Origin of the sequence: Bradyrhizobium sp. SEMIA (genome assembly GCF_014844175.1) — a bacterium.
In the GTDB taxonomy this organism is placed as follows: Bacteria; Pseudomonadota; Alphaproteobacteria; order Rhizobiales; family Xanthobacteraceae; genus Bradyrhizobium; species Bradyrhizobium arachidis.
This window is the reverse complement of the sequence record NZ_CP046601.1, coordinates 567,231-624,901: the sequence shown is the minus strand read 5'-3', so window position 1 is coordinate 624,901 and position 57,671 is coordinate 567,231. Positions and strand designations below refer to the sequence as shown.

The following is a 57,671-nucleotide window of genomic DNA, read 5'->3' as shown; positions in this document are numbered from 1 at the left end:
TTTCCTCTCCTACGTCGCCAACGGCCTGCCGATTTCAGGCCCAGGGCACGACCATGAGCGCGGCCATGAAGCTGTCACTTGCCTTGGCCATGCTACTCGCCGTGAGCCTCGCGCCATCCGCGCGCGCGGCCAATGAGGTGGACTACAAGGCGGCCTATGCTGCCGCCGAGGCCGCCTCCAAGGAGGCAGCCGGCATGCGCAACCAGTGGACCGTGACCGTATCGGCGCTCGCCGCCGCCAAGAAGGCGGCCGATGGCGGCGATTTCGACCGCGCGGTTGCCGCCTCGAAGGAAGCCGAGGCGCTGGCGAAGGCGTCGATTGTCCAGGCGACGTCCGAAAAAGAAGCCTGGAAGGCCATGGAAATCCGCTAGAGCGCGATGCGATTAGGATCGCCATGGCGCTTGAGCTGTTTGTTTGAGCATGATCTTTTCGGAAAACCGCTGCGCGCTTTTCCGGATCATGCTTTAGACTTGAGCACGTTGAACTGTCGTAGCCGAGCATAGGCGCGGAGAATCTGGGATGGCCATCCGCCGCCGCGATTTCCTGAAGAGTACAGCCGCTGTCGCCACCTCGCTCAGCCTGCCCCGGCTTGCGCGCGGCGCCGAGACCGCGAGCATTTACGACCTCGAACGGTTCGGCAATGCGCGGATCCTGCACACCACCGACACGCATGCGCAGCTCAACCCGGTCTATTTCCGCGAGCCCAGCGTCAATATCGGCATCGGCGAGATGGCGGGGCGACCACCGCATCTGGTCGGCCGCGCTTTCCTGGAGCGGTTCGGCATCCGGTCCGACAGCGCCGATGCCTACGCCTTCACCTGCTTCGAGTTCGAGAAGTCCGCGGGCCGCTTCGGCAAGCTCGGCGGCTTTGCCCATCTGAAGACGCTGATCGACCGTTTGCGCGGCGATGCCGGCGAGAAGCGCTCGGTGCTCGTCGACGGTGGCGATCTCTGGCAGGGCACCGGGCTTGCCAACACCATGCAGGGCCGCGACATGGTCGAGGTCGCCAACCTGCTCGGCATCGAGGCGATGACCGGCCATTGGGAATTCACCTATGGCGAGCAGGCGCTGCGCGACAATCTCGAGCGCTTCAAGGGCGAGTTTCTGGCGCAGAACGTTTTCCTCACCGAGGAAGCCGCGTTCAACGATGCGCTCGCCTTCGACAAGGCCAGCGGGCGCGTGTTCAAGCCCTCGGTAATCAAGGAGCTCGGCAGCCATCGCGTCGCGATCATCGGCCAGGCGTTTCCCTATGTGCCGATCGCGCATCCCAAGCGCTTCACGCCCGACTGGACCTTCGGCATCCGCGAGGAAGAGCTGCAGAAACACGTCGACGGCCTGCGCAGCACCGACAAGGTCGATGCGGTCATCCTGCTCTCGCACAACGGCATGGATGTCGATCTCAAGCTCGCAAGCCGCGTCACCGGCATCGACGTCATCCTCGGCGGCCATACCCATGACGCCGTGCCGCAGCCGATTGCCGTGACGAATGCCGGCGGCACCACGCTCGTCACCAATGCCGGCTCCAACGGGAAGTTCCTGGGCGTGCTCGATCTCGCGCTCGAGAAGGGCAAGGTCGGCGACGTCAGATATCATCTGCTGCCTGTTTATTCCGAGCTGCTCAAGCCCGATCCGGCCATGGCCGAATTGATCGGCCGGCTGCGCGCGCCGCATGTGACCGACTGGGCGGAGAAGATCGCCACCCCGGATCGCCTGCTCTATCGCCGCGACAATTTCGCCGGGCCCATGGACGAGCTGATCTGCACTGCGCTGCGCACCGAGCTCGACGCCGAGATCGCGTTGTCGCCGGGTTTCCGCTGGGGCGTCACCGCGCTGTCGGGCCAGGCGCTGACCATGGAGGACGTGCTCGCGGAGACCGCGATCAGCTATCCCGAGACCTATGTGCAGGAGATGACCGGCGCAGAGATCAAGAACGTGCTGGAAGACATCTGCGACAATCTCTTCAACGCCGATCCCTATTACCAGCAGGGCGGCGACATGGTGCGCGCCGGCGGGCTCAGCTACACCTGCAGCCCGACGAACGCGATCGGCAGCCGCATCTCCGAGCTGAAGCTCAGTGGCGGCAAGGCGATCAATGCGAGCCACCGCTACAAGGTCGCGGGCTGGGCCTCGGTCAACGGCCAGCAGGGCGCACCGGTGTGGGATGTCGTCGCCAAATATCTGCGCTCGGGCCGGATGCTTCAGGAACGGCTCGGCAGCGGCGTCACGCTGAAGGGCGTCGAGGGCAATCCGGGCATTGCGGGATAGGGATGATGCGGTCGCAAATTCTTCGCGTGCTGATGCTGCTCGCCTGGATGACGATGCCGCAGGCTTTTGCCCAGCAGGTGCCGCTCCAGGACAAGCCGTTCGCCGAGCACAAGATCGTGCTCCAGCTCTCCGACGGCGATGCGAAGAAGCAGGCGCTGGTGCTCAGCGTAGCCAACAATCTCCTGAAAGCCTACGATCCCGACAAGGTTGCGATCGAGGTCGTCGCATTCGGTCCCGGCATCGATCTGTTGCTGTCAGGCAGCGAGCGCCGCAAGCAGGTCGAGAGCCTGATCGCGCAGGGCGTGCGCTTCGACATCTGCCTCAACACGGTCGACACGATCGAGCGGGAGACCGGGAAGCGGCCGGAGTTCATTCCGGCGGCGACACCGGTGCAGGTCGGGGTCGGGCAGATCCTGTTCCTGGCGGAGAACGGGTACACGGTGGTGAGGCCGTAGGGGCCGCTGTCCCGCCGAACACTCCCCTGTCGTCCCTGTCTAGGGCGTGTACCCATAAATCCGCCCGCCGGACGACGTCCGCATTACCACCGGAAACGCACAAAAGAGGCGCGCCTGGTCATGTCGGCCAAGGGCCCAACTGCGGACGAATTATTGAGCACCAGCGCGGAGACGGGTTGGCCAGCCGACACGGACCAACGTTTCATCTGGATCAGACACGGCAAATTCGTACATCCCCCACGGCTTGTCTTCGGGTGATTGCTGAAATTCGCGCGCCGCAGCGTCAACATCCTCAAGGTAAAGATAAAGCCCAAAAGGGTTTCTGCCCGGTGTCAACCATCCCTCGACCGCGTCCGTCAGATGTAGATATCCGCCTTTCGAGTTCGACAGCATGCGATAGGTGTCGCGTTCTCCTGGAGCAGGCCTTTCGCTGTCCGGGCGCGCAAAGCCCAATCGATTATAGAACCGCTCCGACGCATCAAGGTCATTACACGGCAGGATCGCGATCAAAGATCCGGAAGGGCTCATTCGTGCACTCTGACTTCATGCAGTAATTCTCGACCGCTCTTCTCAAGAGTCCGAAATTTGTCACCTTTAAGGTGGGAGTTCTAATTGGGACAGCCGGATCACCGTTCCGGATCGCAAGGCGAAATCCTTGAGGCCGGATGCATGTCCGCTTCGCTCCAAACTCCTTCTGGGATCCCTGCGCCCCGTGTGCGCAATTGCGCACTAGGCAGGGACGACACTGAATTTGTGGGCAGGCGGTTGCCCCAAACTGCCTCGCCGCCCCATCTCGAGGAATAAAAATCTTCCAAATTTTACCGTCTACACAGTGAATTGCTTCTCTTTCTGCCCCGCCCCGTAGTAGAATCCTCGAAATCAGTTCCACACCGGGGCCTGCCCATGATCTTCCGCCAGCTCTTCGACAGCGTTTCGGGCACTTACAGCTATCTGCTCGCGAGCCGCCCCGGTGGCGAGGCGTTGATCCTCGATCCCGTGCTGGAGAAGGTCGATCGCTATTGCCAGCTGCTGCGCGAGCTCGACCTCAAGCTGGTCAAGGCGGTCGACACTCATCTGCATGCCGACCACGTCACCGGGCTCGGCGAGCTGCGCGACCGCACCCATTGCATGACCGTGATGGGCGACCAGACCAAGGCCGACGTGGTGGCGATGCGGGTTGCCGATGGCGACAAGGTGACGATCGAGGGCCTGTCGCTCGACGTGATGTACACGCCCGGCCACACCGACGACTCCTATTCCTATCTGATGGGCGACCGCGTCTTCACCGGCGATACGCTGTTGATCCGCGGCACCGGCCGCACCGATTTCCAGAACGGCTCGTCGCGCGCACAATACGAGTCGATCTTCAATCGCCTCTTGAAGCTGCCGGACGAGACCATGGTGTTTCCGGCGCACGACTACAAGGGCGACACCGTCTCCACCATCGGCGAGGAGAAGCGCTACAATCCGCGGCTCCAGGTGCGCTCGGTCGACGAATATATCGAGCTGATGGCGAACCTGAAGCTGCCCAATCCGAAGATGATGGACGTCGCGGTGCCCGCCAACATGCGCGTCGGCCTGCATCAGGAGGAACTGGAGAAGGAAGGCCGCGCGCTCAGCGCCGCGGAGGCGATCCGTTCGCTCCACCGGCCCGACATCCTGCTTGTCGATCTCCGCGAGACCAATGAGCGCATGAAGCACGGCATGCTCGAAGGCGCGCTGCACACGCCCTATCCGTCGGTCGAGGAGAGCCTGAAGCCCGGCGGCATGCTGCGCGAGGTCGCCGCCGCCACGGGCCGCCGAGTCGTGTTCTTCTGCGCCTTCGGCGAGCGCTCGGCGATGGCGGTGGCCGCCGCGAAGGATGCGGGATTATCGAACACCGCGCACATTGCCGGCGGCATCGATGCCTGGAAGAAGGCGGGCGGGCCGGTGGTGCGTTGACACCCCGTCTTGCGGCAGATCAGGAAGCCCACATATTTTCCGGATAGAATCGGGTGCAGCATCACCATCCGGGACCAGCCATGGCCAAAACCGCCAAGCCAAGCGAGCCGCCGAAGACGAAGACGGCTGACGACAAGGCAAAGACACCCCCGCCTCCGCGCGATTTCGACGACGACTACGAGGACGGCGACATCGCCACGCCGAAGCGGGATCGCTACGGCAATGACGACGAGCCGTTGTGAGGGGGTAGCCCCAAACACCGCTGTCGTCCCCATGAACGCAGGGACGACAGCGGGGATGCAGCCCCCACCCGCACTACCTGCCATGCGCCTGCGTTCATGGACAAATAACCGCTCTCCCCGATAGTTTGCCCATCCCCTCCAGGATGTGAAAACGGAACTGCAATGGCCGATGTTCTCGCCGCACCGCAACAAGGCAAGGCGGACAGCGCGCTGCGTACCCTGACGGGAATCTCGATCGCGCATTGGGTCAGCCATTTCCATCTGCTGGTCCTGCCGATGCTGTTTCCGTTCCTGAAGGAGAAGCTCGGCGTCGGCTATGTCGAACTCGGCTTTGCGCTGACCGTGTCCGCGGTGGTGTCGGGGCTGACGCAGGCGCCGACCGGCTATCTCGTCGACCATTTTGGCGCGCGGAAGCTTCTGCTGTGCGGCCTCACGCTCGGCGGCCTCGCGCTGATCCTGCTCGGCCTGCATCTCAGCTACCCCGCGCTGATCGCCTGCGCGGTGCTGCTCGGACTCGCCAACAGCGTCTATCACCCCGCCGACTACGCCATCCTCGCCGAGCACATGGACGAGGCACGGATGGGCCGTGCCTTCTCGGTCCACACCTTTGCCGGCTATCTCGGCGGCGCGGTGACGCCGGCGATCGTGGCTGCGCTGGTCACGGTGTCGGGCGGTGTCGGCGCGCTGATCGCCTCGGGCGCGATCGCCATCCTGGTGGCGCTGCTGCTGGTGGCCATGGGCATCCCCGAAGCCGGCGCGCACAAGAAGAAGCCGGGCCACGCAGCCGCGCCGAAGCAGGCCGTGATCACGCCGGCGCTGATCATGCTCACTGTGCTGTTCACGCTGCTCAGCCTGTCGGTCGCCGGCATCAACAATTTCGGCGTGGTGGCGCTGATGAGCGGCTATGGGGCGTCCTATTCGATCGCCAATGTCGCGCTGACGGCGTTCCTTGGCTGCAGCGCCGTGGGTGTGCTCGCGGGCGGCTTCCTCGCCGATTACACCGAACATCACGGCTATGTCGCCGCCGCCTGCTTTGCCGCCAACGCAGCGATCGTGCTGCTGATCGCGCTGGTCACGCTGCCTGGCTGGGTCTTGACCGCGACGATGGCGACCGCGGGCTTCCTCTCCGGCGTGATCGCCCCGTCGCGGGACATGCTGGTGCGCAACGCCGCGCCTCCCGGCGCCGCCGGGCGCGCCTTCGGCATCGTCTCCACCGGCTTCAATCTCGGCGGCATCGTCTCTCCGCTGCTGTTCGGCTGGATCATGGACCAGAGCGCCCCGCACTGGGTGTTCGGGGCCTCCGTGATCTTCATGCTGGCGACGGTGGTGCTGTCGCCGTTCACCGAGCGGCGGGCGCAAGGTAAGGCGAATTGAGCGGTCAATATCGCTACAAATTCAACTGTCGTCCCCGCGAACGCGGGGACCCATAACCACAGGGAGGAGTCGTAGTGCAAGACCGGTAACTCCGAGTCTTCGCCAAACACCTCCCTGTGGCTATGGGTCCCGGATCTGCGCTTCGCTTGTCCGGGACGACGGCTGAGAGAGACGAGAAAAACACAACACAACAAGACAAAACGGGAAGAAACACCATGAGCACCCCTGATCTCGTGATCCGCGGCGGCACTGTTGCGGATGGAAGCGGCGGCGAGCTGTTCGAGGCTGACGTCGCGATCTCCCGCGGCAGGATCAGTGAGGTCGGGAAAGTTTCGGCGAAGGGACAAGAAGAGATCGACGCGCGCGGAAAACTGGTGACGCCGGGCTTCGTTGACGTGCACACCCATTACGACGGCCAGGTCACCTGGAGCCAGGACATCACGCCGTCCTCGCAGAACGGCGTCACCACGGCGATCATGGGCAATTGCGGCGTCGGCTTCGCGCCGTGCAAGCCCGCCGATCACACCCGTCTAATCCAGCTGATGGAAGGCGTCGAGGACATTCCGGAACCAGTGCTGAGTGCCGGCATTCCCTGGGCCTGGGAGAGCTTTCCGGATTACATGAACTGGCTGTCCAAGCGCGATTTCGACATCGATGTCGGCGCGCAGCTGCCGCATGCCGCGCTGCGCGTCTATGTCATGGGCGAGCGCGGCGCGCGCCGCGATCCCTCGACCGCCGAGGACAACGCTGCGATGGCGAAGCTCGCGGGCGAGGCGGTGCGCTCCGGCGCGCTCGGCTTCTCGACCTCCCGCACGCTCAACCACCGCACCTCGACCGGCGATTTCACCCCGACGCTGAAAGCCGGCGAGGACGAGCTGACCGCGATCGCCGGCGCGATGCATCGCGAGGGCCGCAGCGTGCTGCAATTCGTGCTTGATCTCTCGACCATCCACGAAGATCTGCCGATGATGCTGCGGGTCGCGGACGCCACGAAGTGCCCGATCTCGTTCTCGATCACGCAGAACGACAAGGCGCCCGACCGCTGGCGCCAGACGCTGGACGAGATCAATGCGGCCGCCAAGCGCGGCCTCTCCATCACCGCGCAGATCGCGGCACGTCCGGTCGGCCTCCTGCTCGGGCTCGAGCTGTCGCGAAACCCGTTCCAGACCCATCCAAGCTACAAGGCGATCGCGCATCTGCCGCTGCAGGAGCGGCTGGCGCGGTTGCACCAGAGCGAGGTGCGCAAGGCGATCCTCAGCGAGACGGCGACGTCGACCGACGATCCGCTGTTCTTCCGTCCGAACTACGACAAGATGTTCCTGCTCGGCGATCCCCCCGATTACGAGCAGCCGCCGGAGAACGCGCTGGGCCCGCAGGCGCGCAGGCAGGGCCGCCAGCCGGAGGAGCTCGCCTATGATGCGATGCTGTCGGACGAGGGTCGCGGCATGCTCTACGTGCCGTTCCTCAACTATGCCGACGGCAATCTCGATGCGACACGCGAGATGCTGATCGATCCGCAATCGGTGCCGGGCCTGTCCGACGGCGGCGCGCATTGCGGCATCATCTGCGATGCCAGCTTCCCGACCTATCTGCTGACGCACTGGACGCGCGACCGCAAGCGCGGCGAGAAGCTGACGATCCCGTTCGTGGTCGCCGCGCAGTCGCGCAAGACCGCGCTCTCGGTCGGCCTCACCGACCGCGGGCTGATCGCCCCCGGCTACAAGGCCGACGTCAACGTGATCGACTACGACCGCCTGCACCTGCATCCACCGAAGGTGCATTACGATCTGCCGGTCGGCGGTCGCAGGCTGTTGCAGGATGTCGACGGCTATGAGGCGACGATCGTGTCGGGCGTGCTGACGCGGCGGCACGGCGAGGCCACGGGGCAGCGGCCGGGCAAGCTGATTCGTGGCGCGCAGGGGATGAATTAGGCGAGGGCTGTCGCTGAGGCGCACAAGCCGCGCCTCACTCCCCGCTGTCGTCCCCGCGAACGCGGGGACCCATAACCACAGGGAGAAATTTGGCGAAGACTCGGAGTTACGAGCTTCCGCCAAACTTCTCCCTGTGGTTATGGATCCCGGATCGGCGCTCCGCTTCGCTGCGCTTGTCCGGGACGACAGTTGTGGTTGGGGCGAACAGCTTGCCTTGCAGCCCGCTTACGTCGGCGAGACCGCGCCTTTCAGCGGGGCGGGCTGCGCCGCCGCACCACGCGTTAGCCGCGCCTTTTCCGTGTTCGGCCAGAGCAGCAGCAGGCCGAGCAGGCCAGAGCCGACCATGACGGCGGCGTTGATGCTGAAGCCGGTCATGTAGCCATCGAGCATGCTGCCGGCGTGCTGGATCACGGTGCCCATCACGTTCGGCGCGATGATGCCCGAGAGCGTGTAGAGCGCTCCGTAGATCGCGAGGATGGCGCCGCGCTGCGATACCGGCGTGAACTCGCCGAGCATGGGCGGGCAGACGACGTAGATCGCGCCGCACAGGCCGGTGCCGACCACGAGCAGGACGATCTGGAAGCTCGCGCCCTGGACATGCGGCATCATCGCCAGGATCAGCCCGCCGATCACCAGCGGCACCGCGCCGAGCACGCCGCGGGCGATGCGGGTGTTGTAGCCGCGGGCCATCATCACCTGCGAGATCCACCCCGTGAGAATCACGATGGTGGCACCGAACACCCAGGGCAGGATCGAGATGAAGCCAGCCTGGCTCTGCGAGAAGCCGAGACCCTTGACGATGAAAGGCGTGAACCAGGTGAGGCCGAGCGACAGCGCCCAGTAAGCGCCGAAGGTCGCCGCGACGCAGCCGATGAAGGTGCGCGAGGTGAGAAGCTGCAGGTAGGGAATCGCCGGCTCGGTCGCGGCCGAGACCTGCGTGCTCTCGAGCGGCCCTTCCTTGCCGAGCGCGAGCCAGGCCGCAACCCAGATCAGGCCTACGACGCCAAGGGCACCGAAGGCATAGTGCCAGGAGTGATTGACGATGACCCAGTTCAGCGCCGGCACCGCGAGGATGACGCCGAAGGCCGAGCCTTGCGACAGGATCGCGGTCGGCAGCGTGCGCTTCTCGTCGGGGAACCATTTGTAGATCGCGTGCGCGGCGACCGAGAAGGCCGGACCCTCGCCCGCGCCGAGCACGATGCGGCAGATCAGGAGCGTGGTGAAGGAGACGGTGCCGACCATCGGAAACTGTGCCAGCGCCCAGATCACGGCCAGCGTGAGCAGCACCCAGCGCGTCGGCACCTTGTTGACGATGAAGCCGACGACGATGGCCGAGATCGAGAACAGGAAGAAGAACGAGGAGCCGAGCAGGCCGAATTGCTCGGCGCTGAGCTTCATGTCGGTCATGATCGGCACGCCGGCGAGGCCGACGACGATCTTGTCGGCGAAGTTTACCAGCATGAAGAGAAAGAGCAGAAACGTGACGGTCCAGGCGCCCTTCGGCGTTTCTTTGGACGTCCCTGCCGTCGTACCCGCCGCGGACGGCATTCCCTGAGCGCTCATGATTCTCCCCGTCTGTGTTTTTTGGCACTTTTTTGATTTGGCCTTCGTGAAGCTAACAACGGCTGCGACAGCAACGCAACCCCGGCATTTCCCCACCAAGTGTGCTACGCAACATTTCCGTTAATTCCGCCCGGCGCCATTCATCGTGCTGACTATCCGAAATCTCTCCAAGACCTTCGCCTCGGCCGGTGAGCCGGTTCACGTGCTGCGCGGCGTCGATCTCGACCTTAGGGCAGGCGAGCGCGTGGCGCTGACCGGCGAGTCCGGCAGCGGCAAGAGCACGCTGCTGCACCTGATCGCCGGCCTCGATGCCGCCGACGGCGGCTCGATCCGGCTGGAGGATATCGAGGTCACCAAGCTCTCCGACGCCGGGCGCGCAGAGCTGCGGCGCGACCGCATCGGCCTCGTGTTCCAGCAGTTCAACCTGATCCCGTCTCTCTCGGTCGCCGACAATCTCGCCTTCCAGGCGCGGATCGCCGGCCGGCATGATGCGGCCTGGACCAAGGAGCTGGTCGAGCGGCTCGGGCTCGGCCAGCTGCTCAGGCGTTATCCGGAGCAATTATCGGGCGGCCAGCAGCAGCGCGTCGCGATCGGCCGCGCGCTCGCGACAAAGCCCTCGCTGCTGCTCGCGGACGAGCCGACCGGCAATCTGGACGAAGACACCGCCGACGACGTGCTGGCGCTGACGCGCGACCTCGTCGCGCGCACCGGCTGCGGCTTCCTGATGGTGACGCACAGCCTGCATCTGGCCGGCACGCTCGATCGCCACGTCACCCTGCATGCGGGGCGGATCGCATGAGGCGCGCGCTGTGGGTCCTCGCCGTGCTGCTCAGCCATTGGCGGCGTCACAAGATGCAGTTCGCAACCCTCCTGATCGGCCTGATCGCGGCGACCGCCTTGTGGAGCGGCGTGCAGGCGATCAACCAGCAGGCCCGCAACGCCTATGACCGCGCCGCGGCGACCTTCGGCGGCGTGCGCACGGCCATGTTGGTGGCGCCCAATGCGGCGACGTTCTCCCAAGACTTGTTCGTCAAGCTCCGCCGCGCCGGCTGGCCGGTCTCGCCGGTGCTGGAAGGACGCGTGCAGGTCAACGGACGCTCGGTGCGGCTGCTCGGCATCGAACCGGTGACGATGCCGGCCGACGTCGGCAACGCGCCGCGCCTCGGCGCCTCTGATTTGAGCGGCTTCGTTGCCCCGCCCGGCCAGACATTGGTGGCGCGGGAGACGCTGAGCGATCTACAGGAGCAGGAGGGCGCGGCGCCGCCGATCAGCAGCGGCGCAAAGCTGCCGCCGCTGCGCGTGCTCCCGCAGCTCGTACCCGATGTGCTAGTGGTCGATATCGGCGTGGCGCAGCGGCTGCTCAACAAGCCGGATCAGGTGTCTCGGTTGCTGATCGGCAAGCCGAAGGGCAAGCCGGCGCCGCTGCAAGACGTCGTCGGCGATCAGTTGCAACGGATCGAGCCGAATGCGGAGACGGAGCTCGAGCGCCTCACCGACAGTTTTCATCTCAACCTCACGGCCTTCGGCCTGCTGTCGTTCTTCGTCGGCCTCTTCATCGTCAATTCGGCCGTGGGCCTCGCCTTCGAGCAGCGCCTGCCGATGCTGCGCACCTTGCGGGCCTGCGGTGCCTCGGCGCGGCTGGTCAACACGGTGCTGGTGATCGAGCTGGTGGCGCTGGCGCTGGTCGCAGGATTGATCGGGCTCGTCTGTGGCTATTTCATCGCGGCGGCGCTTCTCCCCGATGTCGCGGCCTCGCTGCGCGGGCTCTACGGCGCGCAGATCCCGGGGCAACTCACATTGCGGCCTGAATGGTGGCTCGCCGGGATCGGCATCAGCATTGCGGGCGCGCTTGTTGCGGCGGCGACCAGCCTGATCAAGGCGATCAGGATGCCGGTGCTGGCGACGGCGCAGCCGCGCGCCTGGCAGCAGCGGCAGCGGCGCTGGCTGATTCTGCAGAGCCTTGCCGCCGGCGCCGTGTTCGCGGTTGCGCTGCTGCTGCTTCATTACGGCGTGTCGCTGATCGCAGGATTCGGCGTGCTGGCGGCGCTGATGTTAGGTGCGGCGCTGATCCTGCCGGCCTTCCTCGAAATCATCCTGCTCGCCGGCCAGCGCACGGCGCAAGGTCCGCTATCGCTGTGGTTCTGGGCGGATAGCCGGCAACAACTGTCGGGACTGTCGCTGGCGCTGATGGCGTTGCTGCTCGCGCTCGCCGTCAATGTCGGCGTGTCCACCATGGTGGAAACCTTCAGCCGCACCTTCATCGGCTGGCTCAACGGGCGGCTCGCCGCCGACGTCTACATCAGCGCGGCCGACAATTCGCAGGGCGTTGCGATCCGCAACTGGCTGAAGGAGCGCAGCGACGTGCAGGCGATCCTGTCGGGCGGACGCGCCGAGACGCAGGTTCAGGGCCAGCCGGTGGAATTGTTCGGCCTGCCCGACCACCCGCTCTATCGCGAGCGCTGGCCGCTGCTGGAGACCGCGCCGCGCGCCTGGACTCAGCTCGTGCCGGGCAATGCCGCCTTCATCAGCGAGCAGCTCAGCCGCCGCCTCAACGTCCGTGTCGGCGATGTGATCGAGGTGCCGGCGCCGGGCGGGACCTGGGAGCTCGACATCGTCGGCATCTATGCCGATTACGGCAACCCCAAGGGCCAGCTCGCGGTGAATGTCGCGGCGCTGATCCGGCATTTTCCGCAGACGCCGCAGACCCGGATTGGCCTGACCGTCGCGAAGGACAATATCGCCGGGCTGATCGCGGCCTTGCAGAAGCAGTTCGCGCTCGATGATCGCAGCGTCGCCGACCAGGCGACGGTGAAGGCGGAATCGATCCGCATCTTCAATCGCACCTTTGCGGTGACGTCGGCGCTGAACGCCTTCACGCTCGGCGTCGCCGGCATTGCGCTCCTGACCAGCCTGCTGACGCTGGCGAACTCGCGCCTGCCGCAGCTCGCGCCGCTGTGGGCGGTCGGCATCACGCGGCCGCGCCTTGCCGCGATCGAGTTGACCAAGACGCTGTCGGTCGCGCTGTTCACCTCGCTCCTGGCCGTGCCGCTCGGGCTCCTGGTGGCGTGGTGCCTGATCGCGATCGTGAACGTGAAGGCGTTCGGCTGGCGGCTGCCGTTCCACGTCTTTCCGCTGCAACTGGTCGAGCTGGTTGCGGTGGCGCTGCTCGCTTCGCTGCTTGCAGCGCTGCTGCCGATGGTGCGGCTGGCGCGGATGCAGCCGGCGAGCCTCGTCAAGGTGTTTGCCAATGAGCGCTGATCGGATCTCCCGGCGCGCCTTTGCCGGCGGCCTCGCCGCGCTCGCTCTCGCACGCCGCGCCAGCGCGCAAGGTTATGCCGGGCTCGGCGAGACCGCCGACGGTTTTGCCAAGGTGACGCCGGGAAAGGCCTTTGCTTTCCCAGCCGATCACGGGCCGCATCCGGAGTTTCGCATCGAATGGTGGTATCTCACGGCGAATCTCATCGACAGCAGCGGCGCGGCGTGCGGCCTGCAATGGACGCTGTTTCGGCAGGCGGCGCGGCCGGGGCCGCAAGGCGAAGGCTGGGCCAATCAGCAGATCTGGATGGCGCATGCCGCAGTGACGCGCGCAGGCACGCACCGCTTCAGCGAGGTGTTTTCGCGCGGGGGTGTGGGGCAGGCCGGCGTCACGGACAAGCCGTTCGCGGCCTGGATCGATGATTGGGAGATGAAAGGTTTTGAAAAGACCGGCGACCACACCCTGGCGCCGTTGACGCTGAAGGCCTCGGGCACCGACTTCAGCTACGCGTTGACGCTGGAGGCCGATCGTCCGGTGGTGCTGCAGGGCGACCACGGCTACAGCCGCAAATCGGAGCGCGGACAGGCGTCGTATTATTACAGCCAGCCGTTCTATCGTGCGCGCGGCACGCTCACCATCGACGACAAGCCTGTCGATGTTTCCGGGCAAGCCTGGATGGACCGCGAATGGAGCAGCCAGCCGCTCGATGCCGACCAGACCGGCTGGGACTGGCTGTCGCTGCATCTCGCATCCGGCGACAAGCTGATGCTGTACCGGCTGCGCCAGAAGGACGGCAAGGATTATCCGTTCGGCAACTGGATCAGCGCCGCCGGCGACACACAGATGATTGCGGGCAATGATATCCAGATGAGTCCGAAAGCAACGGCCGAGGTCGCGGGCCGCAAGCTGCCGGTGGAATGGCAGATCGCGATTCCCTCGCGCTCGTTCTCGATTCTTTGCAAGCCGCTCAATCCGAAGGCATGGATGGGGACGGGCTTCTCCTATTGGGAGGGACCGATCAGCTTTGCCGGCACGCATGACGGCGTTGGCTATCTCGAGCTGACCGGGTATTGAAGCGCGGTCTCTAAGGGGATTCGCGATGTACCATCTCACCGCTCTCGTCACGCTGCTGGCGATCGCATTTTATTTCTTCACCTGCATCAACGTCTCGCGCTCGCGCACCCAAACCGGCGTCAAGGTGCCGGCGATGTCGGGCCATCCGGATTTCGAGCGCGCGTTCCGCATCCAGATGAACACGCTGGAATGGATGCCGATCTTCCTGCCGGCGCTCTGGTTGTTCGCGATCTATATCGGCGATGCCGTTGCGGCCGGGATCGGCGCCGTGTGGATCATCGGCCGCATCGTCTATTTCATGGGCTATTCGCAGGCCGCCGCAAAACGCGGCCCGGGTTTCGCGATCCAGGCGCTGGCCGCAATCGCGTTGTGGGCGGGGGCGCTAGGCGCGGTGGTGTTGCGGATGGTGTGAGGGAAGGTCGCGCCTCAATCTCAGTCGTCGTCCCGGACAAGCGCAGCGAAGCGAAGCGCCGATCCGGGACCATATCCACAGGGAGTAGTTTGGCGCGAGCAGGTAACTCCGAGTCTCCGTAACCACACCGGCCTGTGGTTATGGGTCCCGGATCGGCGCGCGCTTGAGGCGCGCTTGTCCGGGACGACAGCGGAATGTGTGGCGCTGGCGCCGGACTCGGAGCTTCGAGATTCCGGGTTCGATGCTTCGCATCGCCCCGGAATGACGCTACGCGTCACTTCGTCAGCGGGCAGCCGCTGTCCTTGGCGGAGAAGAACGCCTTGTCGCCGGGAACGGTGGCGAGCAGCTTGTAATAGTCCCAGGGCTTCTTCGACTCCGAGGGCTTCTTGACCTCGAACAGATACATGTCGTGGACCATGCGGCCGTTCTCGAGCACCTTGCCGCCTTGCGCGAAGTCGTCGTTGACCGGCAGCTCCTTCAGCTTCTTGGAAACGGCCTCCGGGTCCTTGGTGCCGGCGGCCTTGACCGCCTTCAGGTAGCTCAGCGTCGCCGAATAGGTGCCGGCATGGATCATGCTCGGCATCCGGCCGGTGCGCTTGAGGAAGCGTTCGCCGAGATTGCGGGTCTTGTCGTTGAGATCCCAGTAATAGCCCTCGGTCAGCACCAGACCTTGCGCGGCCTGAAGACCGAGGCCGTTCACCTCGGCAAGCGTCATCAGGAGGCCCGCGAGCTTCTGGCCGCCGGAGACAATGCCGAACTCGGCCGCCTGCTTGATCGAGTTGGTGGTGTCGAGGCCGGCATTGGCGAGACCGACGATCTTCGCCTTCGAACTCTGCGCCTGCAGCAGGAAGGAGGAGAAGTCGGAGGAGTTGAGCGGCACGCGCACCGAGCCGACCACCTTGCCGCCATTGGCGGTGACGATCTCGCTGGTGTCCTTCTCCAGCGCATAGCCGAAGGCGTAGTCCGCGGTGAGGAAGAACCAGGTGTCGCCGCCGGCCTTGGTCAGCGCACCGCCGGTGCCGACGCCGAGCGCGCGGGTGTCATAGGCCCAGTGGAAGCCGTAGGGCTGGCAGGCATCGCCGGTGAGCCGCGAGGTCGCGGCGCCGACGACGATGTCGACCTTCTTCTTCTCCTTGGAAAGCTCGTGGACCGCGAGCGCGACCGAGGAGGTCGTCAGCTCCGTGATCATGTCGACGTTCTCGACGTCATACCAGCGCCGGGCGATCGAGGTCGCAAGGTCAGGCTTGTTCTGGTGGTCGGCGGTGACGAGCTCGATCTTCTGGCCCAAAACCTCGCCGCCAAAATCCTCGATCGCCATCTTGGCGGCCTCGACCGACCATTTGCCACCATAGTCGGCATAGACGCCGGACTGATCGTTGAGGATGCCGATCTTGACGCCTTGCGCGGAGGCCGGTGCCGCCAGCAGCAGGGCCGACATTGCGACGGCGGCCAAAAGGGATGATTTCATGAGTTAGCTCCCAGCAGTGTTCTGTTTTGAAATCGCGCGGATAGTAGTGAAGAACCCCGGCCCTGCCCATCCATTTCATGTTGGTCGTTAGTATGGAGGGAGCGCGCCAAACAACAGCTGTCGTCCCGGACGAGCGAAGCGAAGATCCGGGACCCATAACCACAGGGAGTGGTTTGACGAAGACTCGTGGTTACCCCCTTCGCGCCACCACTTCTCCCTGGGGTTATCGGTCCCCGCCTTCGCGGGGACGACAGCGGTGGGTGTGGAGGTTCCGATGGCAACCTGACCATCGTCAGGCCGCCACCTCCGGCTTCTTGTCGCGCCGCCCTTCGGCGAGGTTCCGCACCACGACGTAAAAGATCGGGGTGAACAGCAGCCCGAAGAGCGTCACGCCGATCATGCCGAAGAACACGGCAACGCCGACCGCCTGCCGCATCTCCGAGCCGGAGCCACTCGAGATCACCAGCGGCAAGACGCCGAGGATGAAGGCGAAGGACGTCATCAGGATCGGCCGCAAACGCAGGCGGCAGGCCTCGATCACGGCCTCCAGCCGCGGCTTGCCTTCGTTCTCGATGTCGCGCGCGAACTCGACGATCAGGATCGCGTTCTTTGCAGCTAGCCCCACCAGCACCACGAAGCCGATCTGGGTCAGGACGTTGACGTCCTGCCCCATGATTCGCACGCCGATGGTGGCGGCGAGCAGGCACATCGGCACGATCAGGATCACCGCGAAGGGCAGCGTCCAGCTGCCATATTGCGCGGCGAGCACGAGATAGACGAACAGCACGCAGATCGGGAACACGTAGAGGCCCGCATTGCCGCCGGTGATCTGCTGATAGGACAGGTCGGTCCATTCGAAGGTAAAGCCGCTCGGCAAGATGTCGTCGGCGAGCTTCTTGATGGTGTTGAGCGCGGTGGTCGAGCTGACGCCCGGCGCCGGCTCGCCCTGCAGTTCGGAGGCCGCATAGAGATTGTAGCGCGCGACGCGGTCGGGGCCCGAGACGTCCTTGAACTCGACCACGCTGCCCAGCATCACCATGTCGCCGGAGGCGTTGCGCGTGCGCAGCCGCGCGAGGTCGCTTGGCTCTTTCCGGAACGGGAAGTCTGCCTGCGCCGTGACGTGATAGGTGCGGCCGAACAGGTTGAAGTCGTTGACATAGGTCGATCCGAAATAGGTCTGGATCGTGTCGTTGACGTTGGCGATGGGAACGCCGAGCTTCTGCGCCTTGGTGCGGTCGATGTCGACGAAGAGCTGCGGCGTATTCGCCGTGAACGGCGAGAACACCGTGGGGCCGAGCAGCAACGGCGATTTGCGCGCAGCGGCGACAAGCTCGTCGGTGGCTGCGGCGAGCAGCTCCGGCCCGCGGCCCTGGCGGTCCTGGATGCGGATGGTGAAGCCGCCGCCGGTGCCGATGCCGGGGACGGCCGGCGGCGGAATGACGATGATGAACGCGCCCTGGAGCGCGGCGAGCCGCTTGCGCAGCTCGGCCGTGATGGCGTTCGCCGTCAGCCCCTTCTTCAGGCGCACCTCGGGTTCATCGAACACCGGAAACAGCGCCGCTGCGTTGCCCTGCTGCGTGCGCGTCGCACCCGAGAAGCCGGCGAAGACGGCAACTCGGATGATGCCCGGGGTATCCAGCGCGATCCGCTCGATCTCGCGCACGATCTCGGTGGTGCGCGCCAGCGACGCCGCGCCGGGCAATTGCACGGAGACGATGACGTAGCCGCGATCCTGCGCGGGGATGAAGCCCTGCGGCGTGGTCCCGATCAGCCAGCCGGCGCTGCCGATCAGCACGACGTAGATCAGCAACATCACCACCGAGTGCCGGATCACGAAATTCGCAAGACCCGCATAGCCATGCGACAGCCGGTCGAACACGCGGTTGAAGACGCCGGTGAAGGCATTCCATCCGCGCGCGATGACGTTCCAGGCCGCCGGCGGCCGCTTCTCCTCGTGCGGCGTGAGGATCAGCGAGGCCAGCGCCGGCGACAGCGTCAGCGAGCAGAAGCAGGAGATCGCGGTCGCAACCGCGATGGTGATGGCGAATTGCTGGAAGAATTGCCCGGAAATGCCGCCAAGGAACGCCGTCGGCACGAACACGGCACATAGCACCAGCGCGATCGAGACCAGCGCGCCGCCGACCTCCTCCATGGTTTTCAGCGCGGCATCGCGCCGACTGAGGCCATGCTCGAGATGCCGCTCGACATTCTCGACCACCACAATGGCGTCGTCGACGACGATACCGACGGCGAGCACGAGGCCGAAAAGCGTGAGATTGTTGATGGAGAAGCCGAGCGCCGCCATCACCGCAAAGGTGCCGACCAGCGAGACCGGAATCGCGATGATCGGGATGATCGCCGGGCGCCAGCCCTGCAGGAACACGAGCACCACGACGACCACAAGCAGCATGGCCTCGTAGATGGTCTTGATCAGCTCGTGGACGGATTGCGCGATGAACTCGGTCGGATTGTAGCCGATATTGTAGTCGAGGCCTTTCGGAAAACTCTCCTTCAGCTTGACCATGGTGTCGGAGATGCTTTTCGCGGTCGCCAGCGCGTTCGACCCGGGCCGCTGCGTCACCAGCATGCCGACGGCCGATTTGCGCAACAGGAAGCTGTTGGTGGAGTAGGAGAGCGCACCGAGCTCGATGCGGGCGACATCGCGCAGGCGCACGGTTCGGCCGTCCGAGCCGGCCTTGATCAGGATATCCTCGAACTGTCTCTGATCCTTCAGGCGTCCGGTGAACACGAGATTCGGCTGGAACGCGCGGTCGGTGATCGGCGGCTCGGCAACCTGGCCGCCTGCGATCTGGATGTTCTGCGCGCGGATCGCCGCGATCACCTCGGTCGAGGTCAGGCCGAGATTGGCGATGCGGTCGGGGTCAAGCCACAACCTCATGGAGTAGTCGCGCGCGCCGAAGATCTGGATGTCGCCGACGCCGTCGAGGCGCAGCAGCTGGTCGCGGACCTGGAGCAGCGCGTAGTTGGAGATGTAGAGCTGGTCGAACGTGTCGTCGGGCGACAACATGAACACGACCATCAGGATGTCGGGCGAGTTCTTGCGCGTGGTGACGCCGTTGCGCTGGACCTCTTCAGGAAGCCGCGGCTGCGCGATCGCGACGCGGTTCTGCACCAGCACCTGGGCCTTGTCGAGGTCGGTGCCGAGCTTGAAGGTGACGGTGATGGTGAGCTGGCCGTTCGAGGTCGCCTGGCTGTAGAGATACAGCATGTCCTCGACGCCGTTGATCTCCTGCTCGATGGGCGCTGCGACCGTGTCGGACACGGTCTGCGCGGAGGCGCCGGGATATTGCGTGGTGACGACGACGGTGGGCGGCACCACTTGCGGATATTCGGAGACCGGCAGCGTGGTGTAGGCGATCGCGCCGACGATCAGCAGCACGATCGACAGCACCATCGCGAGGATGGGCTGGTTGATGGAGAGACGGCCAAGATTCATGACTTGCCACCGGCCGGGGCTTGAGCAGTCTGCGGGGCGACCTTGGCGCCGACGCGGGCGCGCTGGATGCCGTTGACGATGACGCGATCGTCGGGCTTGAGCCCGTCGCGGATCACACGCAGGCCTTCGTCTAGCGGACCGAGCACCACGGCGCGCACCTCGACGGTGTCGTCAGGCTTGACTACGAACACGATCTTGCGGGACTGGTCGGTCGCGACCGCGGCGTCCGGAATCAGCAGCGCCTCATAGGGCGCGCTGCCGATCAGGCGGACTCGGCCGAACTGGCCGGGCAGGATCGACAGATCGGTGTTCTTGACCACGGCGCGGCTGCGCAGCGTGCCGGTGGAGACATCGAGGCGGTTGTCGAGGAAGTTGATCGAGCCGTCATGCGACGGCTTGGTCTCGCCGGCGAGCGTCACCTGCACCGGGTTTGCGGTATCGCGCGAGCTCGGGCGCTTACCCTCGAACCACAACTTGCTGTATTTGATGAAGGTCGCTTCGTCCATGTCGAAATAGACGTAGATCGGGTCGAGCGCGACGATCGAGGTGAGCAGTGTCGAAGTGCCGGTATCGCTGCCCTGCACGAGATTGCCGGGGCTGACGAGGTGGCGGCTGACGCGCCCGGTGAGCGGCGCGGTGACATGGGTGAACTCGATGTTGAGGCGAGCGGCCTTCAGCGCGCCCGCGGCCTGCGTCTCCGCAGCGTGCGCGGCCTGCAAGGCCTGGCGGCGCTGGTCGACGACCTGCTCGGAGACCGCGCTGGTCTGGACCAGGTTCAGGCCGCGGTCGAGCTCGCGCTTGGCCAGCTCCACCTTGGCGCGCGCGTCGGACAGCTGGCCGTCGGCCTGCTCGGCCACAGCCTCGAACGGACGCGGGTCGATCACGTAGAGCAGATCGCCCTGACGCACGATGGCGCCGTCCTGGAATTCGACCGAGTTGACGAAGCCGCCGACGCGCGGGCGCACCTGCACCTCCTCGATCGCCTCGAAGCGGCCGGTGAACTCGTCCCAATCAGTGACGGTGCGCTTGACCGGCTGGGCGACCGTCACCGGCGCGGGCGGCGGCGCAGACGCTTGCGAGGCCGGCTGTCCGCAGCCAGCGAGCGCGAAGGAAGCGGCGAGGAGACCCGCGATCGCGTAATGCCGCATCTGAACGAAATCGTGCTTTTTGACAAATGGCTCGCTTCCGTCCGGTCCAGTCATCCCAGGTCCTCGCATCAAAAGCCGCGGAAAAAGCAGGGTACGCGCCTGCTCGCGGGCGACACAAGATGGGCGGCAATGATGAACTCTTCAAGACCAATGCGCGTGCAATAGTACAACGCATGGCCTGACCGGATGGCGGGTTGACAGTGGGTGAGGTGGGCGCACACGCGGCGGTTGGTGCCAATGAGTTGGCGATGAAGGCGCGGCGTTCTCCACCCTCCCCCGGGAGGGGGAGGGTAAGCGGCCAGCGTCTTCGCACATGACGGGCGGCGGGCGCTCGGCTAGACTTGCCTTCCAAAAACAAGACGAATTGTCCGGGGAGGACCGGCGTGCACCAGGGACGTGTCGTCTACGGCGCGATCGAGGAGGTCGTGTTCGGCCATCCGGCGGCGGATGCCATCGTCGCGCAGATGGACCGGCTGGGAACACGCCGCGCCTTCCTGATGGTCTCAGGCACGCTGAACCGGCAGACCGACGAAATCACGAAAATCAAGGACGCGCTCGGCGAACGCTGTGCCGGCCTGTTCGACGCCATGCCGGCACACACGCCGCGCGAGGCCGTCATTGCCGCCACCAACGCAGCGCGCGAGGTGGGCGCCGATCTGATCGTCACCGTGGGCGGCGGCTCGATCACCGACGGCGCCAAGGCGGTGCAGCTCTGTCTTGCGAATGGCATCGACACGATCGACGGCATCGACCGCATCCGCGTGCACAAGGGCGTTGCGCCGGAGATGACGGCGCCAAGCGTGCGCCAGGTCAGCGTGCCGACCACCATCGCCGGCGGCGAATTCAGCTCCATCGCAGGCGTGACCGACCGCGCTACGCATGTGAAGCAGATGCTGCGGCATCCGCTCACCGTGCCGCGCGCGACCATTCTCGACCCAGGCATCACCGTGCACACGCCGGAATGGCTGTTCCTCTCGACCGGCATTCGCGCCCTCGATCACTGCGTCGAGGCGATCTGCTCGCGCGAGACGCATCCCTATGCCGATGCGCAATCGGTCAAGGGCCTTGCCATGCTTGCCGACGCGCTGCCGCGGGTGAAGGCCGACCCTGCCGATCTCGACGCGCGGATGGATGCGCAGATCGGCACCTGGCTGTCGATGGGCGCGCTCGCGGCCGGGGTGCCGATGGGGGCGAGCCACGGCATCGGCTATGTGCTGGGCGCGGCGTTCGACGTGCCGCACGGCTACACCTCCTGCATCATGCTGCCGGCGGTGATGCGCTGGAACGCACGCGACAATGCCGAGCGCCAGATGATCGTCGCCGCCGCGATGGGCTTTCCCGGCCACAACGCCGCCGACGTGTTGGATGCCTTCATCCGCTCGCTCGGCATGCCACGCAGCCTTGCCGAGATGCGGGTCACGCCGGAGCATTTCGACGCCATCGCCGAACAGGCGATGCGCACCAACTGGATCCCGCGCAACCCGCGCAGGATCGACGGCCCCGCCGATATCCGCGAAATCCTGCTTCTCGCCGCATGATCCAAGCCGGAGGATAGATGTACACAGGTCACCACGCCCGCCTGCGCCCGCTGCAGCCCGCCTTCATCATGGCCGCGACAGGCGAGGCCGTCACCTATCGCGAGCTGGAGGCGCGCAGCAATCGCCTGGCGCATCTGTTCCGCAGGCACGGCTTGAAGCGGCTCGACCACTACTCGATCTTCATGGAGAACAATGCGCGCTATCTGGAAGCCTGCGGCGCGGGCGAGCGCTCGGGGCTCTACTACACCTGCATCAACTCCTTCCTGACGCCCGGCGAGCTCGCCTATCTCCTCGTCAACAGCCAGTCGAAAATCCTGATCACGTCGCGGGCGAAGCTGGACATCGCACGCGAGGCCATCAACGCCTGCCCCGACGTCAAGCTCTGCATCGTCGCCGACGGTCCCGGCGAGAGCGAGCGCATCGTCGGGCTGGCGGATGTGACCGCCGATCTGCCGGCGACGCCGATCGCGGACGAATGGCTTGGCACTGCGATGCTGTATTCATCGGGCACGACGGGACGGCCGAAGGGCATTTTGCGGCCGCTGCCGGAGGAGCCGCCAAAACAGAATCTGCCGCTGTTCGATTTCCTGACGAAACTCTGGCACTACCGCGAGGGCATGGTCTACCTGTCGCCGGCCCCGCTCTATCACTCGGCGCCGCAGGCCGCGGTAAATCTCACGATCCGCATGGGCGGCACCGTGATCATCATGGAGACGTTCGATCCCGAGCGCTATCTCCAGCTGGTGCAACAATGGGGCATCACCCACACCCAGCTGGTGCCGACGATGTTCTCGCGGATGCTGAAGCTGCCGGAGGAGGTGCGCAAGCGTTACGACCTCTCCTCGCTGGAGATCGCGATCCATGCCGCCGCGCCCTGCCCGGCCCTCGTCAAGGACGACATCATCAAATGGTGGGGTCCGATCATCCACGAATATTACGGCGCCACCGAAGGCCTCGGCTTCACCGCCTGCAACAGCGCGGAATGGCTGGCGCATCGCGGCACCGTCGGCAAGGTGCTGCTCGGCGACCTCCATATTCTCGACGAGAACATGCAGCCACGCCCGACCGGAACGCCGGGGCAAGTCTGGTTCAAGACGGGATCGCCGTTCGAATATTTCAATGATCCGGAGAAGACGAAGGAAGCGCGCTCGGCCGACGGCAACATGAGCACGGTCGGCGACGTCGGCTATGTCGACGAGGACCGCTTCCTGTATCTGACCGACCGCGCGACCTTCATGATCATCTCGGGCGGGGTGAACATCTATCCGCAGGAATGCGAGAATCTCTTGATCACCCACCCGAAGGTCGCCGATGCCGCCGTGTTCGGCGTGCCCAATCCCGATCTCGGCGAAGAGGTGAAGGCGGTGGTGCAGCCGATGCCGGGCGTGGTGCCGGGCCCGGCGCTTGCCGAAGAGCTGATCGCCTTCTGCGGGGCGTCGCTGTCGCGGCAGAAGGTGCCGCGCTCGGTGGACTTCGAGAAGGAGTTGCCGCGGCTCCCGACCGGCAAGCTGTACAAGCGGCTGCTAAGGGATCGGTATTGGGGCAACAAGACGTCGCGGATCGTGTGAGCCCCGCTGTCGTCCCGGGGCGCGACGAAGTCGCGAACCCGGGACGACGGCGGAGGTTGGCGATGCAACTGCGCACAAAAATCCACACAGGAACCAGCTCTTCGCACCTGCACTCTCACATGATGAAAGTGTGAACCCCTGCGGCCTTCCGTCATCCGAATTGTCGAGGCGGCTTGCGGCGTTACGGGTTGCCTCCCTCTATTCGCGTCGCTATCGTCCTGACAAACAGGCCACAAAAGGCCCAAAAGAACTAATGTCCAGGGAGGACGAGGATGCGGAGCGTGCGGGCGCTCGCCGCGACGGCGGCGCTATCTTTGCTGGCGTTTTCGACCATTGCGGTCGCCGGCGAGCCCAAACAGGGCGGAATCCTGCGGATGTATCACCGCGACAGCCCTGGCAACGCCTCGATCCATGAAGGCGCGACCTATTCGCTCAATGTTCCCTTCATGCCCGTCTTCAACAACCTCGTTATCTACAAGCAGGACGAAGCCCAGAACAGGATGGACAACATCGTCCCGGAGCTCGCCGAGAGCTGGGCCTGGGTGAACGACAACAAGACGCTGACCTTCAAGCTCCGCCAGGGCGTGAAATGGCACGACGGCAAGCCGTTCACCTCGGCCGACGTCAAATGCACCTTCGACATGCTGATGGGCAAGGCGCAGCAGAAGTTCCGGCAGAATCCGCGCAAGACCTGGTACGAGCAAGTCAATGACGTCTCGACCAACGGCGATTTCGAGGTCTCCTTCAACCTGAAGCGGCCGCAGCCGTCGCTGCTGGCGCTGCTCGCCTCGGGCTACACGCCGGTCTATCCCTGCCACGTCTCGCCCGGCGACATGCGCACGCATCCGATCGGCACCGGCCCGTTCAAGTTCGTCGAGTTCAAGGCCAACGAATCGATCAAGCTGACCCGCAACACCGACTATTGGCGCAAGGGCCGGCCTTATCTCGACGGCATCGAGTTCACCATCATCCCGAACCGCTCGACCGCGATCCTCGCCTTCGTCGCCGGCAAGTTCGACATGACCTTCCCGACCGAGGTAAGCATTCCGCTGCTCAAGGACGTCAAATCGCAGGATCCGAGCGCGGTCTGCGTCGTCGAGCCCAACAACGTCGCCACCAACATCATCGTCAATTCGACCGCTGCGCCGTTCGACAATGCCGACATCCGCAAGGCCATGGCGCTGGCGCTCGACCGCAAGGCCTTCATCAACATCATGTTCGAGGGTCAGGGCGACATCGGCGGCACCATGGAACCTGCGCCGGCCGGGCTGTGGGCGATGCCGAAGGAGATGCTGGAGAGCATTCCGGGCTATGGACCCGACGTGAACGCCAACCGCGAGCAGGCCAAGAAGCTGATGCAGAAGGCCGGTTACGGGCCGGACAAGCATCTCGCGGTGAAGATCTCGACCCGCAACATCCCGGTTTACCGCGATCCCGCGGTGATCCTGATCGACCAGCTCAAGAGCATCTATATCGACGGCGAGCTCGACGTGGTGGAGACCGCAAACTGGTTCCCGAAGGTCGCGCGCAAGGACTACATGCTCGGCCTGAACCTCACCGGCAACGCGGTCGACGATCCCGACCAGTCCTTCTACGAGAACTATTCCTGCGGCTCGGAGCGCAACTACACCAACTATTGCAACAAGGAGATCGAGAAGCTGTTCGACGTGCAGTCGCAGGAGACCGACATCGCCAAACGCAAGAAGCTGGTGTGGGAGATCGACAAGAAGTTGCAGGAGGACGTCGCCCGCCCGATCATCCTCCATGCGCGCACCGGCACCTGCTGGAAGCCCTATGTCAAGGGCGTGACGGTGATGTCGAACAGCTCCTATAATGGGTACCGCTACGAGGACGTGTGGATGGACAAGTAGCGGCGGGCGGCTGACGGGTTCGACAGGAGGCGATGCATGTTTGCCTATCTGGTGCGGCGCCTGTTCCTGATGCTCGTGACCCTGTTCGGGATCTCGGTCGTCATCTTCTTCCTGCTGCGCATCGTGCCCGGCAACATCGTCGACATCCTGTTCGCCGCCGCCGGCTATGTCGATCCCGCCGACAAGGCCAATCTGGAAAAGGAGCTCGGCATCGACCAGCCGCTGATCGTGCAGTATTGGCACTGGATCAGCGGTTTCCTGCGCGGCGATTTTGGCTATTCCTACGTCTCCGAGAAGCCGGCGTTGCAGGAGATATTGCCGCGGATTCCGATCACCGCGCGGCTCGCCGGCCTTGCGCTGTTGTTCTCGGCATCGATCGGCATCCCGCTCGGCGTCATCAGCGCGGTGAAACAGGGAACGCGGCTCGACTACGCGCTGCGCGTCGTCAGCCTCAGCGGCCTGTCGCTGCCCTCGTTCTGGCTTGGCCTCCTCATCCTCACGGCGTCGGTGGCGATGTTCGGCCAGATGCCGATCTTCAATCCCAATCCGCAGACCTGGCTCGAGGCATTCGCGACCTACGCCGTGCCGGCCGCCGCCGTCGGTTTCCGCAGCGCGGCGCTGACTATGCGCATCACGCGGTCCTCGATGCTGGAGGTGCTGCGGCAGGACTATATCCGCACCGCGCGCGCCAAGGGTGCCTCCGATGCCGCCGTGAACTATCACCACGCGCTGAAGAATGCGATCCTGCCCGTCATCACCGTGATCGGCATCGAGGCGGCATTCCTGATCGGCGGCCTGATCGTCACCGAGACCGTGTTCAACATCCCCGGCGTCGCGCGCTTCCTGGTCGAGGCGATCCGCTGGCGCGATTATCCGATCGTGCAGAACCTCGTGATGTTCATCGCGGTCGTCGTGGTGTTCGCGAATTTCACCGTCGACATGCTCTACGCGGTGTTCGACCCGCGGATCAGGTACACGGATTAGGAGAGCTGTTTGGCCGCGATCGACTTTGACGTTGAGCTGAGACGCGCCGGGGCGAACGCGACCGGAGGCTGGCGGCGCGTGCTGTTCATGGCGCAGCGGCATGTGCTGGGCGCGGCCGGGCTCGTCATCATGACGGTGTTCGTGCTAACAGCCGTCTTTGCCGACTTCATCGCGCGCTATGATCCGCTGACGGTCGATGCCGCACGTGCGCTGGCGCGCCCGAGCTGGGCGCACTGGATGGGCACGGATTCGTTCGGCCGCGACGTGTTCAGCCGCATCATCCACGGCGCGCGGATCTCGCTCGCGGTCGGCATCGGCTCGACCGCGCTCGGCGGCACGATCGGCGTCATCGTCGGCCTCACCTCCGGCTATCTCTCCGGCTGGGTCGACCTTGTGTTCCAGCGCGTCTCCGACATCCTCCAGGCGCTGCCCCTGCTGGTCCTCGCGCTGATCATGACGGCGGCGCTCGGCCCGTCACTGCCGAACGTCATCATCGCCATTGCCATTCCGCTGATCCCGACCGTGTCGCGCGTCATCCGCGCCAACACGCTGGCGCTGCGCGAGCAGCCCTTCGTCGAGGCCGCCAAGTCGATCGGCATGAGCGAGGTACGGATTGCGCTCCGCCATGTGCTGCCCAACACGCTGGCGCCGCTGATCGTGCTCGCCACCGCCCAGCTCGGCTCGACCATCCTCACCGAAGCCTCGCTCTCCTTCCTCGGTCTCGGCATTCCCGAGCCTTATCCGTCCTGGGGCCGCATGCTCTCCGAGTCCGCCGCCGAATATGTCCGCACCGCGCCGTGGCTAGTGATCTTCCCGGGCATCGCGATCAGCCTCGCCGTGTTCGGCGCCAATTTGTTCGGCGACGCCCTGCGCGACATCCTCGATCCCCGGCAGCGCGGCTGATGGCGAAAGAATCCGACCTCGTGCTCGATGTGAAGAACCTGAAGACGGTGTTCTTCACCAATTCGGGGCTCTTCAAGGCGGTCGACGACGTCTCCTTCACGGTGAAGCGCGGCGAGACGTTGGCGATCGTCGGCGAATCCGGCTGCGGCAAGAGCGTCACCGCGCTGTCCCTGATGCGGCTGGTGCCCGATCCGCCCGGACGCATCGTCGGCGGATCTGTTACGCTCGAAGGCACCGATCTGCTGGCGTTGGACGAAGCCCAGATGCGCAAGATCCGGGGCAATCGCATCTCCATGATCTTCCAGGAGCCGATGACCTCGCTCAATCCCGTGATGCGGATCGGCGACCAGATCGTCGAGGCCGTGCGGCTGCACCGGAACATCTCGTCGAAGGAGGCACAAGGAATCGCCGTCGAGATGCTGCGGCTGGTGCGCATCCCCGAACCGGCGCGGCGGGCGAAGGAGTATCCGCACCAGCTTTCCGGCGGTATGCGCCAGCGCGCGATGATCGCGATGGCGCTGGCCTGCCGGCCGGCGCTGCTGATCGCGGACGAGCCGACCACCGCGCTCGACGTCACCATCCAGGCGCAGATCCTGGCCCTGATCCTCGATCTCCAGAAGGAGCTCGGCACGGGTCTGGTGCTGATCACGCACGACCTCGGCGTCGTCGCCCAGACCGCGCAGCGCGTGATCGTGATGTATGCGGGGCGGAAGGTCGAGGAAGCCAGCGTCGAGGCGCTGTTCGCGGCGCCGAAGCATCCCTATACGCGCGGGCTGATGGCCTCGATCCCGGCCGTGCCAGCGTCCGGCGTCGCGGCGCAGGAGCGGCTCAACGAGATTCCCGGCACCGTGCCGTCGCTGGTGCGGCTGCCGAAGGGCTGCGCTTTCGCGCCGCGCTGCAAGCTCGCGATCAAGCGCTGCGAGGCAGAATACCCCCCGCTAGCGGATTGGGGCGGCGGCCATCTCGCGGCGTGCTGGCGTGCGGCTGAAGTTGCGGAGGTGGCATGACCCAGGCTCTGCTCGAAGTCACCGACCTCAAGAAATATTATCCGGTGCGCGCCGGCGTGCTGCGGCGGCAGGTGGGCACCGTGCACTCGGTCGACGGCGTCTCGTTCTCGCTTGGCGCCGGCGAGACGCTCGGGCTCGTCGGCGAATCCGGCTGCGGCAAGTCGACGGTGGCGCGCAGCGTGCTGCGGCTGGTCGAGCCGACCTCGGGCCAGATCCGCCTCGACGGCGAGGACATCACGCATCTGTCCAAGACGGCGCTGCGCCCGCATCGCCGTTCGATGCAGATCGTGTTCCAGGACCCGTTCGCCTCGCTCAATCCGCGCATGACCGCAGGCGATATCGTCGGCGAGCCGCTCGCCGTGCACGGCCTCGCCACCGGCAAGGCCCTGGAGGCGCGCGTTGCAAAACTGTTTGAGCAGGTAGGCCTGCGGCCCGACCAGATGCGCAACTTCCCGCATCAATTCTCCGGCGGCCAGCGCCAGCGCATCTGCATCGCGCGGGCACTCGCGCTGGAACCGCGTCTGATCGTCTGCGACGAGCCGGTGTCCGCGCTCGACGTCTCGATCCAGGCGCAGGTAATCAACCTCCTGATCGACCTACAGCGCCAGCACGGCTTCTCCTATCTCTTCATCGCGCACGACCTCGCCGTGGTCGCCCATATCAGCCATCGTGTCGCCGTGATGTATCTCGGCCGCATCGTCGAGATCGCCGACAAGGACGAGCTGTTCAGGAATCCGCGCCATCCCTACACGCAGGCCCTGCTCGCCTCCGTGCCGATCGCCAACCCGCTCGCGAAGAAGCTGGCGCCGCTGGTCGATGGCGACGTGCCGAGCCCGGTCAATCCACCCTCCGGCTGCGCATTTCACACGCGCTGCCGGTTTGCGATGGAGCGATGCAAGACGGAACGGCCGGCGCTGGTGAATGCGGGCGACGGGCACCAGGTGGCGTGCTTGCTCAATGACGGGACGGGGCGGAGCCAGTAGGCCGTAGCGCGCTGATCACCGGCCAGGCTGCCAGCGCTGCGGAGAGATGCTTGAGCGTGTGGCCCGAGACGATGTGTCCTGTGGCTTCGAAAATGGTCGCATCGCCGAGCTCGAAAAGCTTCGCCAGCACATAAAAGACAATCACGCCGCCGAGCGGCACGCCGAACGCACCGGGCCGGGGCCGCGTCAGCGCCAGTCCCACGGCGAGCGCCATGCCGCCGAACTGCACGACCGCCCATGGCGTGAGATTCTCGCGCGCCACCCAGGCCGCGAGCGGGCCCGCAACCGTCATCAGCATCACCATCGCCAAGCCCGCGCGCTTGCTGACGCGCTCGCTGGCCGCGATGCCGAGAAAGCCCGCGAACGCCACCGCCATGCCGAGACGATCAGCCACGAGCCGCTGCGGCGCGTCAGGATCCAGATGATAGATGCTCGACCCGATACAGGTGAGGATCAGGCCCACGAAGAAGCAGCCTGCGCCCACGGGCGCATCATTGTGGCCACGCAGCTGCATCAGACCCCAGACGCCCATTGCCACGAAGGCGAGATTGCTCAGCACGTCGCCGGCGTTGGGCACGCCCAGCCAGAAGCGGGTGTCGACGTAATGCGGGATGGGCCAGGCGGAGGCGTGCAGCGTCGGCGCGAAGACCGCCGCCAGGGTCAGGACGAAGAGCGCGGCGATCAGGCATTTCTCGCGGAAGTGCGGGGCGCCGACTGCGAAACGGCGGCGCACTGATGGGAATATCGTGTCGATCGCTTGGCCGGGGTCATTGGCGCGCAACATGCGTGGCTCCAGACGAATTGAACGAAGTTCATTATTGATAGACCAGAATTGAACAATGTTCAATGAGGATTGTGCGCTAAGTCTCGCGAGCTCGAATGTCATTGAAATTATTCATATTTTTGGAGTTTACGACCGAGGAGGTGCCGTTGGTGCCGTAGGGTGGGCAAAGCGAAGCGTGCCCACCACCTGTATGCCAATCGAAACGAATGGTGGGCACGGCGCTATGCGCCTTTGCCTACCCTACGATTGCGGAGTTCGCGGCGCCGACTACGCCCCGATCTCCACAACGATCCTGCCCGTCGTCACCTGCTCGCCCTCGGTGACGTCGATTGCCGAAACCACGCCATCGATGCCGGCCTTGTGGACGTGCTCCATCTTCATCGCTTCCAGCGTCATCACCGGTTGGCCGGCGGTGACGCGGTCGCCCGGCTTGACCAGCACAGCGACGACGCGGCCGTTCATGGCGGCGCGGACCTTGCCGTCGCCGCCGTTGCTTGCGGCGGCCTTCGGCGCAGCGAGGGTGAGATCATTCACCGCGAGCGGGATGCCGCGATGCTGGAGATACAGCCGATCGCCGTCCCGCAGGAATTTTGCGCTGTCCATCACGCCATCGTGGCGGAAGCGAATGGCATCGGCATCGAGCTGGTCGATCTCGAACGTTTCCTTCCGGCTGTCGGTGGCGACAATGTAGCTGCCATCGCGCTCGCGGGTGACTTCGAGCTCGTACGCCTGGCCGGCGATCTCGATCTTTGCCGGCAGCGGGAATGTTGCCGCGAGACTCCGGGCCCCCTGCCATGACGGCGAGCGCGGATTGGTGATGTAGAGCAGCAGGCATGCCAGTGCCGTATCGAATGCGGCGTTTGCGCGCGGCACCAGCAGCTCGTCGCGATGCGCGCCGATGAAGGTCGTCGTTGCTTCGCCCCTGGCAAAGCCGGGATGGCGCAGGCACGACATCAGGAACGCCTGGTTGGTGGTTACGCCGAACGCGGTGAGTTGCTCGAGGCCAACGATCAGCCGCCCCCTCGCCTCCTCGCGCGTCGTGCCGTGGCCGATCACCTTGGCGATCATGGAATCGTAGAACGGCGGGATCTCAGAGCCCGATTGCAGCGCATGCTCGACGCGGATGCCGTCAGGCACCTGCCAGCGCGCCATGCGTCCGGACTGCGGCATGAAGTCGTGCGCGGCATCTTCCGAGCACAGCCGCACCTCGATGGCATGGCCTGTGAAGCGGATGTCCTGCTGCTTCACCGGCAGCGCCTCGCCGCGCGCGACGCGCAGCTGCAGCTCGACGAGGTCGAGCCCGGTGATCGCCTCGGTTACGGGATGCTCGACCTGGAGACGCGTGTTCATCTCCATGAAGTAGAACTCCCCGCTTTGATCGAGCAGGAATTCCAGCGTGCCGGCGCCCTCGTAACGCAGCGCCTTCACCGCCGCGACCGCGACCTCGCCCATTTTCGCGCGCAGCTCCGAAGTGACGGCCGGCGACGGCGCCTCCTCGATCAGCTTCTGGTGCCGCCGCTGCACCGAGCAGTCGCGCTCGCCGAGATGGATGGCGTTGCCGTGGCTGTCGCCGAACACCTGGATCTCGATGTGGCGTGGATTTTCGATGGCGCGCTCGAGGATCACGGTGGGATCGCCGAACGCCGCCTTCGCTTCCGACCGCGCGCTGCGCAGCGCATCCGGAAACGATGCAGCATCGGTCACAAGCCGCATGCCGCGGCCACCGCCGCCGGCAACCGCCTTGATCATCACGGGGAAGCCGATCTTTTTGGCCTCGGCGAGCATGATCTCGTCGCTTTGGTCGGCGCCCTGATAGCCGGGCACGATGGGCACGCCGGCCTTCTTCATGATCTCCTTGGCGCCGGCCTTGTTGCCCATCGCCTCGATCGCCTGCGGCGACGGGCCGATGAAGACCAACCCGGCATCCTTGCAGGCTTGCGCGAAATCTTCATTCTCGGCGAGGAAACCATAGCCGGGATGCACTGCGTCCGCACCGCTCGCCTTCGCGGCTGCGATGATCGCGGGGATGTTGAGATAGGACTGCGCCGGCAAGGCTTCACCAATGCACACGGCCTGGTCGGCCTGCTTGACGTGGAGCGCGCCGCGATCGGCGTCCGAATAAACCGCGACGACGCCGAGGCCGAGCCGCCGCGCGCTGCGCATCACACGCAACGCGATCTCGCCGCGATTGGCGACCAGAACCCTATAGAACGGCCGGTGCTGCACTGATCCGTTCCTCATGGGCGGGCCACCGAGAATTGCATGCGCTGGGGCGCGCGCGAATCGCCCTCGCGGCAGATCGCGAGCACCTCCGACAGCACCGCGCGCGTGTCGCGGGGGTCGATCACGCCGTCGTCGAGCACGCGTGCGCTGGTGGAGAACACGTCCATCTGGCCGTCGAACACACCGACGATCTGCGCCTTCATGGCCTCCAACTTGTCCTTCTCGATCGGCTTGCCGCGGCGCGCGGCGGCGGCCTCGGTCACGATCGCCATAGTCTCGGCGGCCTGCTCGCCGCCCATCACCGCGGTCTTGGCGTTCGGCCAGGAGAAGCAGAAGCGCGGATGGAAGCCGCGCCCGCACATGCCGTAATTGCCGGCACCGAACGAGGCACCGCAATAGATCGTGATCTGCGGCACCGTCGCCGAGGTCACCGCCTGGATCATCTTGGAGCCGTGCTTGATCATGCCGGCTTCCTCATAGGCCTTGCCGACCATGTAGCCGGTGGTGTTGTTGAGATAGAGGATCGGCGTGCGGGTCTGGCAGCAGGCCTGGATGAAATGCGTCGCCTTGTTGGCGCCAGCGGGATCGAGCGGGCCATTGTTGGTGATGATGCCGATGGCCTGGCCCTCGATGCGGGCATGGCCGCAGACGGTGGCGGGGCCATAGTTCGGCGCCATCTCGGTGAAGTCGGAATCGTCGATGATCCGCGCGATCACCTGCTTCATGTCGACGGGGCGCTTGTGGTCCATCGGCATGATACCGAGCAACTCATCCTGGTCGTAGCGCGGCGGCTTGAACTCCGACGCCGCTCGGCCCGGCCGCTCCCATTCCAGCGCCGCCATGATCTCGCGCGCGATGCGCAATGCATCGCGGTCGTCCTCGGCGAGATAGTCACCGAGGCCGGAGACCTGCGTGTGCATCTCGGCGCCCCCGAGCTCTTCTTCCGTAGCGATCTCGCCGGTCGCGGCCTTTAGCAGCGGTGGCCCCGCGAGGAAGGCGCGGGTGCGGCCGCGAACCATGACGATGTAGTCCGAAAGGCCGGTCTGGTAGGCGCCGCCGGCGGTCGAGGAGCCGTGCGTGACGGTGACAACCGGCAAGCCTGCCGCCGAAAGCCGCGCCAGATTGCGAAAGATATTGCCGCCGCGGACAAAATCCTCGACGCGGTAGCGCAACAGATTGGCGCCGGCGCTCTCGACGAGCTGCACGTAAGGCAGCTTGTTCTCCAGAGCGAGCTCCTGCACCCGCAGCGTCTTGTCGAGGCCGTAGGGCTGCAGCGCGCCGGCATCGATGCCGGAATCACTGGCGCTGACCATGCAGCGGATGCCGGAGACGAAGCCGATGCCGGCGATCACGCCGCCGCCGGGCACACTCTTGCTCGCATCCGGCACGTCGAACATGTAGCCGGCGAGCGTCGACAGCTCGATGAAGGGCGCGCCGGGATCGAGCACCAGCGCGACGCGTTCGCGCGGCAGCAGCTGACCGCGCTTGTGGAAGCGATCCTTTGCGGCGGCGGATGCGGCCCGCGTGCGCTCTTCCAGCGCGCGCATGCGGTCGATCAGTGCGAGCATGCCGTCGCGATTGGCGTGGTAGGCGGCGCTGCCGGGGGAAATGGTGTTTTCGAGAATGGACATAACTCTTTCCCAGTCGTCATTCCGGGGCGCGCGTAGCGCGAGCCCGGAATCCATACTCCCCGATCGTGGTTATGGATTCCGGGCCTGGCCCTTCGGGCCATCCCGGAATGACGGAGTGTGTGGCTACCTGTTCGTCCCAAAGATCTTCCGCGCCTCGGCGGGGCTCGCGATCTCGCGGCCGGCGCGGCGGGCGCAGGCGGCGATGGCCTCGATCAGCTGGCCGTTCGAGGTCACCTTCTTGCCGTCGGCGAGATAGAACGCGTCCTCGAGACCGGTACGCAAGTGACCGCCGAGCTCGGCGCAGCGCTGGTGCAGCGGCCAGATCTCCTCGCGGCCGATCGCGGTGACCTGGAACTGCGCTTCGGGGCGCTTCAGCTTGATCAGGATCGGCAGCAGCTCCGGGTCCGACGGCATGCCGGAGGCAACGCCCATGACGAAATTATACTCGAGCGGGCCCTTGTACATGCCGACCTGGTGATACATGCCGACGCAGCGGACGATGCCGACGTCGAAGCATTCGAACTCGGGGATAGTGCCGACCTCATTCATGACGTCGAGATAGTCCTTCACCTTCTCGACCGCGTTGTCGAACATCATCGGCGGCCAGGCCCAGGTGTTGTCTGCCTTGACCTTCAAATAATTCAGCGAGCCAGCGTTGCAGGCAGCGATCTCGGGCTTGGTCTCGCGGATGCAGTCGAGCGCGCCGGAGTAGTTCGGGCCTGAGACACCCGAGGTGTGGTTGATGATGACCCCGGGACAGGCTTCGCGGATCGCCTGCTGGATCTCCTTGCTGACGCTGACCTCCCAGGACGGCAGATGGCCCTTGCCCGGCGCCTGCTGGCGCAGATGGATGTGCATGATGGAGGCGCCGGCATCGAACGCAGCCTTGGCCTCGCGCGCCATCTGCTCGGGCGTCACGGGCACGTTGTGCTGCTTCGGGTCGGTGAGCACGCCGTTCAGCGCGCAGGTGATGACGGCCTTGTCGCTCATGCCAAAAATATCTCGCACGTTGAGAATTCAACGCTTGCGATCATGTGATGCGGGGCATGCGGCTTCTTGCGCGGAGAAGCTAGCTAAAGACGAGCTATCGTAGGGTGGGTAAAGCGTAGCGTGCCCACCAACTTTGCCAGTTGCCGACAGGTGGTGGGCACGGCGCAAGAGCGCCTTTGCCCACCCTACGAAGCGACGAGAGCGAGCCTAGCCCGCCTCCGCGAGCACCCGCACCGTCTCGGTGCTGCGATAGATCGCAAGATCGCGCGAGCCGACGAAGATCGCGCGCGGCTTCAATCCATAGAAGCGGCGGATCGAATGGCTGAAATGGGTGCTGTCGGGATAACCGATGTCCTGCGCGAGATGGGCGAGGTTGAGGTCCTGGTTGGCGAAGTGCAGCAGATGCCGCGCGCGCTTCCAGGCGCGGAAGGAGCGGAACGAGATGCCGGTCTCTTCCTTGAACAGATGCAGGAAGCGCGAGGCCGAGAGGCCCGCTTCGGCCGCACATGTATCCGCCGTGACCGGCTCGCCGGAGAAACGCTCGATGCGGGCGACTGCGCGCATCACGCGCGGGTCGAGCACGCGGCGCGGCAGCGCCTCGCCAAAACACATCTCGTCGAATTCGGCGGTGGTGATGTCGCCGTAGCGGCGTTGGCGCAGCAGCGCGTAGGCAGCCAGGATCTTTCGGGCATAGACCGCGCGGTCCGGCCCCGTCAGCCGCTGGGCCAGGGCTTCGATCACGCCATCCGGCATGCTCTCGGGCTCAAGCGTCACGCTGATTGCGGTGCGGTAGTCGCTGGCAATGGAATGGCGCTGGTTCGGCAGCGTGACGAACAGCTCGCCGGTGGCGAGAACGTCGTCGATGGTCAGGTGGAGATTGCCCTTCACGGCCACATAGACATGGCAGCAACCCGGAGTCCGCTTGCGGGGCCGTCCGAGCAGGCCGGCATAGAACACCCGCTCCGGCGTGATCAGCATCAGATGGTCGGATTCGCGACCGTTATAATCCATTGGGCATCCTCCTCGCGCGGCTCTTTGGCCGCTGCGGACGGAGGTCACCTTAGCGGAAATTTGGGCGCTGTCACGACGGGATAGCGCTGTCATGAAAACATGCGTCGTCGTTCCGGGGCGGTCCAAAGGGCCGAATCCGGAACCTCAAGATTCCGGGTTCGCGCTATTGCGCGGCCCGGAATGACAGCTTCCCTTACGCCCTCACGCGCGGCGCAACATTCTGCTCAAGGCCGGCCTTCTGCTCCGCAGCAACCGCGCGCCTGAAACCATCGCGCTGCTGCAGGCGCGACCAATAAGCTGCGACATTTGGCCCAAAGTCCTTGGCGAGCCCGATATTGTCGGCGAGGCGCAGCGCATAACCGATGACAATGTCAGCGGCGGTGAAGCGACCGGCGCACAAGGTTTCGGCATTGGCCGTCGCTGCCTCGACGGCGCGCAGCCTGCCCAGAAACCATTTTGCGTAATCGGTGGCGACCTGCGGAACGCGGCGCTCTTCCGGCTCGAGCTGGGTGTATCGGAGCACCAGCGTCTGCGGGAAGGTTAAGGTGGCGTCGGAAAAATACATCCAGTTCAGGAACGCGCCATAGGCGGGATCCTCGGAGCCGACCATCAGCGGCGTCGGCCCGTATTTGATGCCGAGATAATGGCAGATGCCCGAGGACTCGGTCATCCGCGTCTCGCCGTCGATCAGGAAGGGGATAGTGCCGAGCGGATTGATGCCAAGATAATCCTTGGCAAACACTCGCGGCGGGAACGGCAGCATCTTCAATTCATACGGCAGCCCCATCTCCTCCAGCATCCAGAGCGGGCGGAACGAGCGCGCAGCGTCGCAGTGATAGAGCGTGATCATCAGGCGTTTTCCTTACTTCCCGGCAGCGTGCCCATCATCTTGCACAGGACCATCAGCATGACCTCGTCGGCGCCGCCGCCGATCGAGGTCAGGCGGCTGTCGCGATAGGCGCGGCTGACCGGCGTCTCGTTGGTAAAGCCCATTCCGCCCCAATATTGCAAGCAGGCGTCGGTGAGCTCGCGCCCGAGCCGGCCGGCTTTCAGCTTGGCCATGGTCGCAAGCCGCGTCACGTCCTCGCCCGCGACCAGCTGCTCGGCAGCGCGATAGATCAGCGCGCGCAACAGCTCGACCTCGGTCTGCATCTCCGCAAGCTTGAAGTGCACGACCTGGTTGTCGAGGATTGACTTCCCGAAAGCCTTGCGGTTGCGGGTGTACTCGATGGTCTGGTCGATGATGTATCCGTGTGCCTTCAGACAGGCGGCCGCGCCCCAGAGCCGCTCCTCCTGGAACTGGATCATCTGGTAGGTAAAGCCCTTGCCCTCCTCCCCGATCCGGTTGCGCTTGGGCACGCGGACATTGTCGAAGAATATCTGCGCGGTGTCCGACGAGCGCATGCCCATCTTGTCGAGCTTGCGCGCGACCGTGACGCCCTTGCTCTTCATGGGCACGCAGATCAGCGACTTGTTGCGGTGAACGGGCCCATCGCCGGTGTTGGCGAGCAGGCAGATCCAGTCGGCCTGGGTGCCGTTGGTGATCCACATCTTGCCGCCATTGATGACGTAGTCGTCGCCGTCGGATTTCGCGCTGGTCTTGATCGAGGCGACGTCGGAGCCCGCGCCGGGCTCGGAGACGCCGATGCAGGCGACGTAATCGCCTGATATCGAGGGGCTGAGGAATTCGCGCCGCACCTCGTCCGAGCCGAACCGCGCCAGCGCCGGCGTCGCCATGTCGGTCTGCACGCCGATCGCCATCGGCACGCCGCCGCAGGTGATGGCCCCTAACTCTTCCGCCATCATCAGCGCATAGGAATAGTCGAGGCCCGAGCCGCCGAACTCGACCGGCTTGTTCAGCCCGAGGAAGCCGAGGCTGCCCATCTTCTTGAACAGCTCATGCGCCGGGAAGATGTCGGCCTTCTCCCATTCATCGACGTGAGGATTGATCTCATTGGCGATGAATTTCTGCAAGCTACGGCGGATGTCGTCGTGATCGGCGGTGAATAGCATTCTTTCCCCTTTGTCATTCCGGGGCGCGCGAAGCGCGAACCCGGAATCCAGAGATTAGGTCCTACAATATCGAGATTCCGGGTTCGACGCTTCGCGTCGCCCCGGAATGACGGTGAGGGTCACAACCCCATCTGCCGGCTTGCCAGATCCTTCATGATCTCCTCGGTGCCGCCGCCGATGGCGTTGACCTTGACCTCGCGGTAGATGCGCTCGGCCTTGATGCCGCGCATGAAGCCGGCGCCGCCAAAGATCTGCACGGCTTCCGAGGCGCAGAACGCCATGGTCTGCGTCGCCTGGTTCTTCATCATGCAGATCTCGGCGACCGGGCTCTCGCCCTGCTCCAGCCGCCACGCCAGCATTTCCAGCATTGCCTGACTTGCGGCGACCTTCTGTGCCATGTCGACGATCTTGTGCCTGATGACCTGGTGCTGGGCGAGCGGCTTGCCGAATGTCTTGCGCTCCTTAGCGTAGGCAATCGCCTCGTCGAGACAGACGCGGGCGAAGGCGGTGCAGCTCGCCGCCATGCCCATGCGCTCGCTGTTGAAGTTCTGCATGATGATCTTAAAACCCTGGCCCTGTTCGCCGATCAGGTTCTCGGCCGGTACGCGGCATTCGTCGAAATGCAGCGTTGCGGTGTCCGAGGCCCACCAGCCCATCTTCTTCAGCTTGGTGCGCGACAGGCCGGGCGTGTCGCCCTCGATCAGGAGCAGGCTGACGCCGCCGGCGCCCTCGCCGCCGGTGCGCACCGCCACGGTCAGGTAGTCGGCGCGCACGCCTGAGGTGATGAAGGTCTTTTCGCCGCTCACGACGTAGTGATCCCCGTCGCGCCGCGCCCTGGTGCGGAGGTTTGCGACATCGGAGCCGCCGCCCGGCTCGGTGATGGCGAGCGCAGAAATCTTCTCGCCGGCTAGCACCTGCGGCAGCAGGCGCGCCTTCACTTCCGGCCGCGCCGCCCGCGCGATCGGCGGCGAGCCGATGGTGTGGCTCATCAGGCTGGCGCTGACGCCGCCGGCCCCGGCGCGCGCCAGCTCCTGGCTGGCCACGATCTTCATGAACTGGTCGGCGGCGATCCCGCCATATTCCTCGGGGAATCCAAGCCCAAGGAGACCTATCTCCGCCGCCTTGCGATAGAGCGCACGCGGGAATTCGCCGGCCTCGTCCCATTCATGGGCGAAGGGCGTGATCTCCTTGTCGACGAAGCGGCGCATGACCTCGCGGAAGGCGTCGTGCTCAGCGGTATAGAACGGGCTCGTCATCGCAACTTTCGCCCTGTTGGCGGATTCGGCTCATTCACCATGGCCGGAACATTTGCCGTTCACTTGCGCAGAGTGGCTGACCGGAGGAACCGCTCTACCGCAGCCTATCGCCTAGCAACTCAACGCAAGACGATTTTCACCCCTCGCAGGCCAACTCCGGATCAAAAAAGACTGCTGCACAGACTCCGGCTGGCCCCAGGGCCATGCCGGGCATGGTGCACGGCAACAGGGACGCGAGGCGGCACAAGACCGCCGAGGGAGGGATTTTTGGCCGTTCGTTACTACGACTGGATCGCCCACCATGGCCGCCGCACACCTGACAAGGTTGCGGTGATCGATCTCGCCAGCGAGCGCCGCTTCACCTATGCGCAGCTCGACGCTCGCGTCTCGCGCCTCGCTTCGTTCCTGCGCCATACGCTCAACGTCTCGCGCGGCGACCGCGTCGCGGTGCTGGCGCTGAACACGACCGATACGCTGGAAGCGCAGTTCGCCTGCGGACGGCTTGGCGCCATCTTCGTGCCGCTGAACACCCGCCTCACCGTTCCCGAGCTTCAGTTCATCACCAGCGATTGCGCGCCGAAGGTGATGATCCACGACACTGACCTGGCCGAGACCGCGCTCGCGGTCGCAAAGCTCTGCAATGTCGCGACCAGCCTGCTGCTCGGCACCGGCGGCGCCTATGAAGCCGGCATTGCCGCCGCAAAGCCGCTCGACCGCGCCGAGGAGGTCACGCTCGATGACGTCTCGACCATCATGTACACGTCGGGCACCACGGGTCATCCCAAGGGCGCGACGATCACCCATGGCATGACCTTCTGGAATTGCGTCAATCTCGGCGGCCCCGCCTACATCGGGCCGGCCTCGGTGCTGCTCACCGTGCTGCCGCTGTTCCACACCGGCGGACTGAATTGCTACACCAATCCCGTCCTGCATGCCGGCGGCACCGTGATGATCATGCGCGCCTTCGATCCCGGCACGGCGCTCGGCCTGATTAACGATCCCGCGCAGGGCATCAACGTGTTCTTCGGCGTGCCCGCGATCTACCAGTTCATGGCGCAGCATCCGGCTTTCGCGACGAGCGATCTGACCCGGCTGATCGTCTGCGGTGTCGGCGGCGCGCCGATGCCGGTGCCGCTCTTGAAAGTCTGGGAAGCCCGCGGCGTCGCGCTCCAGCAGGGCTACGGCATGACCGAGACCTCGCCAGCCGTGCTGGTGCTCGACCGCGAGGACGCGGCGCGCAAGGCGGGCTCGGCCGGCAAACCGGTGCTGCACACCGAGGTGCGAATCGTGCGCCCCGACGGCAGCGATGCCGATACCGGCGAGCTCGGTGAGCTCTGGGTCAAGGGACCCAACATCACGCCCGGCTACTGGAACAGGCCGGAGGCGAACAAGACGTCCTTCACCGACGGCTGGCTGCACACCGGCGATGCTACGCGCGTGGATGAAGAAGGCTTCTACTACATCGTCGACCGCTGGAAGGACATGTACATTTCCGGCGGCGAGAACGTCTATCCCGCCGAGGTCGAGAACGTCCTGCACCAGCTCACCGCGATCGCGGAAGCCGCGGTGATCGGCATTCCCGATGCGCAATGGGGCGAAGTGGGCCTTGCCATCGTCGCGGTCAAACAGGGCCAGCGGCTGAGCGAAGCCGAGGTCTTGGCGCATTGCGCGGCGAATCTCGCGCGCTTCAAATGCCCGCGCCAGGTCCGCTTCGTCGATGCGCTGCCACGCAACGCCACCGGCAAGATCCACAAGCCGACCTTGCGCAAGGAATTCTCGGTGGCTTCCGAAGTCGACAAGAAAGCCGCCAACGCCTGATCGAAGCGCCCCTCGCGGGCGCTTTTTGTTTTGAAAGTGCCTGCTCCACCCCAAAAGAAGTCAAAGGAATTTCCATGAAGAACAAGAAACTCGCCCTGCTTGCCGCGGCAACGGCCCTGACATTGCTCTCGGTTCAAGGCGCATATGCGCAGAAGAAATACGACACCGGCGTCACCGACACCGAGATCAAGATTGGCAACGTCGAGGCCTATTCCGGTCCCGCCTCCGCCTACGGCATCATCGGCAAGACCGAGGAAGCCTATTTCAAGATGATCAACGACCAGGGCGGCATCAACGGCCGCAAGATCAACTGGATCTCCTATGACGACGGCTACTCGCCGCCGAAGACGGTGGAGCAGATCCGCAAGCTGATCGAGAGCGACGAGGTGTTCCTCGTCTTCAACGCGTTGGGCACGCCGACCCAGACCGCCGTGCAGAAATATCACAACGCCAAGAAGGTGCCGCAGCTGTTCCTCGCCACCGGCGCCAGCAAGTGGAACGACCCGAAGAACTTTCCCTGGACCATGGGCTTCCAGCCCAGCTACCGGGTCGAGGCCCAGATTTTCGCAAAATACATCCTGAAGGAGAAGCCGGACGCGAAGGTCGCGATCTTCTATGCCAATGACGATTTCGGCAAAGACTACCTCGCCGGCATCAAGGACATTTTCGGCGACAAGGCCTCGAAGCTGATCGTGGCCGAGGAGAGCTACGAGACGTCGGAGCCGTCGATCGATGCCCACATCGTTAAGCTCAAGGGCACCGGCGCCGATGTCTTCGTCAACATCGCGACGCCGAAGTTCGCAGCGCAAGCGATTAAGAAGATCGCGGAGCTGGAGTGGAAGCCGATGCACCTGATGACCGACGTCTCGGTGTCAATCGGCGCGGTGATGAAGCCGGCCGGCCTTGAGGCATCCGAAGGCGTGCTGTCGGCCGGCTACTTGAAAGATGCGTCGGACCCGCAATGGAAGGACGACGAGGGCATGAAGAGGTTCATGACCTTCATCGACAAGTACATGCCTGGCGCGAACATCTCGGACGCCAATCTGGTTTACGCCTATGCGGCGGCCCAGACCATGGTGCAGGTGCTGAAACAGTCGGGCGACAACCTGACCCGCGAGAACGTGATGAAGCAGGCCGCCAGCCTGAAGGACTTCGTCCCCGACACGCTGATCCCCGGCATCAAGATCAACACTTCCTCCACCGACTTCGCGCCGATCGAGCAGCTCAAGATGTGGCGGTTCAAGAAGGGCCAGTGGGAGCTGTTCGGCGACATCATCAGCGCCGAAACCGGCGGCTAACCTCGCATCATGGCGGCGGGTGATGGTGCCTCGTTCGCGCCCTCGCCCGCCCCGATGCTGATCCCTGCCACCGGCAGACCAAGCCGGCGTTCGTCGCCTTTCGCCGCAAAGCGTGGGCATGTCCATGCCAGTATCGCCATGCCCGATGACGGCCGATTGAGCTGGAGGACGAAGGCGCCGGCAGAGATCGCCACATCGGCGACGCGCACGCCGTCGAGATAGAAGCGCACTCCGATTCGATCGAGAGGCTCGCGAATCTCCGGCGATGCAATGCGGATGGTGTTGCGCCCCTGCGGCAGTTCGATCCGCAATGCGGCTTCCGGCTCGCTCCAGCGAAAGCTGCGCTGCCGCCAGACCTCCGGTGCGTGGAAGCCGGCCTGCGCCACCACCTGATCTCCGAGGCGCGGCAATTTCGCACCGGGCGTCTCGCTGCTGCCGTGAATGCAATCGAGGCGCTGAAAATGGATCAGGGAGGCGATATAGCGCTTCAGCCAGCGCACAATGCTGTCGTCAGATCCGATCATCGTGAGCATGGTCAGCACGCACCGCGCATAGGCCGCGGAGGCGCGCGCCGAGCCGCGCGCGAAGCCGCCGCCCGCGAGCGCGATAAGGCCCCAGCGCCAGAGGCCCTCCAGGCTCTCGCCATTCAGGTGAGAAGATCGCATCCGCGCGGCCAGGGTGCTGCGCGCGAGCGCGACATCGAAATTGTCGCGCCTGCTCCATTCGATGGGAATGTCGAGCAGCTCGCTGCCGGCATCGCTGCGCGCCTCGCCGAGATAGCGGATCTCGCCTCGCACGAAGTCGAGCGTGAACGTCTTCAGCTCGCCGAGCTCGCCGATATAGTAGTGGTGGAAGCGCGCCTCTTCGAGATAGCCAATCGCATGGCCTCGCGCATGATAGGCGGCGGCGAGCACCCATTCGGCGAAGTGGCCGAACTCCTCGCGCAGGCCCCCGCATTCCCAGTAGATGTCGCGTCGCGTGACGAAGCACTGGTCCAGCACCTTACGCCAAGGATGCTGCTTCATGCCGAACTCGATGTCGGCCTGATACATGGCAGCTTCCGCCACGGACAGCCGGTTATGGCAGATCGGCACCGAACGGCAGGAAAAGCCGGCCCAGTCGGGATGAGCATCGATGGCGCGGAGGCACAGCTCGATCACATCGGGTTCGGGCCGGCAGTGCGATTCCGTGAAGAACAAATATCTGCCGCGCGCCTTCTCCGCGCCGAATGCGCAGAGCCCGATATCGTGCGCGACGCCGGCCTGCTCGATCCGGGCCGCGTCACCGGCAAGCGCTACCAGCTCCTCGCGCGCGGTGAAATCCGGCGGCATCACCAGGATGATCTCGTAGAGGGATTTGTCGGCGGTCTGCGAGGTCCAGCCGAGCCAGGATTGCTCCCACTGCCCGCGATGGAATTCGAGCGGAATAATGATGGAGAACAGCGGAGATCCGCCGCCGTGAGGTTGGAGCACGTCCTGCATGCTCCCTTATAGACGCAGGCCCAGCCGACGCCGGACTCTTTCTTGCGGATTATACCGACAGAAACACTGCAAACGGTTCTTCCACCGTGCGCCGCAGATGTTTCCGGTACAATGCATGGTTGCTGTCGTCAGGTCCGACCCGTCCCAGAGACGGGTTCGGGACGTTCCGGAGCGGCACGTAAGCGACCGGCGCCGCGATCGGCGTCAGCTGCGAGCCGGGGCCCGCGCGGAGCGTCGAGATGATGCCGTACATCTCGCCGCTCACCGTCGGCCGCGACACCGTGATCACCCGATGCTGGCCGTGCTTGATGATGACGAGATAGATGAAGCCGGACTGATGCGGCACCGCGACCTCCCCGGTGTGCTCGTAGGCGGCATCGGTCCGCTCGCCCTCGCGGAAGACCAGCGACGAGATCTTCGGCTCCCAGACGATCTCGGTGCGATAGGCGAAGATCGCGTCCTTGGCGCCGAACGAGGGCCGCAGCGTGATGTAGACATCCTCGAGCCAGGTCACGGCGCGATGCGCATAGGAGCCGAGGCTGTCGGGTGCGACATCGCTTGCGGCCGGGGGCGTCACCACGACGGCGTTTTTTCGCAAGGAGACACCCAGCGCTTGCTCCAGCCGCACCGTCGTCGCCAGCGTGAACGGCCGGCGCCCGCCGAGCGCCTTTTCCAGGGTCGAGAGGCTGAGCTTGGCCTGCTCGGCCAGCGCCTGCCGGGAGATCCGGCGCCTCGCCAGCTCCTCGCGAATGGTCTCTGCGATCTCCCGGCTCTGCTCGTCCGAAAGCTGCCCGTCGTTGAGTTTGTCCTGCGTCTGCATCGTGGCCCTGCTCCAGGACAGCCATTCTAGCAGGGCGGACAAACCAGCACAAAACCGCACATGGCCGCCCCGGCGGCGGCGTGCCGGGCCGGCCGCGGCGGAACATTGCCGATCATTCTGCTCGCGACATCAGGCCCTCCCGGCAGATGCTTTGGGCCAGCGAACATGCTTCGGGGCAGGCCAAATGGACACCTACGACACAGCCGACAGCGACGAGCACCCCATGCTGGGCCGGCTGATCAAGCTCGGATTGTTTCTCCTCGTGCAGGGCATCGCGGTGATGCTGGTCGCCTTCGTGGCTCTGCTGGTGAGCTTTGAGCCCGGATGGTCGGCGACGACGGAGCAGGCCAGCCTGCTCCAGCCTGGCGACGCCAAATCCGGAACGCTCCTGCTGAAGGAGGATGGCGCCACTACCGAAGCGATCCGCCTCGGCACCGATGTCGACATCACGGTGTCAGGTCCAACGCTGCGCGCCCGCATCACCCAAATCTTCCGCAATCCGACCAAGGACTGGGTCGAGGCGACCTATGTTTATCCGCTCGCAACCGGCGGCGCCGTCGACACGCTGAAGATGGTGGTCGGCGACCGCGTCATCGTCGGCGACATCAAGGAACGGCAGCAGGCGCGCGTGATCTACGAGCAGGCGCGCCGCGCCGGCCAGAAGGCCGCGCTCACCGAGCAGGAACGGCCGAACATCTTCACCAACTCGGTCGCCAATATCGGTCCCGGCGAAACCGTGCTGGTGCAGATCGAATATCAGGAGCCGGTGCACCAGTCCGGCAACGAATATTCGCTGCGCCTGCCGCTGGTGGTCGCGCCGCGCTACAATCCGGCGCCGATCGTGCAGAGCGTCGACTTTCGCAAGGACGGCTCGGGCTGGGGCGCGACCAGTTCGGACCCGGTGCCGGACCGCGAGCGGATTACGCCGCCGGTGCTGAATCCTGCGACCAATGCGCCGGTCAACCCGACCAGCATCACGGTGCGCCTCAAGGCCGGCTTTGCGCTCGGCGAAGTCAAAAGCCACCACCACAACGTCAAGGTCGACAGCCCCGACAACACGACGCGTGTCGTCACGCTCGCTGATGGCGCTGTGCCCGCCGACCGCGATTTCGAACTGAGCTGGACGCCCGCCGCGGAGAAGGCGCCGTCGGTCGGCCTGTTCCGCGAGCATGTTGGCGATGCCGATTATCTGCTCGCCTTCGTCACCCCGCCCGGCGCCGAGCAGGCAACGCAGAAACCGTGGCCGCGCGAAGTGGTGTTCGTGATCGACAATTCCGGTTCGATGGGCGGCACCTCGATCGTCCAGGCCAAGGCGAGCCTGCTTTATGCGCTCGGCCGCCTCCAGCCCAATGACCGCTTCAACGTGATCCGCTTCGACGACACCATGGACGTGCTGTTCTCAACCTCCGTGCCGGCCGACCCCGCGCATCTCGGCGAAGCACTCGCTTTCGTGAATGGATTGCAGGCGCGCGGCGGCACCGAGATGGTGTCGGCGATGCGCGCCGCGCTGACCGACAAGCTCAGTGACACCAACATGGTTCGCCAGGTCGTCTTCCTGACTGACGGTGCGATCGGCAACGAGCAGCAATTGTTCGAGACCATCACGGCGATGCGCGGCCGCTCGCGCGTGTTCATGGTCGGCATCGGGTCCGCGCCCAACACCTATCTGATGACGCGCGCCGCCGAGCTCGGCCGCGGCGCCTTCACCCATATCGGCTCGGTGGAGCAGGTTGAGGAGCGCATGCGCGGCCTGTTCGCCAAGCTGGAGAATCCGGCCGTGACCGGCCTCAGCGCAAAGTTCTCCGAAGCCAAGGCCGACGTCACGCCGGCGATCATTCCCGATGTCTATCGCGACGAGCCGCTGGTGCTGGCGGCAAGGCTCGACAAGCTCGCGGGCTCGCTCGAGATCAAGGGGCGTGTCGGCGACCGTCCGTGGTCGGTGACGCTGCCGCTGCAAAATGCCGCCGAAGGCAAGGGCCTGTCGAAACTCTGGGCGAAGCGCAAGATCGACGATGCCGAAGTCGCGCGCACCCTGCGCGAGATGACGCCCGAAGATTCCGACAAGGCGATCCTGGCGCTGGCGCTGGACCACCAGATCGTCACGCGCCTGACCAGCCTCGTCGCCGTCGACAAGACGCCGAGCCGTCCCGAGGGCGAACCGCTCAAGCTCAGCGAGCTGCCGATCAACCTGCCTGCCGGCTGGGATTTCGAGAAGGTCTTTGGCGAGCGGCCGAATCTGACGCCGACGCAACTGCGCGAGCGCCATGCCGATGCGCGCAACCAGCCTTCGGCAAGGCGGCCGACCCCCGCCGCGCCCGATGCGATCCGCCTGCCCAAGACTGCAACTTCGGCCGAGCTGAAGATGATCGCAGGCTTCATCCTGATCATGCTCGCCCTGATCCTATTCGTGTTCAACCGGCGTCGGCCCTTGCTCACCGACGCTGCTTGAGAGAGGAGCCCCCCGAACTCCTCTGTTAGCGCGCGCGGTCGCCCGTCCCGTAACCAACGGCCGCGCGCGCCTTTTTTTTGGGAATGTCATTCCGGGGCGGCGCAGAGCCGAACCCGGAATCTCGAGATTCTCAGGTGCGCAATTGCGCACCATAGTTCGACGCTTCGCATCGCCCCGGAATGACGAACAAGAGATTCGAATGCCCCGCCTCATCTCTCCCCTGGCCCTCGCCATCATCGGCGCCATCCTATGCGGCGACGGCGCCTACATCCATGCCAAAGCCTGGCTCGCGCAGGTGCTGCTGGAGCGCGCGTTCGACAGGAGCGTTGCGACCGGCGAGGTGGTCAAGCCATGGTCATGGGCCGACACCTGGCCGGTCGCGCGGATCGAGGTGAAGCGGCTCGGCGCCAGCGCGATCGTGCTGGACGGTGTGAGCGGCCAGGCGCTCGCGTTCGGACCCGGTCATGTCCGCCAAACGGCTGATGCGGGCGAACGCGGTATTGCCGTATATGCCGCCCATCGCGACACACATTTCCGCTTCTTGCGGAATGTTACCATCGGAGACGTCATCGATGTCACGCGCAGGGACGGCAAGCATTTTCGCTATCGCGCGGATTCCTCCGCCGTGGTTCGCTTCGATGAGTCTGGCATCGATCCCGCGGCGCAGGATTTCGAGCTGGTGCTCGCGACCTGCTGGCCGTTCGACGCCGTCACCTCCGGTCCCGAGCGCTACGTGTTGCACGCCACCTTGATCGGACCTGATGAATAGCGGTTCGCAGTCGGGGCCTCTCGCAGTGATTCATCGCACCTGTTGGAGCCGCTGAACTGGCGTCATCGCCGGGAGACCTATAAGAATGGCCGATTGATCTTTTGACGCTGCAATTTCAGGACAAGCGGTAATGGACGACCACCTCAGGCAGCGTTTCGAACAGCGATTCGAGCAACTCGAAAACCGCGTCGCGCTGCTGGAGAGGAACCAAGATCTCATCGCCGCCGGCCAAAGACGATCCTCGCTGCGGAGCGTGTGGCGGCGTCCGCCGATGTGGACCTTCGAGCAATATCCGCCGCGCCTGCTCAACCTCAAGGCTTTCCCGCCGGCGCCCGCAATCCGCGGCAATGCACCCCGGATCGCAATGGTCACGCCGAGCTACAACCATGCGCAGTATCTCGGTGCCACGATCGACAGCATCGTGAGCCAGAACTATCCAAACCTGTATTATCACGTGCAGGACGGTGCTTCGATCGACGGCACGCTCGATCTCCTGAAAAGCCGCGGCGCGAGCATCAGCTGGAAGAGCGAGCCGGACGAGGGACAATCGAACGCCATCAATCTCGGCTTCGCCGGCGTTGACAGCGAGATCATGGCTTACCTGAACAGCGACGACATGCTGCTGCCGGGGACGCTTGCCTATGTCGCCAACTACTTCATGTCGCATCCGCATGTCGATATCGTCTACGGCCATCGCGTCTTCGTCGATCGCGAGGGGCTCGAGGTCGGACGTGCCGTACTGCCGCCGCATGACGGCAGGGCGCTGCGATATGCCGACTACATTCCGCAGGAGACAATGTTCTGGCGCAGGCGCGTGTGGGACAGGATCGGGCCGATCGACGAGAGTTTCCACTACGCGATGGACTGGGACTTCATCCTGAGGGCGCAGGCCGCGGGATTCAAGTTCGTGCGCCTGCCGCGATTCATCGCCTGCTTCCGGATCCACGACGCACAGAAGACGGCGTCGACCTACGCGGTCGGCGTCAGGGAGATGGGCATCTTGCGGCGCCGGGTGCTCGGCTTCGATCCGACGCAGATGCAGATCCGGCGCGCCATCGCTCCCTATCTCGCCAAGCAACTCGCCTGTCACTACGCCTACAAGCTGAACCTGCTGCGCTACTGAGCAGGCGAAGATCAGCGACGGCCCTTCGCACTTTCGCCAAAACTCTGGTGATGCTAGCCTCGATGTGACGTCTCACCATTCCGCCACGCGGGATGAAGATGTCACGATCAGTCCCGCCAGACCTCGGCGCCCGAGCGCGCGCTGCAACAAGAACAAGAGGTGAGCGCATGGAAGCCCAGGTGCCTGCTGCGTCGACGTCTCCCCGCCCATGGTCTCCGCCACCCGATGCAAGCGATGTCGCCAAAGGCATCCACGCCATGCTGCACCCGCACAACATCGTGCTGGTGGGCGCCACCGACAAGCCCGGCAACTATGCCGAGCGCATTTGGAACAATCTGGTCAAGTACGGCTACGAGGGCGGGCTCTATCCGGTCAACGCCAAGCGCGAGACCATTTGGGGCGTCCCCTGCTACAAGGACTTTGCGAGCCTCCCGGAAAAGCCCGATCACGTGCTGGTGCTGGTGCCGGCGCGCTTTGCCGTGCAGGTGATCCGCGATGCGGCTGCGGCCGGCGCGCGCTCGGCCACCATCGTCACCTCGGGCTTCAGTGAGTTGCAGGATGCGGAGAGCCAAAAGCTCGCCGCCGAATTGCAGGCGGCGGTGCGCGAGACCGGCCTTGCCGTCACCGGCCCGAACTGCCTCGGCAACTTAAGCGCCGGCGAAAAGCTGTTCACCAATATCGACGACCGCATTGTCACCATGGAGCAGGGCGCGGTGGCGATCGCCGGGCAATCCGGCGCCATCGTCATGGCGATCCGGCAGGCGCTGGAAGATCGCGGCGTCGGTGTCGGCTACATGGTGACGACAGGCAACGAGGCCGGGCTCGAGACGCCCGATCTGATGCGCTATTTCGCCGAGGATCCCAGCATCAGGGTGATCGTCGTCTACCTCGAAGGCGTGCGCAACACCAAGGCGTTCCGCGATGCCTGCAAGGCGGCGCGCGCCGCGAGCAAGCCGGTGATTGCGCTCAAGCTCGGCGCATCCGAGGGCGGCCGCGCGGCGGCAATGGCCCATACCGGCGCGCTCGCCGGCTCGATCGAGACCTTCGACGCCATTGCGACGCGCGAGGGCGTGATCCGGGTCGGCGGGCTCGACGAGCTGATCGAGACCACCGAATGCTTCGTCCACTCGGCCGTGCCCAAGGGCGATCGGCTCGCCGCAGTCACGCTGTCGGGCGGCAAGCGCGGCATGCTGCTTGATGCCTTCTATGCCGAGGGCCTGAACTTTGCGCCGCTGAGCCCGCACGTCGGTTCCGAACTGGCAAAGATGCTCGGGCCGGGCTCGATCGTCGGTAATCCGCTCGACGCCGGCTTTGCTGCGGTGGTCGATCCCTCCGTCTACATGAAGTCGATCAAGCTGATGATCGACGATCCCGACATCGACATCGTCATCATCGATGCCGAGCTGCCGAAGGCGCCGCACGAATTGCGCGAGCGCAATTTGCGTATCGTCAACGAGATGGCGAGCCGGGCTTCAAAGCCCGTGATCTATATCAGCGCGATGTCGATCGGCTTCACCGAGTTCACCAAAAGCTTGCGCAAATCGCTGCCGCATCTCGCGGTGATGCAGGGCATGGACCGCGCGGTGACCGCGATCAAGTCGCTGCTCGCCTATGCCAGCTTACGGAAAGAAGTGCCCGACATCGTCTCGAGCTCCAAGCCTGCCGCACGCGCGATGCTGGAGAAGGCATTGAAAGCGGCGAACGGCGCCGCGCTCGACGAGGTCGCCTCGAAGAAGCTGCTGAAGGCCTACGGCATCCCGATCTCCAAGGAAGCCATCGCGCAGACCGCGGCGGAGGCTGCGAAGATCGCCAAGCAAATCGGTTTCCCGGTCGTCGCAAAGGTCGTCAGCGCCGAGATCCTGCACAAATCCGACATTGGCGGCGTGGTGCTGAACCTCAACAGCGCGGCCGAGGTGAAGAAGGCCTTTGCCGACATCACCGCGCGGGTGGCGAAGCTGAAGGGCAAGCCGAAGCTCGATGGCATTTTGATCGCGCAGCAGGTCAAGGCTGACCTGGAGCTCGTCGTCGGCGCCTCGCTCGATGCCGAGATGGGACCTGTGGTGCTGTTCGGCACCGGCGGCATCGATATCGAGCTGATGAAGGATGTCGCGCTTGCCGGCGCACCGCTGGACGAGGCCGAGGCGCGGCTCCTGATCGGCCGCACCAAGGCCGGCATCAAGATGCGCGGCTATCGCGGCAAGCCGGCCCTGCACGAGACCTCCGCGGTGAAGGCGCTGGTCGGCCTGTCCAATTTGATCGCGGATGCCGGCGACCGGATCGCCTCGATCGACATCAACCCGTTCCTGATCAATGCGAAGACGGGTGTGGCCGTCGATGCCCTGATCGTGCTGAACAATGCCGCGGCAAAACGAGCGGCCGGGCATTGAGGTCTCGACGACGGGTTACGCTTGCGCCTTCGCTCTGCGAGCTTCGGCGGGCGTTAACCCGTCCTGCGTATCATTGCGGGCGCCTTCCAACTTCCCCGCTTTGGCCGTAAAATCTCCCGCATGGCACGCGCGAGCAATCTCGTCATCGGAACCGCGACGCTGGCGGTGATCGCCGTGGCGTTCGGCGGCCTGCTCGGCGTGCAAAAGTGGCGCACGATCCAGAGCCGGAGCCAATTGCGCGTCGTGTTCGAGGGCGGCTCCGCCAGCGGGCTGCGCCGCGGCGGGCCGGTGAATTTCGACGGCGTGCCTGCGGGCCAGATCCTGTCGATCAAGCTGGACAGTCCGCGCCGGATCGTGGCGCTGGTGATGCTCGACAACGCCGCGCCGATCCGCAAGGACACCGTCGCCGGCATCGAGTTCCAGGGCCTCACCGGCGTTGCCGCGATCTCGCTGGTCGGAGGCGCGCCCTCGGCCCCACCCGTGCCGCTGGACTCGGACGGCATCCCCGTGCTGACCGCCGATCTCAGCGATGCCGAATCCATCGTTGAGACCCTGCACAGTGTCGACCGCACCATGTGAGCAACGCCCCCGCGATCAAGGAGGGCCTGCGCACGTTCGAGACCAATACCGCCGATCTCCGCAGCAAGGGTGGTGAGATCGATTCCGTGATGGCCAAGGTCGACAGCGCCTTTGCGGGCTTCGACAAGGCCGTCACCAAGATCGAGGGCGTCGTGCCCGGCTTCGTCGACGGCAAGGCCGACGAGCTGTTCGAGAAGGTGCAGGGGCTGCGTGAGCTCGCCGACACCATGCGGAAGAAGTCGGCGAGCTACATCGAGGACATCCGCCGCTCGCTGCTCGACGTCAGCGAAACCGCCAACAAGATGGCCGGCACCCCCGTCGCACCGCGGCCGCCGCGCCGGCCCGAGCAGCAGAAGCGGTGATTCCTCTTATCCTCCCCTGGAGGGGCAGGGCAATCGCATATGGCTTGCACGATGCGGCGGCATCGGCACTGGGCTCCCTCTCCCGCTTGCGGGAGAGGGTTGGGGAGAGGGTGTCTCCTCAACGGGATAATCCCCAAGAGGAAAGAGCCCTCACCCGCCGCGCTCTGCGAGCGCGTCGGCCTCTCCCGCAAGCGGGAGAGGCGGAGCAAGCCCGCAGACAATTCTCGTGGAATTCACATGCGATTGCCCTACCCCTCCAGGGGAGGATGGCAATCCCGCCGTGGCCTATCGACCTCGCCTACCACGCGTACCGCACGAGGCCCTTGCCGGCATAGGAGCGGGTGACGTTGGAGAACTCGCCCTCGAAGGTCGCCGACGCGGACCAGCCGTTCATCCAGTTCATCTGCACTGCCGCCGTCGTCAGCGCGGAATCGCGCGCCTGCGCGGCGCCGTTCACGACGAAGGCGGAGCCCGGCAGCGTCTGGAACACCGCGCCGACGGTGCGATCCGGATTGTAGTCATGCGCCCAGGCGAGCCGGCCACGCAAGGTCATCAGCCCGCCGGCCGCGGCGAACGACTGGTCGGCGCGCAGGCCGAGCTCGGTGCGGGTGCTGGTCACATCCTTGGCGCCATAATTGAGCGCGAAGGTGTTGTTGCCGACCACGGCGAATTCCGAATAGTTCGGAAGGCTGAACATGGTGGCCTGCAGCGCCGCGTAGGGCGTGAGGCCGACCCACTGCATGGCGTAGCGATAGCCGCCCTCGATGCGGCCCGAGAGGGCGTTGGCATTGAACTGCGCGCGCAGCTGATCGACGCCGGCAATTGTGACGATGCGGTTGGTGGTGACGTCCTGCCAGCCATAGGCCAGCGCGGCCGTGATATAGGCCGGTCCCGCCGTGTGACGCACGAAGGCGCCAGCCTGGAACAGGTCGGAGCGGCCCCAGCCGAGCCCGTTGACGCCAAAGCCCGTGCCGCCGCCAGCAAGCGCAAAGCCGGCGATGGTCGAGGGCGAGAAGCGATAATCAAGACCGACCGCGGTGCCATAGATGCTGCTGGTGGTGTTGTTCGAGCCGAGCGCGGTATGGCCGTCGGTCGTCTGCGAGCCGCCGAAGCCGGCCGCCCAGACGTCCCAGCGCTGCGCGAAGGTCGCAGCCGGCGCCTTGCGGTAGATCGAGGCGAACGCGTCGCGCGCGTCCCTGCCACGCGCGGCGTAGGCGCTCGCGTTCGTTTCCTCGGCCAGCGGCGTCGCACCGGGCGCACCGCTGCGTCCCGAGCCGAACACATCGGTCAAGAGGCTCATGAACTGGTTCATCGCGTTGAACGTGGTCTGCTGCGATCCCGTGGCCGATTCACCGGAGGCCTGGGTGAGCCCGGCCGGCGAGAGATTGGCGAGCGCGACCGGGAGGCTGCCGGTGGTGTTGAAGATGCGCGTCAGGGCGTTGGCGACATTCTGCTGGTTGATATTGAGGCCGGAGCCGTAGCTCAGCGACAGATCGAGGAAGACGTTGTTCGGATCATAGCTCAGCACCGCCTTCAGGTTCGACGAGAGCCCGGCAACGACCGGATTGAACGCATCGGGGAGCGTCGTCGCAGTCAGGATCGTGTAGTGCTTTGCGATCGAGCCGGTTGGGACGACCACGACCGTTGCACCGCCAAGCGTCGCCGTTCCCGTCACCGCCGCAAGGCCGTTGCTGGCGCCCGAGACCTGTACCAGGTAGCTCGACGCCGACGTGAATGTGAGGTCGCCGGACACGGTGAGCGTGCCGGTCGGATTGCCCGGTGCCAGTGCACCGCCATTGACGGTGGTCGTGCCGACCGTGCCGACGCCGCCGAAGGTACCACCGCTCGCGACGGTCACGGTGCCGTTGATGGTACCGGCGAGCAGAAGCGTACCTCCGAGCACGTTCCAGTCCTGATTGCCGGTGCCGGTCACGGTCCAGGTCGAGCTGTCGACCTTGTTGAAGGTCGCAAAGCCGTCGTACTGGAGGAGGCTGCCGATCAGGCTGAGGTCGAACGTGTCCTTCCCGGTGCCGCCGAGCTGCAACGTGTCAGTGCCGGCGCCAAGCACCTGACCGTTGATGACGCTGCCCGGGCCGAGCGTCAGCGTGTTCGGGCCGCAGCTGCAGAACTCGATCGCCGCCAGACCGGTCGCGGCGTTGATGGTGCCCGAGTTGAACACGCTTCCGCCGCCGCTCAGGCTGATGCCGATACCGCCGGCCCCGACGGTGATGGTGCCGGTATTGACGACCTGGTTGGTCGTGCTGAACGAGCTCACGCTGATGCCGACGCCGGTGGCGCCGACGGTGATCGTACCGCCGTTGGTGACGACATTGGAGTCACCGGCCACGAAAATGGCTTGGGCGAAATCGCCGCCCGTAATTCGTCCGTTGTTGGTGATCGTGGCCGACGAACCGGAATAGGCGATGCCCGCACCGCCCACGCCGACATTGATCGTGCCGCTCTGGCTGATGATGGCCCGATCACCCGACACAGAAATGCCGGCCGATGCGGTATCCCCCGCCGTAATCGTACCGCCGTTGGTTATCTTGACATCATCGCCGAGCGCGGCGATGCCAACACCAATATCGCCGGCCGTGATTGAGCCAAAATTGCTGACGGTCTGGACGTTGCCTTGCAGAAAGATGCCGGCGGCGAACTGCCCGACCGTGATCGTGCCGGTGGCGGTGTTGACGACCGTATTGTTGTTGCTGATCGCCATGATGCCGCCGGAGAATCCGGCGGAAGCGCCGACCGTGATCGTGCCGGCATTGGTGATGGTCGCGCCGCCAAACCCAAAAATGCCGCTTGCACCGTCGCCGCCCGTGATCGTGCCCGTCGCGGCGTTGGTGATCGTGTTGTTCTGGCCCGAGAAGATGCCCACCCCCGACGCACCGACAGACAGCGCACCGCTGTTGGTGACGGTGTTGCTGTCGCCGACCGAGATCGCGGCACCGTTGTCACCTGTCGTGATCGTTCCGGCATTGGCGACGACGTTGTGATCGATCACCTGGATGCCGAGGCCGTTGTCCAGCACCGTGATGCTGCCGTTGTTGGTCACGGTGTTCGAATTTCCGGCGCCAATGCCGATCAGGCCCGAGCCAGCCGATAGAGTGCCGTTGTTGACGACCGTGCTGGTATTGTTGACGCCGATCGAGACCGTCCCGTTATCGTTCACGGTCGCGCCGGAGAGCACGTTGACATTGAGACTGTCGACCCCGGCCCCGGCCTGGAAGCCGTCCGCGTCCGTGCCGCTACATGTAACGGTCTGACCGCTGGTGGCCGGATCGGGCGCGCAGAGCGCGTTTGCCGGCGTCGTGCAAAGGCTGAGGCCGACGAAGACCGCCGATACGCTTACAAGCGACGCAGCGACGGATCGGCGCAGTCGATCCTGCCGCCTCCAAAGCCCCTCGCCTTGCACGCCACACCCCCCGTTCCCAGCAATTCCGCCGGGAACTTAGGTCATGACGAGGCTCCGTAACACTACGGCAGCGCCAAAATGCGTCCGTTCGCCCCACAACCGGAGCAGAATCCGGCCGCCATGTTGCAACTGCGCCACGCTTTTGCCGCGCAGAATGATCAATCCGCGCATCTGCAGCCTGTGCCGCCCCGTTGCAGCGTTGACCGCCGTTCACATGAACCTTGACCGTCCGTGGCTTTCTCTAGCGCACCTCACCCGTAAACGAACGCCTTGTCGTCCAGATCCGTCTTCGGGATCTCGTCCTTCTCGGTCCAGTAATCCTGGCTGTGCTGCCATTCCGGCTTGTCGCCGCGCTTCGGCAGCAGGTTCATGTTGCGCATGATGTAGCCGGGGTTGAAGTTTTCCGGATCGATCCAGGGCAGGATCGGCATGTTGTGGTCTTCGGGGCGCAGCCTGACCTCGACCTTCTTCGTACCCTTCGCCTTCATGTGGCCGAGCAGCCGGCAGACGAAATCGGCGACGAGGTCGACGCGCAGCGTCCAGCTCGCGCGGAAATAGCCGAACACCCAGGCCATGTTCGGCACGCCCGTGAACATCATGCCGCGATAGGTGACGGTGTCGCCGAAGGCGAGCGGCTTGCCGTCGACCTCGAAGGCGATGTCGCCGAGTGCCGAGAGATTGAAGCCGGTCGCCGTGACGATGATATCGGCCTCCAGCAGCTTGCCCGATTTGAGCTGAATGCCGTTCTCTACGAAGCATTCGATCTCGTCGGTGACGACGGAAGCCTTGCCGCTGGCAATGCCCTTGAACAGATCGGCATCCGGCACGAAAGCGATGCGCTGGCGCCATGGCCGATAGCTCGGCGTGAAATGCGTCTCGACATCGTAGTCGGGGCCGAGCACCGCGCTGATCTGGCCGATCAGGTCCTTCTTCACCTGCTCGGGCTTGGAGATGCAGAGCTTCGTGAACGCGTCCTGCTCGAACAGGATCTTGCGGCGGACGATCTCGTGAATCCAGGTCTCGTCGACCTGAAGCCGTCGCAGCTCCTCGGCGATCTCGATGGCGTTGCGGCCGAGCCGGAAATAGGTCGGCGAACGCTGCAGCATGGTGACATGCGCGCATGCGTCGGCGATGTTCGGCACCAGCGTCGCCGCGGTCGCACCGGAGCCGATCACGACCACCTTCTTGTTCGCGAGATCGATATCGTCAGGCCAGGTCTGCGGATGGACGATGCGGCCCTTGAAGCGGTCCATGCCCTTCCATTCCGGTGTGTAGCCTTCGGAATGGCGATAATAACCTTGGCACATCCAGAGAAAATTCGCGGTGAAGGTCTTTGCCTCGCCCGTATCGGTCGTCGTCGCCTCGATGGTCCAGAGATTCTGTTCGCTCGACCAGCTCGCGGAGTTGATCTTGTGCTTGTAGCGGATATGCCGGGCGATATCGTTATCGTCGATCACCTCTTTCATGTAGGTGAGGATTTCTTCGGCGGTCGCGATCGGCGGGCCGACCCAGGGCTTGAAGCTGTAGCCGAAGGTGTGGAGGTCGCTGTCGGAGCGAATGCCGGGATAGCGATGCGTCGACCAGGTGCCGCCGAACGTCTCTTGCGTTTCCAGGATGACGTAGCTCGTGCCCGGCAGCTGCTTTTCGATGTGATAGGCGCTGCCGATGCCGGAGATGCCGGCACCGACGATCATCACGTCGAAATGTTCAGAAGCCTGTTTGGCCATGGCGTGACTGCGAACAGCGACATTCATTGTTGCTTCTATGCCTTGTCTTTTTCAGGCCGCCTTATTGGCGACGCGTTTCCTCCGCGACGGGC

At 64.9% G+C, this 57,671-nt stretch carries 41 protein-coding genes and 2 pseudogenes (1 of these 43 only partly in view); 26 read left to right on the top strand and 17 right to left on the bottom strand.

From position 1 onward, the window contains the following. From soxA to FOM02_RS02965, 4 genes and pseudogenes are all read left to right on the top strand, one after another. Positions 1-46 (top strand): annotated as a pseudogene (soxA, locus tag FOM02_RS02980) (sulfur oxidation c-type cytochrome SoxA) (its annotated part extends 805 nt beyond the left edge of the window); the annotation flags it as partial. A gap of 19 nt (positions 47-65) precedes the next feature. After that, positions 66-371, top strand: a complete 306-nt coding sequence (locus FOM02_RS02975) for a hypothetical protein (protein ID WP_027563201.1) — start codon at positions 66-68, stop codon at positions 369-371. A 148-nt stretch (positions 372-519) separates the two neighbouring features. Continuing rightward, a complete protein-coding gene (gene soxB / locus FOM02_RS02970) occupies positions 520-2,265 on the top strand; it encodes a thiosulfohydrolase SoxB (protein WP_265441441.1) in 1,746 nt (581 codons plus the stop codon). A 2-nt stretch (positions 2,266-2,267) separates the two neighbouring features. Further along, positions 2,268-2,720: a hypothetical protein gene (locus FOM02_RS02965; RefSeq protein ID WP_027563203.1), complete on the top strand. Its 453-nt coding sequence runs from the start codon at positions 2,268-2,270 to the stop codon at positions 2,718-2,720. A gap of 150 nt (positions 2,721-2,870) precedes the next feature. On the opposite strand, the gene FOM02_RS02960 is transcribed toward FOM02_RS02965, so the two are convergent. Then, on the bottom strand, positions 2,871-3,248 hold the full coding sequence (locus FOM02_RS02960; protein WP_035730611.1) for a VOC family protein: 378 nt from the start codon (positions 3,246-3,248) through the stop codon (positions 2,871-2,873). 375 nt (positions 3,249-3,623) lie between these two features. Between FOM02_RS02960 and FOM02_RS02955 the strand changes: the two genes are divergently transcribed. From FOM02_RS02955 to FOM02_RS02940, 4 genes are all read left to right on the top strand, one after another. Further along, positions 3,624-4,661, top strand: coding sequence for an MBL fold metallo-hydrolase (locus FOM02_RS02955; RefSeq protein WP_027563204.1), 1,038 nt, complete (start codon positions 3,624-3,626; stop codon positions 4,659-4,661). 80 nt (positions 4,662-4,741) lie between these two features. Continuing rightward, the gene (locus tag FOM02_RS02950) at positions 4,742-4,903 is read left to right on the top strand and encodes a hypothetical protein (protein WP_035730608.1); all 162 of its coding nucleotides are present in this window, start codon (positions 4,742-4,744) and stop codon (positions 4,901-4,903) included. Positions 4,904-5,065: 162 nt separating this feature from the next. Then, positions 5,066-6,277 carry an MFS transporter gene (locus FOM02_RS02945; protein ID WP_027563205.1) on the top strand — a complete coding sequence of 404 codons (1,212 nt, stop codon included), beginning with the start codon at positions 5,066-5,068 and terminating at the stop codon, positions 6,275-6,277. A gap of 215 nt (positions 6,278-6,492) precedes the next feature. Beyond that, positions 6,493-8,208, top strand: coding sequence for an N-acyl-D-amino-acid deacylase family protein (locus FOM02_RS02940; RefSeq protein WP_027563206.1), 1,716 nt, complete (start codon positions 6,493-6,495; stop codon positions 8,206-8,208). Between the two features lie 225 nt (positions 8,209-8,433). Here the strand turns inward: FOM02_RS02940 and FOM02_RS02935 are convergent, their stop codons facing one another. Continuing rightward, a complete protein-coding gene (locus FOM02_RS02935) occupies positions 8,434-9,771 on the bottom strand; it encodes an MFS transporter (RefSeq protein WP_027563207.1) in 1,338 nt (445 codons plus the stop codon). A gap of 145 nt (positions 9,772-9,916) precedes the next feature. Between FOM02_RS02935 and FOM02_RS02930 the strand changes: the two genes are divergently transcribed. Genes FOM02_RS02930 through FOM02_RS02915 form a run of 4 tightly spaced genes read left to right on the top strand, consistent with a single transcriptional unit; the run spans position 9,917 to position 14,513 of the window. Beyond that, entirely contained in the window at positions 9,917-10,570 is a 654-nt protein-coding gene (locus tag FOM02_RS02930; protein WP_027563208.1) for an ABC transporter ATP-binding protein, read from the top strand. Further along, on the top strand, positions 10,567-13,029 hold the full coding sequence (locus FOM02_RS02925) for an FtsX-like permease family protein (protein ID WP_027563209.1): 2,463 nt from the start codon (positions 10,567-10,569) through the stop codon (positions 13,027-13,029). The genes FOM02_RS02930 and FOM02_RS02925 overlap by 4 nt, the downstream gene beginning before the upstream one ends. After that, complete coding sequence (locus FOM02_RS02920; protein ID WP_027563210.1) at positions 13,019-14,101, top strand: lipocalin-like domain-containing protein; 1,083 nt, start codon at positions 13,019-13,021, stop codon at positions 14,099-14,101. Before FOM02_RS02925 ends, FOM02_RS02920 begins: the two co-directional genes overlap by 11 nt. 25 nt (positions 14,102-14,126) lie before the next feature. Continuing rightward, on the top strand, positions 14,127-14,513 hold the full coding sequence (locus tag FOM02_RS02915) for an MAPEG family protein (RefSeq protein ID WP_027563211.1): 387 nt from the start codon (positions 14,127-14,129) through the stop codon (positions 14,511-14,513). A 274-nt stretch (positions 14,514-14,787) separates the two neighbouring features. Here the strand turns inward: FOM02_RS02915 and FOM02_RS02910 are convergent, their stop codons facing one another. The 3 genes from FOM02_RS02910 to FOM02_RS02900 form a co-directional block, all read right to left on the bottom strand. Further along, positions 14,788-15,981, bottom strand: a complete 1,194-nt coding sequence (locus FOM02_RS02910) for an ABC transporter substrate-binding protein (RefSeq protein ID WP_027563212.1) — start codon at positions 15,979-15,981, stop codon at positions 14,788-14,790. A 292-nt stretch (positions 15,982-16,273) separates the two neighbouring features. Continuing rightward, positions 16,274-19,438 carry an efflux RND transporter permease subunit gene (locus FOM02_RS02905; protein WP_265441440.1) on the bottom strand — a complete coding sequence of 1,055 codons (3,165 nt, stop codon included), beginning with the start codon at positions 19,436-19,438 and terminating at the stop codon, positions 16,274-16,276. After that, the gene (locus tag FOM02_RS02900; RefSeq protein WP_027563214.1) at positions 19,435-20,640 is read right to left on the bottom strand and encodes an efflux RND transporter periplasmic adaptor subunit; all 1,206 of its coding nucleotides are present in this window, start codon (positions 20,638-20,640) and stop codon (positions 19,435-19,437) included. Before FOM02_RS02900 ends, FOM02_RS02905 begins: the two co-directional genes overlap by 4 nt. A 329-nt stretch (positions 20,641-20,969) precedes the next feature. On the opposite strand from FOM02_RS02900, the gene FOM02_RS02895 reads away from it, so the two are divergent. From FOM02_RS02895 to FOM02_RS02865, 7 genes are all read left to right on the top strand, one after another. Beyond that, positions 20,970-22,124 (top strand): iron-containing alcohol dehydrogenase, encoded by a 1,155-nt coding sequence (locus tag FOM02_RS02895; protein ID WP_027563215.1) that lies wholly within the window; start codon positions 20,970-20,972, stop codon positions 22,122-22,124. Positions 22,125-22,141: 17 nt separating this feature from the next. Beyond that, a complete protein-coding gene (locus FOM02_RS02890) occupies positions 22,142-23,692 on the top strand; it encodes an AMP-binding protein (protein WP_027563216.1) in 1,551 nt (516 codons plus the stop codon). 272 nt (positions 23,693-23,964) lie between these two features. After that, on the top strand, positions 23,965-25,563 hold the full coding sequence (locus tag FOM02_RS02885; RefSeq protein WP_265441439.1) for an ABC transporter substrate-binding protein: 1,599 nt from the start codon (positions 23,965-23,967) through the stop codon (positions 25,561-25,563). Positions 25,564-25,599: 36 nt separating this feature from the next. Further along, complete coding sequence (locus FOM02_RS02880; protein WP_027563218.1) at positions 25,600-26,547, top strand: ABC transporter permease; 948 nt, start codon at positions 25,600-25,602, stop codon at positions 26,545-26,547. A gap of 9 nt (positions 26,548-26,556) precedes the next feature. Then, the gene (locus FOM02_RS02875; RefSeq protein WP_027563219.1) at positions 26,557-27,450 is read left to right on the top strand and encodes an ABC transporter permease; all 894 of its coding nucleotides are present in this window, start codon (positions 26,557-26,559) and stop codon (positions 27,448-27,450) included. Next, the gene (locus FOM02_RS02870) at positions 27,450-28,457 is read left to right on the top strand and encodes an ABC transporter ATP-binding protein (protein ID WP_027563220.1); all 1,008 of its coding nucleotides are present in this window, start codon (positions 27,450-27,452) and stop codon (positions 28,455-28,457) included. Before FOM02_RS02875 ends, FOM02_RS02870 begins: the two co-directional genes overlap by 1 nt. Beyond that, positions 28,454-29,440: an ABC transporter ATP-binding protein gene (locus tag FOM02_RS02865; RefSeq protein WP_027563221.1), complete on the top strand. Its 987-nt coding sequence runs from the start codon at positions 28,454-28,456 to the stop codon at positions 29,438-29,440. Before FOM02_RS02870 ends, FOM02_RS02865 begins: the two co-directional genes overlap by 4 nt. Here the strand turns inward: FOM02_RS02865 and FOM02_RS02860 are convergent. From FOM02_RS02860 to FOM02_RS02825, 8 genes are all read right to left on the bottom strand, one after another. Further along, positions 29,412-30,224: a hypothetical protein gene (locus FOM02_RS02860; protein ID WP_027563222.1), complete on the bottom strand. Its 813-nt coding sequence runs from the start codon at positions 30,222-30,224 to the stop codon at positions 29,412-29,414. The two genes, FOM02_RS02865 and FOM02_RS02860, sit on opposite strands and share 29 nt — an antisense overlap. A 267-nt stretch (positions 30,225-30,491) precedes the next feature. Then, positions 30,492-32,465: an acetyl-CoA carboxylase biotin carboxylase subunit gene (locus FOM02_RS02855; RefSeq protein ID WP_027563223.1), complete on the bottom strand. Its 1,974-nt coding sequence runs from the start codon at positions 32,463-32,465 to the stop codon at positions 30,492-30,494. Then, entirely contained in the window at positions 32,462-34,078 is a 1,617-nt protein-coding gene (locus FOM02_RS02850) for an acyl-CoA carboxylase subunit beta (protein ID WP_027563224.1), read from the bottom strand. Before FOM02_RS02850 ends, FOM02_RS02855 begins: the two co-directional genes overlap by 4 nt. A 123-nt stretch (positions 34,079-34,201) precedes the next feature. Next, positions 34,202-35,068 (bottom strand): 3-keto-5-aminohexanoate cleavage protein, encoded by an 867-nt coding sequence (locus tag FOM02_RS02845; RefSeq protein ID WP_027563225.1) that lies wholly within the window; start codon positions 35,066-35,068, stop codon positions 34,202-34,204. A gap of 207 nt (positions 35,069-35,275) precedes the next feature. Next, the gene (locus FOM02_RS02840) at positions 35,276-36,079 is read right to left on the bottom strand and encodes a helix-turn-helix domain-containing protein (protein ID WP_027563226.1); all 804 of its coding nucleotides are present in this window, start codon (positions 36,077-36,079) and stop codon (positions 35,276-35,278) included. A 193-nt stretch (positions 36,080-36,272) separates the two neighbouring features. Next, positions 36,273-36,929: a glutathione S-transferase family protein gene (locus tag FOM02_RS02835; RefSeq protein ID WP_027563227.1), complete on the bottom strand. Its 657-nt coding sequence runs from the start codon at positions 36,927-36,929 to the stop codon at positions 36,273-36,275. Beyond that, positions 36,929-38,092 carry an acyl-CoA dehydrogenase family protein gene (locus FOM02_RS02830; protein ID WP_027563228.1) on the bottom strand — a complete coding sequence of 388 codons (1,164 nt, stop codon included), beginning with the start codon at positions 38,090-38,092 and terminating at the stop codon, positions 36,929-36,931. Before FOM02_RS02830 ends, FOM02_RS02835 begins: the two co-directional genes overlap by 1 nt. 119 nt (positions 38,093-38,211) lie before the next feature. Further along, entirely contained in the window at positions 38,212-39,348 is a 1,137-nt protein-coding gene (locus FOM02_RS02825) for an acyl-CoA dehydrogenase family protein (protein WP_027563229.1), read from the bottom strand. Between the two features lie 267 nt (positions 39,349-39,615). Here FOM02_RS02825 and FOM02_RS02820 point away from each other — a divergent pair, with 267 nt between their 5' ends. Beyond that, on the top strand, positions 39,616-41,166 hold the full coding sequence (locus FOM02_RS02820) for an acyl-CoA synthetase (protein ID WP_027563230.1): 1,551 nt from the start codon (positions 39,616-39,618) through the stop codon (positions 41,164-41,166). Between the two features lie 74 nt (positions 41,167-41,240). After that, positions 41,241-42,464, top strand: a complete 1,224-nt coding sequence (locus FOM02_RS02815; RefSeq protein ID WP_027563231.1) for an ABC transporter substrate-binding protein — start codon at positions 41,241-41,243, stop codon at positions 42,462-42,464. Here FOM02_RS02815 and FOM02_RS02810 read toward each other — a convergent pair. Then, on the bottom strand, positions 42,461-43,945 hold the full coding sequence (locus tag FOM02_RS02810; protein WP_027563232.1) for a glycosyltransferase family 2 protein: 1,485 nt from the start codon (positions 43,943-43,945) through the stop codon (positions 42,461-42,463). The two genes, FOM02_RS02815 and FOM02_RS02810, sit on opposite strands and share 4 nt — an antisense overlap. Before the next feature lie 49 nt (positions 43,946-43,994). Beyond that, positions 43,995-44,765, bottom strand: a complete 771-nt coding sequence (locus FOM02_RS02805) for a helix-turn-helix transcriptional regulator (RefSeq protein ID WP_027563233.1) — start codon at positions 44,763-44,765, stop codon at positions 43,995-43,997. A 184-nt stretch (positions 44,766-44,949) separates the two neighbouring features. Between FOM02_RS02805 and FOM02_RS02800 the strand changes: the two genes are divergently transcribed. The 5 genes and pseudogenes from FOM02_RS02800 (at position 44,950) to FOM02_RS02780 (ending at position 52,434) form a co-directional block, all read left to right on the top strand. Continuing rightward, positions 44,950-47,214, top strand: a complete 2,265-nt coding sequence (locus FOM02_RS02800) for a marine proteobacterial sortase target protein (RefSeq protein ID WP_027563234.1) — start codon at positions 44,950-44,952, stop codon at positions 47,212-47,214. Positions 47,215-47,413: 199 nt separating this feature from the next. Continuing rightward, positions 47,414-47,983 (top strand): class GN sortase, encoded by a 570-nt coding sequence (locus FOM02_RS02795; RefSeq protein WP_027563235.1) that lies wholly within the window; start codon positions 47,414-47,416, stop codon positions 47,981-47,983. A gap of 130 nt (positions 47,984-48,113) precedes the next feature. Further along, a complete protein-coding gene (locus FOM02_RS02790) occupies positions 48,114-49,106 on the top strand; it encodes a glycosyltransferase family 2 protein (RefSeq protein WP_027563236.1) in 993 nt (330 codons plus the stop codon). A gap of 167 nt (positions 49,107-49,273) precedes the next feature. Continuing rightward, positions 49,274-51,493: an acetate--CoA ligase family protein gene (locus tag FOM02_RS02785; RefSeq protein WP_027563237.1), complete on the top strand. Its 2,220-nt coding sequence runs from the start codon at positions 49,274-49,276 to the stop codon at positions 51,491-51,493. 120 nt (positions 51,494-51,613) lie between these two features. Beyond that, a pseudogene (locus FOM02_RS02780) lies at positions 51,614-52,434 on the top strand (MlaD family protein). A gap of 298 nt (positions 52,435-52,732) precedes the next feature. On the opposite strand, the gene FOM02_RS02775 reads toward FOM02_RS02780, so the two are convergent. Then, complete coding sequence (locus FOM02_RS02775; protein ID WP_027563239.1) at positions 52,733-55,852, bottom strand: autotransporter outer membrane beta-barrel domain-containing protein; 3,120 nt, start codon at positions 55,850-55,852, stop codon at positions 52,733-52,735. A gap of 251 nt (positions 55,853-56,103) precedes the next feature. Continuing rightward, entirely contained in the window at positions 56,104-57,606 is a 1,503-nt protein-coding gene (locus tag FOM02_RS02770) for a flavin-containing monooxygenase (RefSeq protein ID WP_027563240.1), read from the bottom strand. Positions 57,607-57,671 lie beyond the last annotated feature (65 nt).

What these genes read in the sequence shown, in the direction of transcription:
- FOM02_RS02975 (WP_027563201.1), top strand. Translation starts at nt 66, where the DNA reads ATGAAGCTGTCACTTGCCTTGGCCATGCTACTCGCCGTGAGCCTCGCG.
- soxB (WP_265441441.1), top strand. Translation starts at nt 520, where the DNA reads ATGGCCATCCGCCGCCGCGATTTCCTGAAGAGTACAGCCGCTGTCGCC.
- FOM02_RS02965 (WP_027563203.1), top strand. Translation starts at nt 2,268, where the DNA reads ATGATGCGGTCGCAAATTCTTCGCGTGCTGATGCTGCTCGCCTGGATG.
- FOM02_RS02960 (WP_035730611.1), bottom strand. Translation starts at nt 3,248, where the DNA reads ATGAGCCCTTCCGGATCTTTGATCGCGATCCTGCCGTGTAATGACCTT.
- FOM02_RS02955 (WP_027563204.1), top strand. Translation starts at nt 3,624, where the DNA reads ATGATCTTCCGCCAGCTCTTCGACAGCGTTTCGGGCACTTACAGCTAT.
- FOM02_RS02950 (WP_035730608.1), top strand. Translation starts at nt 4,742, where the DNA reads ATGGCCAAAACCGCCAAGCCAAGCGAGCCGCCGAAGACGAAGACGGCT.
- FOM02_RS02945 (WP_027563205.1), top strand. Translation starts at nt 5,066, where the DNA reads ATGGCCGATGTTCTCGCCGCACCGCAACAAGGCAAGGCGGACAGCGCG.
- FOM02_RS02940 (WP_027563206.1), top strand. Translation starts at nt 6,493, where the DNA reads ATGAGCACCCCTGATCTCGTGATCCGCGGCGGCACTGTTGCGGATGGA.
- FOM02_RS02935 (WP_027563207.1), bottom strand. Translation starts at nt 9,771, where the DNA reads ATGAGCGCTCAGGGAATGCCGTCCGCGGCGGGTACGACGGCAGGGACG.
- FOM02_RS02925 (WP_027563209.1), top strand. Translation starts at nt 10,567, where the DNA reads ATGAGGCGCGCGCTGTGGGTCCTCGCCGTGCTGCTCAGCCATTGGCGG.
- FOM02_RS02920 (WP_027563210.1), top strand. Translation starts at nt 13,019, where the DNA reads ATGAGCGCTGATCGGATCTCCCGGCGCGCCTTTGCCGGCGGCCTCGCC.
- FOM02_RS02915 (WP_027563211.1), top strand. Translation starts at nt 14,127, where the DNA reads ATGTACCATCTCACCGCTCTCGTCACGCTGCTGGCGATCGCATTTTAT.
- FOM02_RS02910 (WP_027563212.1), bottom strand. Translation starts at nt 15,981, where the DNA reads ATGAAATCATCCCTTTTGGCCGCCGTCGCAATGTCGGCCCTGCTGCTG.
- FOM02_RS02905 (WP_265441440.1), bottom strand. Translation starts at nt 19,438, where the DNA reads ATGAATCTTGGCCGTCTCTCCATCAACCAGCCCATCCTCGCGATGGTG.
- FOM02_RS02900 (WP_027563214.1), bottom strand. Translation starts at nt 20,640, where the DNA reads ATGACTGGACCGGACGGAAGCGAGCCATTTGTCAAAAAGCACGATTTC.
- FOM02_RS02890 (WP_027563216.1), top strand. Translation starts at nt 22,142, where the DNA reads ATGTACACAGGTCACCACGCCCGCCTGCGCCCGCTGCAGCCCGCCTTC.
- FOM02_RS02885 (WP_265441439.1), top strand. Translation starts at nt 23,965, where the DNA reads ATGCGGAGCGTGCGGGCGCTCGCCGCGACGGCGGCGCTATCTTTGCTG.
- FOM02_RS02880 (WP_027563218.1), top strand. Translation starts at nt 25,600, where the DNA reads ATGTTTGCCTATCTGGTGCGGCGCCTGTTCCTGATGCTCGTGACCCTG.
- FOM02_RS02870 (WP_027563220.1), top strand. Translation starts at nt 27,450, where the DNA reads ATGGCGAAAGAATCCGACCTCGTGCTCGATGTGAAGAACCTGAAGACG.
- FOM02_RS02865 (WP_027563221.1), top strand. Translation starts at nt 28,454, where the DNA reads ATGACCCAGGCTCTGCTCGAAGTCACCGACCTCAAGAAATATTATCCG.
- FOM02_RS02860 (WP_027563222.1), bottom strand. Translation starts at nt 30,224, where the DNA reads ATGTTGCGCGCCAATGACCCCGGCCAAGCGATCGACACGATATTCCCA.
- FOM02_RS02855 (WP_027563223.1), bottom strand. Translation starts at nt 32,465, where the DNA reads ATGAGGAACGGATCAGTGCAGCACCGGCCGTTCTATAGGGTTCTGGTC.
- FOM02_RS02850 (WP_027563224.1), bottom strand. Translation starts at nt 34,078, where the DNA reads ATGTCCATTCTCGAAAACACCATTTCCCCCGGCAGCGCCGCCTACCAC.
- FOM02_RS02845 (WP_027563225.1), bottom strand. Translation starts at nt 35,068, where the DNA reads ATGAGCGACAAGGCCGTCATCACCTGCGCGCTGAACGGCGTGCTCACC.
- FOM02_RS02840 (WP_027563226.1), bottom strand. Translation starts at nt 36,079, where the DNA reads ATGGATTATAACGGTCGCGAATCCGACCATCTGATGCTGATCACGCCG.
- FOM02_RS02835 (WP_027563227.1), bottom strand. Translation starts at nt 36,929, where the DNA reads ATGATCACGCTCTATCACTGCGACGCTGCGCGCTCGTTCCGCCCGCTC.
- FOM02_RS02830 (WP_027563228.1), bottom strand. Translation starts at nt 38,092, where the DNA reads ATGCTATTCACCGCCGATCACGACGACATCCGCCGTAGCTTGCAGAAA.
- FOM02_RS02825 (WP_027563229.1), bottom strand. Translation starts at nt 39,348, where the DNA reads ATGACGAGCCCGTTCTATACCGCTGAGCACGACGCCTTCCGCGAGGTC.
- FOM02_RS02815 (WP_027563231.1), top strand. Translation starts at nt 41,241, where the DNA reads ATGAAGAACAAGAAACTCGCCCTGCTTGCCGCGGCAACGGCCCTGACA.
- FOM02_RS02810 (WP_027563232.1), bottom strand. Translation starts at nt 43,945, where the DNA reads ATGCAGGACGTGCTCCAACCTCACGGCGGCGGATCTCCGCTGTTCTCC.
- FOM02_RS02805 (WP_027563233.1), bottom strand. Translation starts at nt 44,765, where the DNA reads ATGCAGACGCAGGACAAACTCAACGACGGGCAGCTTTCGGACGAGCAG.
- FOM02_RS02800 (WP_027563234.1), top strand. Translation starts at nt 44,950, where the DNA reads ATGGACACCTACGACACAGCCGACAGCGACGAGCACCCCATGCTGGGC.
- FOM02_RS02795 (WP_027563235.1), top strand. Translation starts at nt 47,414, where the DNA reads ATGCCCCGCCTCATCTCTCCCCTGGCCCTCGCCATCATCGGCGCCATC.
- FOM02_RS02790 (WP_027563236.1), top strand. Translation starts at nt 48,114, where the DNA reads ATGGACGACCACCTCAGGCAGCGTTTCGAACAGCGATTCGAGCAACTC.
- FOM02_RS02785 (WP_027563237.1), top strand. Translation starts at nt 49,274, where the DNA reads ATGGAAGCCCAGGTGCCTGCTGCGTCGACGTCTCCCCGCCCATGGTCT.
- FOM02_RS02770 (WP_027563240.1), bottom strand. Translation starts at nt 57,606, where the DNA reads ATGAATGTCGCTGTTCGCAGTCACGCCATGGCCAAACAGGCTTCTGAA.